Annotated in this window: 40 protein-coding genes and 1 pseudogene (1 of these 41 cut by a window edge); 16 read left to right on the top strand and 25 right to left on the bottom strand. The window is 74.5% G+C overall.

Annotated elements, in window-relative coordinates; all coding sequences use genetic code 11:
- Positions 1-44 precede the first annotated feature (44 nt).
- From cas6e to cas3, 6 genes are read right to left on the bottom strand one after another with little or no spacing between them, the layout of a single operon-like run.
- Entirely contained in the window at positions 45-695 is a 651-nt protein-coding gene (gene cas6e / locus EYB28_RS02685; protein ID WP_166851578.1) for a type I-E CRISPR-associated protein Cas6/Cse3/CasE, read from the bottom strand.
- Complete coding sequence (cas5e, locus tag EYB28_RS02680; protein ID WP_166844623.1) at positions 695-1,423, bottom strand: type I-E CRISPR-associated protein Cas5/CasD; 729 nt, start codon at positions 1,421-1,423, stop codon at positions 695-697. The genes cas6e and cas5e overlap by 1 nt, the downstream gene beginning before the upstream one ends.
- A complete protein-coding gene (cas7e, locus tag EYB28_RS02675; RefSeq protein WP_166844621.1) occupies positions 1,420-2,547 on the bottom strand; it encodes a type I-E CRISPR-associated protein Cas7/Cse4/CasC in 1,128 nt (375 codons plus the stop codon). The genes cas5e and cas7e overlap by 4 nt, the downstream gene beginning before the upstream one ends.
- Complete coding sequence (gene casB, locus EYB28_RS02670) at positions 2,544-3,179, bottom strand: type I-E CRISPR-associated protein Cse2/CasB (protein ID WP_166844619.1); 636 nt, start codon at positions 3,177-3,179, stop codon at positions 2,544-2,546. Before casB ends, cas7e begins: the two co-directional genes overlap by 4 nt.
- Entirely contained in the window at positions 3,176-4,831 is a 1,656-nt protein-coding gene (casA, locus tag EYB28_RS02665) for a type I-E CRISPR-associated protein Cse1/CasA (RefSeq protein WP_166844617.1), read from the bottom strand. Before casA ends, casB begins: the two co-directional genes overlap by 4 nt.
- 1 nt (position 4,832) lies before the next feature.
- The gene (gene cas3, locus EYB28_RS02660; RefSeq protein WP_166844615.1) at positions 4,833-7,820 is read right to left on the bottom strand and encodes a CRISPR-associated helicase Cas3'; all 2,988 of its coding nucleotides are present in this window, start codon (positions 7,818-7,820) and stop codon (positions 4,833-4,835) included.
- 355 nt (positions 7,821-8,175) lie between these two features.
- Between cas3 and pgm the strand changes: the two genes are divergently transcribed.
- From pgm to EYB28_RS02640, 4 genes are all read left to right on the top strand, one after another.
- Positions 8,176-9,864, top strand: a complete 1,689-nt coding sequence (pgm, locus tag EYB28_RS02655; protein ID WP_166844614.1) for a phosphoglucomutase (alpha-D-glucose-1,6-bisphosphate-dependent) — start codon at positions 8,176-8,178, stop codon at positions 9,862-9,864.
- Between the two features lie 174 nt (positions 9,865-10,038).
- Positions 10,039-10,509, top strand: coding sequence for a MarR family winged helix-turn-helix transcriptional regulator (locus tag EYB28_RS02650; RefSeq protein ID WP_166844612.1), 471 nt, complete (start codon positions 10,039-10,041; stop codon positions 10,507-10,509).
- Between the two features lie 34 nt (positions 10,510-10,543).
- Complete coding sequence (locus EYB28_RS02645) at positions 10,544-13,027, top strand: MFS transporter (RefSeq protein WP_166844611.1); 2,484 nt, start codon at positions 10,544-10,546, stop codon at positions 13,025-13,027.
- A 5-nt stretch (positions 13,028-13,032) separates the two neighbouring features.
- Positions 13,033-13,848, top strand: coding sequence for a YceI family protein (locus tag EYB28_RS02640; RefSeq protein WP_166844609.1), 816 nt, complete (start codon positions 13,033-13,035; stop codon positions 13,846-13,848).
- 10 nt (positions 13,849-13,858) lie between these two features.
- Here EYB28_RS02640 and EYB28_RS02635 read toward each other — a convergent pair whose 3' ends face one another.
- The 6 genes and pseudogenes from EYB28_RS02635 to EYB28_RS02610 all read right to left on the bottom strand — a co-directional run bounded on the left by EYB28_RS02635 (position 13,859) and on the right by EYB28_RS02610 (position 21,265).
- Positions 13,859-14,167 (bottom strand): GNAT family N-acetyltransferase, encoded by a 309-nt coding sequence (locus EYB28_RS02635; RefSeq protein ID WP_166844607.1) that lies wholly within the window; start codon positions 14,165-14,167, stop codon positions 13,859-13,861.
- Positions 14,168-14,268: 101 nt separating this feature from the next.
- Positions 14,269-15,249, bottom strand: a complete 981-nt coding sequence (locus EYB28_RS02630; protein WP_166844605.1) for an NAD(P)-dependent alcohol dehydrogenase — start codon at positions 15,247-15,249, stop codon at positions 14,269-14,271.
- A gap of 90 nt (positions 15,250-15,339) precedes the next feature.
- Positions 15,340-16,649: pseudogene (locus tag EYB28_RS02625) on the bottom strand (MFS transporter).
- Positions 16,650-16,891: 242 nt separating this feature from the next.
- A complete protein-coding gene (locus EYB28_RS02620) occupies positions 16,892-17,128 on the bottom strand; it encodes a hypothetical protein (RefSeq protein WP_166844603.1) in 237 nt (78 codons plus the stop codon).
- 85 nt (positions 17,129-17,213) lie between these two features.
- Entirely contained in the window at positions 17,214-19,952 is a 2,739-nt protein-coding gene (locus EYB28_RS02615) for a hypothetical protein (RefSeq protein WP_166844601.1), read from the bottom strand.
- Positions 19,953-20,095: 143 nt separating this feature from the next.
- Complete coding sequence (locus tag EYB28_RS02610; protein WP_166844599.1) at positions 20,096-21,265, bottom strand: VIT1/CCC1 family protein; 1,170 nt, start codon at positions 21,263-21,265, stop codon at positions 20,096-20,098.
- Positions 21,266-21,461: 196 nt separating this feature from the next.
- Here EYB28_RS02610 and EYB28_RS02605 point away from each other — a divergent pair, with 196 nt between their 5' ends.
- Positions 21,462-22,058: a ribonuclease H gene (locus EYB28_RS02605; RefSeq protein ID WP_166844597.1), complete on the top strand. Its 597-nt coding sequence runs from the start codon at positions 21,462-21,464 to the stop codon at positions 22,056-22,058.
- Positions 22,058-23,005 (top strand): DNA-3-methyladenine glycosylase, encoded by a 948-nt coding sequence (locus EYB28_RS02600; RefSeq protein WP_166844595.1) that lies wholly within the window; start codon positions 22,058-22,060, stop codon positions 23,003-23,005. The genes EYB28_RS02605 and EYB28_RS02600 overlap by 1 nt, the downstream gene beginning before the upstream one ends.
- Positions 23,006-23,029: 24 nt before the next feature.
- Here EYB28_RS02600 and EYB28_RS02595 read toward each other — a convergent pair whose 3' ends face one another.
- Both EYB28_RS02595 and EYB28_RS02590 read right to left on the bottom strand, forming a co-directional pair.
- Positions 23,030-23,212, bottom strand: coding sequence for a hypothetical protein (locus EYB28_RS02595; RefSeq protein WP_166844593.1), 183 nt, complete (start codon positions 23,210-23,212; stop codon positions 23,030-23,032).
- Positions 23,213-23,365: 153 nt separating this feature from the next.
- Positions 23,366-24,091 (bottom strand): DsbA family protein, encoded by a 726-nt coding sequence (locus EYB28_RS02590; protein WP_240930361.1) that lies wholly within the window; start codon positions 24,089-24,091, stop codon positions 23,366-23,368.
- Between the two features lie 101 nt (positions 24,092-24,192).
- Between EYB28_RS02590 and EYB28_RS02585 the strand changes: the two genes are divergently transcribed.
- Both EYB28_RS02585 and EYB28_RS02580 read left to right on the top strand, forming a co-directional pair.
- On the top strand, positions 24,193-24,831 hold the full coding sequence (locus tag EYB28_RS02585; RefSeq protein WP_166844591.1) for a histidine phosphatase family protein: 639 nt from the start codon (positions 24,193-24,195) through the stop codon (positions 24,829-24,831).
- 24 nt (positions 24,832-24,855) lie between these two features.
- A complete protein-coding gene (locus tag EYB28_RS02580) occupies positions 24,856-25,386 on the top strand; it encodes a PH domain-containing protein (RefSeq protein WP_166844589.1) in 531 nt (176 codons plus the stop codon).
- Between the two features lie 43 nt (positions 25,387-25,429).
- Here EYB28_RS02580 and EYB28_RS02575 read toward each other — a convergent pair whose 3' ends face one another.
- The 3 genes from EYB28_RS02575 to EYB28_RS02565 form a co-directional block, all read right to left on the bottom strand.
- Positions 25,430-26,716 carry a metallophosphoesterase family protein gene (locus tag EYB28_RS02575; protein ID WP_240930360.1) on the bottom strand — a complete coding sequence of 429 codons (1,287 nt, stop codon included), beginning with the start codon at positions 26,714-26,716 and terminating at the stop codon, positions 25,430-25,432.
- 52 nt (positions 26,717-26,768) lie between these two features.
- Positions 26,769-28,232, bottom strand: a complete 1,464-nt coding sequence (locus EYB28_RS02570; protein WP_166844587.1) for a DUF222 domain-containing protein — start codon at positions 28,230-28,232, stop codon at positions 26,769-26,771.
- 63 nt (positions 28,233-28,295) lie between these two features.
- A complete protein-coding gene (locus tag EYB28_RS02565) occupies positions 28,296-28,955 on the bottom strand; it encodes an MOSC domain-containing protein (RefSeq protein ID WP_166844584.1) in 660 nt (219 codons plus the stop codon).
- 81 nt (positions 28,956-29,036) lie between these two features.
- Between EYB28_RS02565 and EYB28_RS02560 the strand changes: the two genes are divergently transcribed.
- On the top strand, positions 29,037-30,323 hold the full coding sequence (locus EYB28_RS02560; protein ID WP_240930359.1) for an NAD(P)/FAD-dependent oxidoreductase: 1,287 nt from the start codon (positions 29,037-29,039) through the stop codon (positions 30,321-30,323).
- 26 nt (positions 30,324-30,349) lie between these two features.
- Here EYB28_RS02560 and EYB28_RS02555 read toward each other — a convergent pair whose 3' ends face one another.
- Entirely contained in the window at positions 30,350-31,744 is a 1,395-nt protein-coding gene (locus EYB28_RS02555) for an amino acid permease (RefSeq protein ID WP_370459431.1), read from the bottom strand.
- 68 nt (positions 31,745-31,812) lie between these two features.
- Positions 31,813-32,415: a TetR/AcrR family transcriptional regulator gene (locus tag EYB28_RS20475; protein ID WP_304599229.1), complete on the bottom strand. Its 603-nt coding sequence runs from the start codon at positions 32,413-32,415 to the stop codon at positions 31,813-31,815.
- A gap of 95 nt (positions 32,416-32,510) precedes the next feature.
- Here EYB28_RS20475 and EYB28_RS02545 point away from each other — a divergent pair, with 95 nt between their 5' ends.
- Positions 32,511-33,299: an SDR family oxidoreductase gene (locus EYB28_RS02545; protein WP_166844580.1), complete on the top strand. Its 789-nt coding sequence runs from the start codon at positions 32,511-32,513 to the stop codon at positions 33,297-33,299.
- Between the two features lie 73 nt (positions 33,300-33,372).
- On the opposite strand, the gene EYB28_RS02540 is transcribed toward EYB28_RS02545, so the two are convergent.
- Genes EYB28_RS02540 through EYB28_RS02530 form a run of 3 tightly spaced genes read right to left on the bottom strand, consistent with a single transcriptional unit; the run spans position 33,373 to position 36,856 of the window.
- Positions 33,373-35,061: an ABC transporter permease gene (locus EYB28_RS02540; RefSeq protein ID WP_166844578.1), complete on the bottom strand. Its 1,689-nt coding sequence runs from the start codon at positions 35,059-35,061 to the stop codon at positions 33,373-33,375.
- The gene (locus EYB28_RS02535) at positions 35,058-36,065 is read right to left on the bottom strand and encodes an ABC transporter ATP-binding protein (protein WP_166844576.1); all 1,008 of its coding nucleotides are present in this window, start codon (positions 36,063-36,065) and stop codon (positions 35,058-35,060) included. Before EYB28_RS02535 ends, EYB28_RS02540 begins: the two co-directional genes overlap by 4 nt.
- Before the next feature lie 59 nt (positions 36,066-36,124).
- Complete coding sequence (locus tag EYB28_RS02530; protein WP_166844574.1) at positions 36,125-36,856, bottom strand: TetR/AcrR family transcriptional regulator; 732 nt, start codon at positions 36,854-36,856, stop codon at positions 36,125-36,127.
- Positions 36,857-37,024: 168 nt separating this feature from the next.
- Between EYB28_RS02530 and arsB the strand changes: the two genes are divergently transcribed.
- The 5 genes from arsB (at position 37,025) to EYB28_RS02505 (ending at position 41,318) form a co-directional block, all read left to right on the top strand.
- Complete coding sequence (gene arsB, locus EYB28_RS02525) at positions 37,025-38,143, top strand: ACR3 family arsenite efflux transporter (protein ID WP_205710820.1); 1,119 nt, start codon at positions 37,025-37,027, stop codon at positions 38,141-38,143.
- A complete protein-coding gene (locus tag EYB28_RS02520; RefSeq protein ID WP_166844572.1) occupies positions 38,140-39,177 on the top strand; it encodes a metalloregulator ArsR/SmtB family transcription factor in 1,038 nt (345 codons plus the stop codon). Before arsB ends, EYB28_RS02520 begins: the two co-directional genes overlap by 4 nt.
- Before the next feature lie 9 nt (positions 39,178-39,186).
- Complete coding sequence (locus EYB28_RS02515) at positions 39,187-39,603, top strand: arsenate reductase ArsC (RefSeq protein ID WP_166844570.1); 417 nt, start codon at positions 39,187-39,189, stop codon at positions 39,601-39,603.
- A 110-nt stretch (positions 39,604-39,713) separates the two neighbouring features.
- The gene (locus EYB28_RS02510; RefSeq protein WP_166844568.1) at positions 39,714-40,982 is read left to right on the top strand and encodes an APC family permease; all 1,269 of its coding nucleotides are present in this window, start codon (positions 39,714-39,716) and stop codon (positions 40,980-40,982) included.
- A 57-nt stretch (positions 40,983-41,039) separates the two neighbouring features.
- Positions 41,040-41,318, top strand: coding sequence for a nucleotidyltransferase family protein (locus EYB28_RS02505; protein ID WP_166844566.1), 279 nt, complete (start codon positions 41,040-41,042; stop codon positions 41,316-41,318).
- Between the two features lie 27 nt (positions 41,319-41,345).
- Here EYB28_RS02505 and EYB28_RS02500 read toward each other — a convergent pair whose 3' ends face one another.
- Positions 41,346-41,636 carry a hypothetical protein gene (locus EYB28_RS02500; RefSeq protein WP_240930358.1) on the bottom strand — a complete coding sequence of 97 codons (291 nt, stop codon included), beginning with the start codon at positions 41,634-41,636 and terminating at the stop codon, positions 41,346-41,348.
- A gap of 109 nt (positions 41,637-41,745) precedes the next feature.
- On the bottom strand, positions 41,746-43,152 hold the full coding sequence (locus EYB28_RS02495; protein WP_166844562.1) for an FAD-dependent oxidoreductase: 1,407 nt from the start codon (positions 43,150-43,152) through the stop codon (positions 41,746-41,748).
- Positions 43,153-43,231: 79 nt separating this feature from the next.
- Here EYB28_RS02495 and EYB28_RS02490 point away from each other — a divergent pair, with 79 nt between their 5' ends.
- Entirely contained in the window at positions 43,232-43,606 is a 375-nt protein-coding gene (locus tag EYB28_RS02490; protein WP_240930357.1) for a metalloregulator ArsR/SmtB family transcription factor, read from the top strand.
- Positions 43,607-43,613: 7 nt separating this feature from the next.
- Here the strand turns inward: EYB28_RS02490 and EYB28_RS02485 are convergent, their stop codons facing one another.
- Positions 43,614-43,642, bottom strand: partial view of an adenylosuccinate lyase family protein gene (locus EYB28_RS02485; RefSeq protein WP_166844558.1) — the end only. It continues 1,369 nt past the right edge of the window; 29 of the gene's 1,398 nt are visible here — the last part of the coding sequence; the start codon falls outside the window, past its right edge — the gene reads right to left on this strand; its stop codon occupies positions 43,614-43,616.

The raw sequence follows: 43,642 nt of genomic DNA, 5'->3' as shown, positions 1-43,642 counted from the left end.
TCGCCGAAGATCTCGGCGACGACCCTGGCGACCGCGCTACACCACTATCGGGGACTCAACTGGTCGGTCACCGGCGCCAGTGTCAGCAACCCGCACCCGTACCCCTTTGCGGGGCCGACCCCGTGGGCCAACGCCGACCGCAGGGCATCGGCGTCGGCAACGGTCATCAGACCGTCGAAGGTGGCCTTGGCGATCGTGACCGTACGGCCGCTGCGCTGGAAGCGGTCGACCCGCCGGTCGTGCACCACCACGTCAGGGGCCCCGGTACCCCCGCGCACCGCGAATCCCCAACCGGCGGCTCTGGACAGGAGCCACTCCTGCTGTTGCGCCGCGGTCACGTGTCCGTACCGCTTTCCGCCGCTGGTCCGTGTGGGGTTCGCCGTCAGGCGGAACGCCCACGTCTGACCGGCTTCGAGCCTCCCCAGGAGCGCTCCATAGGGGCGCACCGCCCATGTGCTCTGCGTGGTCGGCCACCCGGCCTGCTCGACCACGTGCGCGAAGTCCGGCTCGGGACCGCTGACCACGTACAACCAGGTGCGCGGCCCGTCCCGATCGACGCGCCACAGCACCCGACCGCGCTCCTCGTCCGCTTGGGGGAACGCGGCGAGGACGGCTGCGTGCATCGCCTGGGGCGAGCCCAGCAGCTTGCGGCCTCCACGCCGTACGGGATTGATCTGGATCCGCGACAGGTACATCAAGCGCCCCCCACCAGAGCCATCGGGTCGTGCCACCCGGGGCGGCTGCGTCCGTCCGGATTCTCGACCCGCACCGTTGCGGAACTGACCGCGCGCAACCGCCACTCGCGCCGACGGGGGTCGAAGCTCACGGGTTCGTCCGGGACGCTCGTCGTGCGCGAGCGGGCCGTACCGTCGCGGCCGTCCGTGGGAAGCGCGACGGCGTCCACCTTCAGGTCGAGGTCGACGGTCGAGCCCTGACGCCGCCGATACCACCGCGCCGCCTGCCACTCCTCGTCGTGCAGGGCCCGCCACACGCCGCCCGCCCGGGTCCCCATCGTCACCGGACCGTCCGGGGGGAAGGCACGACGACCGAGGTAGAGGGGGAATGCCGGCCGCCGCAGCGCCTCGTCCAGTCCGGCGATCAGGTCGTCGTCACCCTCCACGGCCGCGACGAACACGGCGTCGGCGAGGTAGTACCGGTGCGTCAGCGGATACGAACGGCTGCCGTCGGCGGCGCGAGCAGTCTGGAAGTCCCGCTCCACGGTCCCCGGCTGGTCGGCGCGAACTCCGAACGTTAGATCGAGAAGGCTCTCCAGCGGGTCGGTGCGTCGCATCCCTCGAGCGGCAGCCAGCAGCCCGACGACACCGCTCTTCGTCGGCGCGTCGTCCGTCCCACGGACGGTGAACCGTGACCCGCTTCCCCATGACTGCATCGGGCCCGCAAGCCGCAGCAGCAACGTGCTCATCGGTCCTCCGCCGCGAGCCGCTCCGCGACGAGACCACTCACCCCGACGACCGCGTCCTCGAACCCCGAGGTCTCCCCGAAGCCCGCCAGCTGGTCCTTCGCACCACCCACGGCGACGACCCAGGTGCGCAGGGGCGCGGAGCCGTAGGCGGTCTCGACGTCGTCGGCGTACCGGGCGAGCCGACGTGCGGACTCTGCCATGCGGCCCTTCCCCGCACCGGTCACCACCGGCTCCTCGAAGGCGCCCACGTAGTTCACGGGCTGGTCGTCGCGCACGGACAGGACGACGGCGTCGGGGAGCGTCCGGTTCGCGAACGTGTTCTGCTTGCCGGTCGGCATGGACTTCGCGAAAGCGTCGAGAAAGACACGAACGGCGCGTTCCGTCGCTGCTGCGCTGCCGATGTTCCCCGCCAGCAGATCGACGTCGACGGTGGCGTACCGGTAGAGGGTCGCCGAGTTGAACTCGACGGTGCCGATCATCCCCGCCCCGGCGTCCTCCTCGGCGTCGTCGGACTTGTGGTCGTCGACGGCGGTGAAGTAGTCGTACTCGGTGTCGACGGCGTGCGTGGACAGGGCGTGCGCCACCTGGCACGACGCGTCCACGTTGAGGTCGGTGACGTCCGCGACCATCCGCCCGAAGAGCGCGAGGTCGACCGAGTTCTTCCCCTTGATCAGCGACTGCGCCATCTTCTTGTCAGGCGCGTCGCCGGACCGTGCTGCGTCGACGGCCAGCCGCGCCAGAGCGTCGACCTGCTGCGCGGAGAGGAACAGCAGGTACCCGGACTCTGCCGGGGCGTCCTTCTTGCCGCGCGGCTCCTTCACCTTGATGCCTGCGGCGGTCAGCACCGAGAGCGCCGCCGCGTCCGGCTCTGCCACGTCGGCATCGAGCTCGTGGACCCGACCCGCCAGCAGCTCGACGACGCGCTTGGTGCGGACGCCGAACTCCTCAGGGTCCACCTGGTCGCGGAATGCGAAGCGTGTCGCCCGCTTCCATGCCTGGGAGGACACCCGGGCTCTCCGCACGCCTCCGTAGGTCGCGCTCTTGGGGCTGCCGGTGTCATCGCGGTTGAGGTTGCTCGGCGGGACAGACTGCAGGATGTGGACGTCGACGATGGTCCGGCTCACGAGCGCTCCTCGGTGGTGTCGTTGTTCTGGTGGTAGATCTGACGCGCCCAGCGGCGGCGGACGTCGTCCTGACGCCCCGGACGCTGGAAGTCGACGAAGTCGTCGGCAAGCTGTCCGTAGTCGAAGCCGATGCCGGCACCGCGCATCTGGGTGACGAGGCCCCGAAGATGGTGGGTCACCTCGACCACGTCCGTCGCGGTCACGACGGCGTCGAACCGGCGCCGCACGGGTGAGGTCCGGTCGGCGTCGGCGTCGCCGTGGTTCCGCTCCAGGCTGGCGACCGCGTGCCCGAGTCCGACGCCCGGACGATGCATCGCTTCGCTCCGTGCCTGCTGGTGGACGGCGTACAGGGTGAGCGCCGCGTGCACTGCACGCTCTTCACGCGTGGGGTCGTCCCCGTGCGGCTTGCCAGGCACCCCGTCGACGGTGAGCCACCAGATGGCGGGGTCGCTGCCCGGCTCCTTGCCGACGTTCGCGCGCAGGTGGGCGAGCGCGGCGACCGTTCGTGAACGGTGGCGTCCCTCCTGGAGCATCGTTGCCCGCCGGGCGACGTACCGACCGGTGTCGCCGAGACGCCGGCCTCTCCTGCGTGTCTCCTCGACGGCACCCTCGGGCGCCTCCGTCGTGGTCATGCGGCCTCCTCCGCGTCGTCTCCGTCATCACCCTCGAACGCGTGCGGGAGCGCCTCGCGCAGACGCCTCCCCAGCCATCGCTCCGCGACGCCGACGTCGCGAAAGTGCCCACCCGCGACCCTGCCGACCAACGCCGCGGGTCCGGCGGTGTCGACCACGTCATCGGCCACCCCTCGGACGACGGCGTACACGGCACGCTGCCAGGCGACGCGCCGTTCGGCGGGGTCGCTCCCCCGCCGCAGGGTCGCCACCCATGCCCGGAACACCTTGTCCAGGCGGGCGTACGCCCGCTCACGGGCACTGGTGTCGGGCGAGTCCGACTCGGTGGAACCTCCCGCTGCCAACGCGACGTTCTGGGCGAACGCCCCCAACGCGCGGGCGGCGGCGTCGGCCACCGATACCGCGGCCGTCGCCGCGTCCGCGAGGTCACGCCGGCCCGGATCGAACAGGTCGACGGGTAGGTCGAGCTCGTCGGCGAGCATCTGCTCGTAGACCGACTCGTTCGACCCGTACTCGAGCCCGACCGAACCGAGTCGCACGAGCCCCTGGCCGATACGTTGCTGGTTCTCGAGCTCCTCGATCCACCGCACCACACCTGGCGGACGGCGGCGAGCCGGCTCCCCCCGTGGGACCCCATCCTGATCGTGGACGAGCAACGCGGGCAGACCACGCCACAGAGCTCGGTCCGGCTGATGCTTGAGCGGCATGTAGGTCTCGGCGCGAAACCTGCGTGTCTGCGGCTCCGAGTACCGCCACGCCGTCATGGGCTCGAACCTGTACCGGTTGTACGGGGTGGCGCGGTCACCTTGCGCATTGATGCACCCGATGATCTTGTCGCCGTCACCTATGAGGCGGATGCGCCGTGCCTGCCACGTATAGAGATCGACCGGGCCGGTCGGCTGCCGGTCGTGCACGCCGTCCCAGTCCTCCGGCTCGGGTCCGAGCGGCGCGCGCTCCCAGACGGGTCGGTCGTCACCGGACGGCGTCAGCCCGGCGGGCGTCGGAGCGACGAGATTGAGCAGCAGGGTCTCGCGCAAGGTGTCGCCCACTGCGTACAGGCCACCGATCTGCCCCGCCCAGCCGGTCCCGATGCCGTACCCCTTGCCGCCCTTGACCCGGCGGTCGCCGACGGCGCCGGTGTGGATGCCCGACACGTCGTACGCGTGCGCGTGCACCAACCAGCGCGCGGCCTCGGCCAGGGACGCCGTCTCGAGGTCGTTCCCCACCCGGGTGGACAGGAACGCCTCCGCAGCCGAGTCGTGGCGCCCGTCGCAGATGATGCGGCTCAGGCCGAACACCTCGTCCTTCGCCGTCCGCAGGTCGGGGACCTGCATGAACGGGTGCACGGGGTGCTGGAGCCAGAAACGGTCGTGCCAGTCGTCCAGGTATGCATCGACGTCCGCGACCATCGTCGTCCACTCGTCGCGGATCTCCACCCATTCGTCGACGCTGAGCGGTCCGTTGGCACCGCGGTGCAGCACGGCGAGCACCATGCGCAGCACCGCGAAGGACTGTGTGGGCAGCTCGCAGGCGATCTGGCCGACCTCGTGCGAGCGGCGGAACACGTCGCGCAGCGACAGCTCGACCACCACGCCGTTGTCGAGCACCGGGATCCACGGTTCGTCGACGAGCGAGAATCGGGGTTCGTCCATGTCATGTCTCCTCGTCTGGTCGGCGATCTTCACCCGCTGTGCGCCGGACCTGGAGGCCGACGTCTTCGTCGTAGGAGATCTCGCAACCGGCCACCTCGGCGCGGCGGGCGTCGCCCAGCGGCAGGACCAGCTGTCCCGCCAGGTCGGGGGACTCCTGCCAGGCTTCCCGGACGAGTGCTTCGAGCTCGTCCAGGACCTGGTCGCCGAGGTCGCCCGCCGCCACCCAGGACGGGAGCCGCACGGCAGTGCCCGCCAGGGCACGACGTTTCGCCGTCGGTGGGACCTCACCCATCTCGAGCAGCTGGCCTCCGGTACCCGCCTCCAGCCAGTCAGGGAGGCGCCACTGACCGCCGACGCTCTCCTGGACCACAAGCACCTCGAAGGCGTCCTCGGAGTCGCGCACCTGCGCCCGGCCCTGGGCGTCCGCCTCGCCGACGCTGGCATCCAGCCAACCGATCAGGCCGACGCGGTCCTCCCCGGGTGCCCCGAGCAGGAAGCTCTCCGCCTTGACCTCGTCGACCTTCCGCGCGTGGTCGGAGACATCTCGCGCCGCTCGCATGGCCTCCTGCCAGTCAGGTGCACCGAGCGGAAGCTCGCTGTAGGCGATGTGGACGAGCGGCGCGATGTCGCCCGGGAGCATGATCCCTGCCTCCGACGAGGCTCTCTCGGCGACCTGAGCCGCGGCCCGGAACAACAGGTGCTCGCCGTAGACGGGCACGCTTCCTCGCGGGAACGTCGGCGGTGCGGCGGTCCAGTCGTCCACGCCGACGACGACCGCGCGCGCCCGGCGCACCGCCAGCGGCCGGTGGTCCGCGGGGCGCTCATGCCGGTGCAGGCGCCCGATGCGCTGCAGCAGCAGATCGGTCGGCGCGAGATCGGTGACGAGCAGGTCGAAGTCGACGTCCAGGCTCTGCTCCACCACCTGAGTGGCGACGACGACGAGTCGCTTCGGCCTGGACCCGCGACCACCGCCGTGGGACGGCGGGCCGAGCTGCTCGACGAGCCGCTGCTCACGGTGCTTGCGATCGCTCGCGAGGAATCGCGAGTGCAGCAGGACCACGTCTGTGCCGAGCACGTCCTGGAGGTCTCGGAAGGTCTCCTGGGCACGTCGCACGGTGTTGCGGACCACGAGGACGCACCCGCCGTCGACCACGGCGTCCCGCACGAGAGCGACGACGTCCTCGTCGGCCGCTGTCTCGACAGCGACGCGCCGAGTCGCTGCCGCTCCTTCGACGTCGGACCCGGCCGCGACCCCACCGGTCAGTGCCGTCACCCGCGACGACGACGGCGTCGGCCCGGCGGGACTGGGCAGGTCGGCGACCGAGCTGGAGGCCGGGCCAGGAGCCGGCGCGGCGAGGACCGCTGGTCGAGGCCGATCGCGTCGGCGATCCCGCCGCACCGACGCTCCCCCCGCCGCAGCCCTGCCCCGCCGGTACGCGTCGACCAGACGGTCCCGCAGGCGGGGCGGCAACGTCGCCGAGAGCGCCACGACCGGCACTCCGTACGCCCCCAGCCACTCGAGCGCGCGCTCGAGATAGACGTTCATGTAGGCGTCGAAGGAGTGGACCTCGTCGAGCACCACGACCTTGCGCGCGAGCGCCAGGTGCCGCAGCGCGACATGACGCGACTGCAGGGCAGCGAAGAGGACCTGGTCGATCGTGCCGACCACGACGTCGGCCAGCACTCCCTTGCGGCGGCCGGTCATCCAGGAGTCGACGTACGCGCCACCACCGGCCTCGTCCCGCCCCACGTCCCCACTCCGCGGACGGCCGCGCGGTACCCGGGAGAAGTCCGGGTTGAGCCAGGCCTTGCCGTGGGCGAGGTAGACCGACCGGCGCGCGTTCTCGCCGCCGGCGTCGGGCACCAGAGCCTTCTCCACGCCGGCACCTGCGCCGGCATCGGGCGTCGTCCGCGCGAGCCAGCGCATCACACGGGCGAACATCGCGTCGCTCGTGGCCTGGGTGGGCAAGGCGACCATGAGGCCACCGGCACCCGAGCGCGCCGCGAGGATCTCAGCGGCCGCGAGCGCCGCCTCCGTCTTGCCCTCGCCCATCGGCGCCTCGACGACGAGGATTCCCTGGGCGTCCATGGTGCGCGCCACCTCGATCGCGGCCGCCTGCACCGGCCGGGCGGACGCGCCGTCCGGCAGCTCGAAGCGGGTGCGGAGAATCTCGTCCGCGCAGGCGCGGAGGTCCTTCGGGTGCCACGGCGGTGGCAGGTGGGCGTCGGCCCACGCCGCGTCGAGTCGCATCGCGTCCTCGACGGGCGGCTGGGGCAGCACGGCTTCCGTTCCCACAGGCACCAGCGGAAACAGGTCCTGGTTCGACGCGAGCCAGTCGGCGACGACGACGAGGCCGAGCAGGGTGGCGAGCACGTGCTGCGGGACGCGATGCCAGACGTCCCCCGAGAGGTACCCGGTCGCTCCGGTGTGCTGCGCCATGTGCTCGATGAGCTCGTCCTGCACGCGCGCCCAGGGGCCGTCGCCGAGCAGCTCCAGGTTCCGGCGGGCTCGGTTGAGCTCGCCGCTCGACGGTGGCACACCGTGGTGCCCGCCGATCACCGAACCGAGCGCACCCGCCGCCGGGCGCTGCCACCCGTACCGTTCCTCGAGCCATCGTTCGAACACGACCTGCCCCGCCAGGCCGTGCGGCAGATCGCTTCGTTCCGGAAGCCGGTGCGGCATCGGCAGGCCCGCACGGACCATCTGGTCACGCAGCGCATCCACTTGCACGGCGAAGGCAGGGGACGCCTTTCCTACGTCGTGGACGCCGGAGAGCAGCACGAGCAGCGTGCGGCCGGCGTCGTCGCCACCGCACGCCTCCGCGATCTGCCGGGTCACGGCGGCCGGGAGCCATTCGTCCCACAGGCGTCCCGCGACGGCCGCCGAATCCTGGAGATGACGCCACAGCGGACTCCACTGCTCGACGTCGCGCTGACGCTGCGGCCAGCTCTTGGCCCACACCGATCGGGCGCCGGCGGACAGGTTCACGAGCGGCCACGTCCCGCAGGGTGGGGCGCACGCTGGGAAAGCCCCGAGCGCACTTCCCAGGCGAACATCATCGGTGACCAGCTCCTCGGATCTGATCCGAGCGTCACATCCTCCGCATGCTCGCGCCAGGATGAAATTGACGCCGTCTCGTATCGGTACAAGTGTTCACTGCCACCTGTTCACAGATCTGGGCTAGCCTCGATCGAGAGGTACTCCCGACCACAGCGGGATGAGCCGACGTGGACCGACACGATCCGACGGCAGTGTTCCCCACATTCGTGGGGATCAGCGGTGGTCAACACGCGATCGCCTGTCGTCCTGGGCGGATCAATCGCCTGCTGGCAGTATCGACCCCATGCACGAGCGCGCAGGACAGCCGGCCCAGCCCCAGGACCTCATCGACGTCGATCGGGTGGTGGGCGCCTACTACGACCGCACCCCGGACCCGGAGGATCCGGCGCAGAAGGTCGTGTTCGGCACGTCCGGGCACCGCGGGTCGAGCCTCGACGGGGCGTTCAACGAGGCGCACATCGCGGCGATCACCCTCGCGATCGTGGAGTACCGTGCGTCGCAGGGCACGGACGGGCCGCTGTTCATCGGGCGGGACACGCACGCCCTGTCGCTGCCGGCCTGGCAGACGGCGCTGGAGGTGCTGGCGGCGGCCGGGGTGACGGTGATGGTCGACGCCCGCGACTCGTACACGCCGACGCCGGCGGTGTCGCAGTCGATCCTCATCCACAACGGCGCCGCCACGGACGAGGGGGTGCGCACCCACGGCCCCGGGCTGGCGGACGGCATCGTCGTGACGCCGTCGCACAACCCGCCGCGCGACGGCGGGTTCAAGTACAACCCGCCCCACGGCGGCCCCGCCGGGTCCGAGGCGACGGGGTGGATCGCGGACCGCGCCAACGCGATCCTGCGCGACGGCGGCCTGGCGTCGGTGCGCCGCGTCTCGCTGGAGGCGGCGCTGGCAGCGGAGACCACCCACAAGCACGACTTCCTCACGACGTACGTGGACGACCTGCCGAACGTCCTGGACGTCGAGGCGATCCGCACGTCCGGCGTGCGCATCGGCGCGGACCCCCTGGGCGGCGCGTCGGTGGAGTACTGGGGCGCGATCGGCGAGCGGTACGACCTGGACCTCACGGTCGTGAACCCGCAGGTGGACCCCCGCTGGTCGTTCATGACGCTGGACTGGGACGGCAAGATCCGCATGGACTGCAGCTCCCCGTCCGCGATGGCGTCGCTGGTGGCGGCGATGCGCCCCGACGGCGGGGCCACGCCGTACGACGTCGCCACCGGCAACGACGCCGACTCCGACCGGCACGGCATCGTCACGCCCGACGCCGGCCTGATGAACCCCAACCACTACCTCGCCGTCGCGATCGAGTACCTCTACGGCGGCGCCCGGCCGAGCTGGCCCGGCGGCGCGGCGATCGGCAAGACCCTGGTGTCGTCCGCACTGATCGACCGGGTGGCAGCGGGCCTGGGTCGGCGGCTCGTCGAGGTGCCGGTGGGCTTCAAGTGGTTCGTCCCCGGCCTGCTCACCGGCGAGGTCGCCTTCGGCGGCGAGGAGTCGGCGGGCGCGTCGTTCCTGCGCCGCGACGGCCGCGTGTGGTCCACGGACAAGGACGGGGTCCTGCTGGCCCTCCTGGCGTCGGAGATCATCGCGACCACCGGGCGCACGCCGTCGGAGCACCACCGCGAGCTCGTCGAGCGCTACGGAGAGTCTTGGTACGCGCGGGTGGACGCGCCCGCCACGCGGGACCAGAAGGCGCGGCTCGCGGCGCTGTCGCCGGAGCAGGTCACCTCCACGACGCTCGCCGGGCAGGACATCACGGCCACGCTCACCGAGGCACCCGGCAACGGGGCGAAGGTCGGCGGGCTCAAGGTCACCACCCAGGACGCCTGGTTCGCCGCCCGCCCCTCCGGCACCGAGGACGTGTACAAGATCTACGCGGAGTCGTTCGTCTCCGCCGACCACCTGGCGCAGGTGCAGGCCGCAGCGAAGGACGTCGTCGACAGCGCACTCGGCGGCGCCTGACCCCACCCCCTCTCCCCGCCCGCGCCATCGTCGGCGCGGCACGGCTGTGCCCGGCGAGCCTCACCGGCCGCCGGGCACAGCCGTCTGCCGTCCGGGACCCGCCGGCCCACCAATTTGATTTCTGCAAGCAACCTTTTTATGGTTGCCTGCTGCAACCATCTTGGAGGTGGGCGAGTGTCCGACCGGTCACGGTACGAGGATCTCCAGCGACAGCTGCGCGCCGTCGGCGCCGTCAAGCGCGCCATCGTGCGCAACCTTCCGCACGACTGTCCCGTCGGCCCGACGGCCGTGCTGTCCACCCTGCACCGCCAGGGGCCGACGCACCTGAGCCTGCTCGCCGACAAGATGTGGCTCGACATCTCCGTCACCAGCCGCCACGTCTCCCACGCCGTCGAGCAGGGCTGGGTCGAGCGGACGCAGGACCCCGCGGACCGGCGGTCGTGGACCCTCAGCCTCACCCCGGCCGGCCGCCGGATGCTCGACGAGATCTCGGAACGCACCACCGGGCTGCTCGCCGAACGGATGAGCGACTGGGACGACGACGAGATCGACCGGCTGACCGCCCTCATGGCCCGGCTGCACGGCAGCTTCGCCGACTGCACACCGCCGGACCGCGAGACGGCCGGCACCTCCGCGCAGGCCTGACGCACCACCGACGCAGTACCCCGAGAGGACCTCCATGGCCACGACGACAGCAACGTCGCCGGCGCACGCCCGCCGCGGCGACCGCACGGGCGGCACCGAGAGCTCGATGACCCACCGGCAGGTGCTGGAGGCGCTGACAGGTGTCCTCCTGGGCATGTTCGTCGCGATCCTGTCGTCCACGATCGTCTCCAACGCCCTCCCGCAGATCATCGCCGACCTCGGCGGCGGCCAGTCCGCCTACACCTGGGTGGTCACCGCGTCGCTGCTGGCGATGACGGCCAGCACCCCGCTCTGGGGCAAGCTCGCCGACCTGTTCAGCAAGAAGGCGCTGGTCCAGATCGCCCTGGTGATCTTCGTCGTCGCCTCCGCCACCGCGGGTCTCGCCCAGAGCGCCGAGTGGCTGATCGTCTGCCGCGTCTTCCAGGGCATCGGCGCCGGCGGGCTGTCGGCGCTGGCGCAGGTGGTCATGGCCTCGATGATCGCGCCGCGCGAGCGCGGCCGGTACTCCGGCTACCTGGGCGCGACGTTCGCCGTCGCGACCGTGGGCGGCCCCCTGCTCGGCGGCCTCATCACCGACACGGACTGGCTCGGCTGGCGCTGGTGCTTCTACGTCGGGATCCCGTTCGCGGTCATCGCGATCATCGTGCTGCAGAAGACGCTGCACCTGCCGGTCGTCAAGCGCGAGGACGTCAGGATCGACTGGGGCGGCGCGTTCCTGTCCACCGCCGCCGTGTGCCTGCTGCTGCTGTGGGTCACCTTCGCCGGCGACAAGTACGACTGGGACTCGTGGCAGACCTACACGATGACCGGTGGGGCCCTCGTGCTCATCCTGCTGTTCGTGCTGGTCGAGTCCAAGGTGTCCGAGCCGATCATCCCGCTGCACCTGTTCCGGAACAGGACGGTCACGCTCTCGAGCGTCGCGTCCATGTTCGTGGGCGTGGCGATGTTCGCCGGCACCATCTACTTCAGCCAGTACTTCCAGCTCGCCCGCGACAAGTCGCCGACGATGGCGGGTGTCATGACGATCCCGATGATCGGCGGGCTGTTCGTCTCCTCGACGGTCTCCGGCCAGATCATCACGCGGACCGGGCGGTGGAAGGGCTGGCTCGTCACGGGCGCCGTCCTGCTCACCGGCGGCCTCGGCCTCCTGAGCACCATCCACTACGACACGGAGTACTGGCACGTCGCCGTCTTCATGGCGCTGATGGGCCTCGGCGTCGGCATGATGATGCAGAACCTGGTGCTCGCCGTGCAGAACCAGGTGCGCCCGCACGAGCTCGGCGCGGCCAGCTCCACCATCAACTTCTTCCGCTCCCTCGGCGGCGCCGTCGGCGTCTCCGCGCTGGGCGCCATCATGGCGAACCGGGTGGCCGACTACGTCCAGGACGGGCTCACCGAGCTCGGTCCGCAGGGCGCCGCCCTGGCGCAGGGCACCAGCGCCGCCTCCGGCGACATCCCGGACATGGACACCCTGCCCGCACCCCTGCGCACCATCATGGAGAGCGCGTACGGCGACGGCATCGCGGACATCTTCGTCATCGCCGCCGGTGCCGCGCTCGTGGCCTTCCTGCTGGTGATCTTCATCAAGGAGGTGCCGCTGCGCACCGCGCCCGTGTCGCAGGCCGACGACGCACCGGCGGCCGCGCCCGCCGAGGCGCTCGTCGCGAGCTCCGCCATGAACGGGACGCCGGCCACGAACGAGTCTTCGACCACCGACGCGGCGCCCGGCACGGCGCCGGCACCGACCGGCGACGGCACGCCGGGCGTCCCCGTGCACGGCCTCGTGCGGGGGGCCGACGGCGCCCTGCTGCCGCGGGCGGCGATCACGCTCATCTCCCTGGGCGGGCGCCAGCTCAGCCTGGCGATCGCCCGGTCCGACGGCGCGTACACCGTCGACGCCCCCGGCGCCGGCACCTACGTGCTCATCGCGTCCGCGGACGGGTTCCAGCCGCAGGCGTCGACGATCGTCGTCGGCGAGATGCCGCTCGCGCACGACGTGCTCCTCAGCGGCACCAGCGGGCTGCGCGGCGTCGTCCGCGGCCCCGACCTGCAGCCGGTGACCGGCGCGATGGTGCTGGTCACCGACGTGCGCGGCGACCTGCTGGCCACCGCCACCACCGACGAGGACGGCACGTTCGCCGTCGACGAGGTCGTGCCCGGCACGGTGACCGTCGCGGTCAACGCCACGGGCTTCCGCCCCCGCGCGCTGCCGGTCGAGGTGGGGGTGGGCGGCGCGACCCGCGTCGAGGTGGACCTCGCGGCCGGCTCCCGGGTCACCGGCGTGGTGCGCTCCGCGCACGGTCCGCTCGCGGACGCGCGCGTCACGCTCGTCGACCCGGCGGGCAACGTCGCCGGGACCGCCGTCACCGGCGAGGACGGCGCCTACGCGTTCACCGACCTGGACGGCGGCGAGTACACCGTGATCGCCACGGGCTACCCGCCGGTGGCGACCGCGCTGACCGTGGCGGGCCAGGGAGTGGACGGCCACGACCTCGTCCTGTCCCACCCGGACGAGTGAGCGGGATGCTGACCGCGACCGTCCGCACGCGCGACGGGTGGGCCGTTCCGCACGCCGTCGTGACGCTCACCGACGCGGCCGGCACCCAGGTGCTGCGCGTCGACGCCGACGCCGACGGCGCGGTGCACGAGGGCGCCGACCTCGTGCCCGGCGCCTACGTCGCCGTCGTCACCGCGGTGGGCTACGCGCCCGCCGCGTCGACGGCGGTCGTGACCGCGTCCGGGCACGCCCGCCTCGGCGCGGTGACCCTGTCCCGCCAGGGCGGCACGGAGCTGCCGCCGCCCGGCCCCTGGACGATCGACCCGGCGCACTCGTCGGTGGTGGTCGTCGCCCAGCACCTGGGGATCTCCAGCGTCCGGGGCCGGTTCACCGAGCTCGCCGGGCGGATCGACGTCGCGCCCGACGACGTCGCCCGCTCGACGGTGCAGGCCGTGCTCACCGCGGCGTCGATCGACACCGGCAACGCGCAGCGGGACGAGCACCTGAGGTCCGCCGACTTCCTGGACGTGGGGGTGTTCGAGCAGATCACGTACCGGTCCGCCGGGATGACCCCGGCCGGGTCGGACCGGTGGACGGTGCACGGCGAGCTCACCCTGCACGGCCGGGCGCACCCCGTCGACCTCGACCTGACCTACCTGGGCACCGGCGCCGACCCGTGGGGCGGGGTGCGCGCGGCGTTCCGCGCCACCGCCGAGCTGCGCCGGGACGCCTTCGCGATCCGCTTCAACGAGGTGGTCGCCGCGGGCGTCGCCATGGTCGGCACCACCCTCAAGGTGGAGCTGGAGATCCAGGCCGCCCAGGGCACGGTGCTCCCGGGCTGAGGCCGGCGACTCACCCGTCGGTACGCGCCAGCAGGTCCTCGTACTCCGGGTGCCGATCGACGTACGCCTTGATGAACGGGCACAGCGGAACGATCCGCGCGCCCGCGGCGCGCACCTGGTCCAGCGCGCCGCGGGCGAGCTGCGACCCGACGCCGCGCCCCTCGTACGCCGGGTCGACCTCGGTGTGGGTGAAGGTGACCACGCCGTCCCGCCGCCGGTAGTACGCCCCGCCGGCGGTCGTGCCGTCGTCGAGCCGCGCGTCGAAGACCTGCCGCTCCGGGTCGTCGACGACGGTCACGTGCTCGCGGATGTCGGTCATGGCCAGCATCGTCCCGCATCCGAGCAGCTGTCACACCTCACGAGGTAGTGCCTTGCGTTCCGGAGCAGGTCCCGCCGGGCACTACCGGCGCACGGGAAGCACTACCTGACCAGCGAGGGGATGACGACGGTCTTGCCGCTCGCGTGCCCGCGCCCCAGCTCGCGGACCGCGTCAGGCACGTCCTCCAGTGCGACCACCCGCTCGACGGCGGGCCGCAGGCGCCCGTCGGCGACCATCGCCGCGAGGGTCTGCAGGTCGTCCGGCTGCGAGATGCCGATCATGCCGCGGATCCGCTGCCGGGTGAACGGCGAGAGCAGCGCCCCGCGCAGCTGGCGCTCCGCCCCTCCGAGGAACCCCGTGGTGGCGACGCCCGCGCCGACCAGCACGAGGATGCCGCGGGGGGCGAGCACCTCGCGCAGCACGCGCAGCGGCCGGTTCCCCGCCACGTCGATCACGACGTCGTGCGCCCCCGCGGCATCGAGCGGCTCACGGGTGTAGTCGATCGTCCGGGCGGCGCCGAGCCGGGTCACCAGGTCGGCCTTACCGGGCCCCGCGACGGCGGTCACCTCGGCGCCGCGCGCCGTGGCGAGCGCGACGACGAACGACCCCACGCCGCCGCCCGCGCCGGTGACGAGCACCCGGTGCCCGGCGCGCACCTCGCCCGCGTCCTGCACCGCCTGCAGCGCAGTCGTCCCCGAGACGCCCAGCGTGGCCGCCGCCTCGGCCGGCACGCCCGGCGGCAGCGGGGCGAGGCGGTTCTCCGCGGCGAGCGCGAGCTCGGCGAACGCGCCGCGCCCCGTCCCGAAGGCCTCGTCGCCCACGGAGACGCGGCGCACCCCCGGGCCCACGGCCTCCACGACCCCGACCAGCTCCTGGCTGGGCACCCGCACGCGAGGACGCCGCAGGCCCGCGCCGAGCCGCACCACGCGGGGGCGGCCCCGCAGCAGGTACCAGACCGACGCGTCGAGGGCCGCCGCCCGGACCCGCAGCCGCACCTGCCCGACGCCGGGCGCGGGCGGGTCGACGTCCGCGAGCCGCAGCACCTCCGGGCCCCCGTAGGCGTCCTGCACGATCGCCCGCATCGTCCCTCCCCGGTTCCGTGGACCGTGTCGTCGGTGGACCGCGTCGTCGTGTCGATCCTCGCCGATCCCCACGGCGACCGCGCGCCGTCGCTACGGTTCGGGGTGCAGCGCGTCGTACCGCCAGAAGCGGCGCTGGGTCGCCACGACGACCCACAGGACGGCGACGCAGGCCAGGCCCCCGACCACGGCGGCCCAGCCCTCGCCGATCCACGACGCCTCGCCGCCCAGCACCAGCTCGCCCAGCCGGGGCCCGCCCGCCACGACGACGATGAAGACGCCCTGCAGCCGGCCGCGCAGGTGGTCGGGGGTGGCGGTCTGCAGGATGGACTGGCGGAACACGGACGAGATCGCGTCCGAGGCCCCGGCCAGCGCGAGCGCCAGCACGGCGGCCGCGACCGCGGCCCACACGACGCCGTCGGGCGTGGTCGGTCCCACCGCCACGAGGACGGCGCCGAACGCGGCGATGCACAGCCCCCAGGAGGTGATCGCCCAGACGATGATCCGCCCCTGCCAGCGCATGCGCACCAGGCCGCCCGAGAGCACGCTCGCCAGGACTCCCCCGACGGCGAACCCGCCCGCCAGCAGCCCGTCGTCGTCTCCCCTCCCCCGAGGTACACGACGCCGGCCGCCGGCCACAGGACGCGGGGGAAGGCCAGGACGGTCGCCGCCAGGTCGACGACGAACGTCGTGCGCACGTTGGGCTGGGTGGCGAGGTACCGCAGCCCGTCGAGCACGGACCGCAGGCCGACGGGCCGCCGCCGCGCGCCCGGTGCGGCGCCCACCCCGTCCCCGGGCGCCGGTTCCGGCGGGATGCTCGGCAGGCGCCACACGGCCCACAGCGCGGCCGTGAACAGCACCGTGTCGAGGGTGTACGCCCACCCGTACCCGGCCCAGCCCACGAGGGCGGCGCCGATCAGCGGGCCGCCGGTGAGCGCCACGTTGAACGTCAGCGTCTGCAGCGCGTTGGCCGCCGGCATGAGCCGGGGCTCCAGCAGCCGCGGGATGATCGCGGTGCGCGCCGGGTTGTTGATCGCGAACGCCGCCGACTGCAGGGCGACGAGCCCGTACAGCAGGGTGACCGACCCGACGTCGAGCCACGCCTGGACGGCGATGGCCGCGGTCACCAGCCACAGCACCGACGACGCGAGCAGCGACACGGTGCGGCGGTCGTAGTGGTCCACGAGCGCCCCGCCGTAGAGGCCGAGCGCGACCAGCGGCACCAGGGCCGCGAGGCCGAGCGTGCCCACGGCCAGCGTGGAGCGCGTCAGCTCGTAGACCTGCAGGCCCACCGCCACGACGGTGACCTGGGTGCCGACGTTCGAGATGCCGAGTCCCCACCACAACCGGCGATATGCCGGAGACACGCGTAGCGGGGTGAGGTCGGCGACGAGACGGGGCACGAGTGCCCAGCCTAGATCTCCTTTCCTTCACCGAGCGGTCCCGGGCGGGTCATTCCTGTTCCCCCCGGTCCAGGCGACGTCCGCCCGGGACCGCTCCGATCTCCCTTGCCGGATCCGGTGCTGTGACGGGTGCGGCCGAGCCCCCTGCGCCCTGCTGCACCCTCGCCCGGTCCGGCCGGGACGGAGCGGCCACGGACCACCTCCCCAGTGGTGGCCCGTGACCGCACCGCGCCCGGCCGGCGTCAGCGGGCGTGGCGCGGGGCGGGCACGGCCGCGGGGCGGCGGCCGGTCAGGGCGCTGTGCAGCAGCAGGGACGACGCGAGCATGTCGTCGTACGGCGACTCCTGCGGGCCGCGGCCCGGGTCGGTCGTCGTCTCGGCGGGCAGTCGCGCGGGGACGTCGTCGGCGCGGTGCGCCGCGACCGTGCCGACGAGGACCCGGTCACAGGTCCGCGGCACGCGGTGGACAGAGGTGTGCATGAGCTCTCCTGGCTGGCGTGGGTCGCCGACGGCGAGCGCCGACGGCGGGCTTGCCGCGCGCCTCAGGGCGCGACGGGGCCACACGTCAGGCAGGGGAGACGGGAACGTCTTCAGCGCGGGCGGGAAGGTCAGCGGTGCGCTCGGTGACGGGCAGCTGCCAGAAGGCGGCCGTGCCGTCCGGCCCGCCGGCGAGGACGGCCAGGGCGTCGGCGCCGGCGCCGTTACCGGCTCGGCTGCCCGAGGTCGCGCCGCCGCCGGCCGTGTTGACGGCCGGGCCGAGGTCGCCGCCGGCCGGCGTGGCGTCGCCGGCGGTGACGCCCGCGCCTTCCTCGGGCGCGACGTCGGCCGGTGCCGCGGCGGGGGCCGCCTGCGGGAGCGTCACCGGCAGGGCGGCGCCGGCGGCCGCCGGCGTCGCCGCGGCGGCGCGCTCGGCGTCCTGGGCGGGAGCGGCGTCCCGCGTCTCGGGGGCGTCGGGCGCCGCGACGGCCGGGGTGACGGTGGCGGTCTGCTCCGCCGGGTCGCCGGCCGGGGCCGGGGCGACGTCCTGCGGCGCGTCGACCGCGCCGTCGGGCACCGGGGCGGGGTCGCCGGCCGGGTCCGTGATCGGGTCGGTGATCGGGTCCAGGACGCCACCGGTGACCGGAGCGAGCACGTCGGTCACCGGGGACAGGATCGGGTCGGCCAGGTCCAGCACCGGCTCCAGCACGGGCTCGAGCGCCCCGACCACGGAGCCGACGACGTCGAGCACCGGGTCCAGCACGGGCGCGAGCGGGGCGGTGACGGCACCGACCACCGCGCCGACCGGCTCGAGCACCGGCGTCAGCACGGGCTCGAGCACCCCCACCACGGGACGGATCACGGTGCCGAGCGCCTCGGTGACCGGCGCGAGCGGCGCCGTCACGGCACCGAGCAGCCCGCCCACCGGGTCGAGGACCGACGCCGGCCTCTCGGCGGCCGGGGCCTGCGCGTCCGGCGTCCCGGCCTCGGACTCGACGCCGGCCGAGTCCGGGTCCGCCTCCGCGCCGGTTCCCGCGTCGGGCTCGGCGACGCCCTCGGGCGAGGTCGCCTCCTCGACGACGGCGCCGACGGGAGACGTCACCCCCTCGACGACCGCGCCGACGGGAGACGTCACCGCGCCGACCGGCTCCAGGATCCCGGTGAGGAGCCCCGACAGCAGGCCTCCGCCGTCCGCCGGCGCCGGCACCGCCTGGTCGCCGGTCGCCGCCTGGTCGTCCGGTGCCGGGGCGTCCGGAGCCGGGCCGGACGCGCCGTCCGCTCCCGGCTCACCGTCGGATCCTTCGTCGGTGGCGGGGACCGGGGCCTGCCCGGCGTCGTCGCCGACCGCCAGCCCGGGCAGGAGCAGGCTCAGCAGCCCCCCGAGGGGCGACCACGCCCGGTCCGGGCCGGTCGGCGTCGCGCCGTCGGCCGACGGCCCCTCGGCCTCGTCGTCCCGCTCGTCGTCGCCCTCGTCGCCTCGCCCGGCGTCGTCGTCCCCGCGCACCGCCGCGGGGGTGTCGGCCGGCACGCCGTCGGCGGGCGCGTCCTCGTCCGAGACGTCCTCCCCCGGCCCCGCGCCGGCGGGCAGCTCGTCCGTCGGCCGGTCGCCCACGATGCCGTCGTCCAGGGTGCCGTCGTCCACGGTGGGGTCCTCGACGGAGGGAGCGTCACCGGTCTCGACATCACCGGCCTCGGCGTCACCATGCGGCGCGTCACCGTCCTGCTCCTCGCCGGAGGCCGTGCCGAGGAGCGCGGCCACGAGGCCGGACACGGCCCCGCCGTCCGCCGTCACGGTCCGGGCGGCGTCGTCCCCGGCGGGTCCGTCGGTGTCGTCCGCGGCGGGAGCGTCGGCGTCGGCCGGGCCGTCGGGCCCCTCGGTGCCGGACGCTCCGGAGCCGGTGGCGGAGTCTGCCGGGCGCTCCGCGTCCGCCTGGCCGACGACGTCGAGCAGGCGGAGGCCGGACGGGATGTCGGCGGGGCCGGTGCCCGGGGCGGCGTCGGCGGCCTCTGTCGACCGCTCGGCGGCGTCGGCGCCGTCGGCGGCTGTCGCGGCGGCGGCTGTCGCGGTGGCGCGCTCGTCGCCCTCGGCCGGCTCGTCGTGCCGGGACATGGTCTCGTGGGTGGAGCCGGGCGCCTGCGTCGCGGAGGGCGTCGACCGCTCGTCCGTGGCCTGCTCGTCGGCGGACCCGGACCGGGAGCGCTCCTGCTGCGCCGGCGCGTCCTGCACCGCGCCGTCGGGGTCGCCCGTGCTGCTGGCCGCGGCCGGCGCGTCGGCCCGCTCGGCCCCGTCAGCCGTCTCGTCGGGCTCGACGGCGCCGGCCTCGACCTGCTCGTCGGTGCCGGCGTCGCCGGCGTCGGCCGTCTCGTCAGGCTCGACGGCGGCGGTGTCGTCCGACGTCGTCGTCCCGGAGACGTCGGTCGGCGTGTCCGCGGTGCGCGCGTCGTCCCGGGCGGTGCGGTCGTCGCCCGCGGAGGAGGCGGGCTGCTGCTCGGTCGCCGCGGTGCCGCCGTCGGCCGGGCCCTGCTCCCGGGGCGCCTCGGCCGCCGGCGTCGCGTCGCCGCCGGGGCCGTCGTCCGACCGTCCCGCGGGCTCCTGCGCGGTGTCCCCGGTGTCCGTGGCGGACGCGGACGCGCCGAACGCGTCGTCCTGGGGGCCCGCGTCGGCCCGCTCGCCGGTCGCGGCGGGGCGCGGGTCGGGCGATCCAGGGGCCGGGCCGTCGTCGGCCGACGCCCCACCAGCCACGGCCACGCTCAGCGCAGCGGCTCCGACCAGCCCGGTCGCGGCCGCGGCGGCGCGCGCGAACCAGCGTCGGCGGCGGCCTGCCACCACCGCTCGTCCCGTGCTGCGCGCCACTCGGTCCCCTTCGAAGCCAGGTGTCCGATCACCCAAGAGGACACTCTGACGGTTCACCGGGGCGACCGCAACGGGTGAACGGCATTCGGGACGGACGGACCGGGTGAACTCGCCGGTCAGACCCCGCCCGACGCCCCGAACAGCAGGCCCAGCGCGTAGGTGGCGCCGGCCGCACCGAAGCCGATGCCGAGCTGCCGCAGCGCCCGCGTCAGCGGCGACGTGCCCGAGAGCAGCCCGGTGATCGCGCCCGTGACCAGCAGGGACAGCCCGACCAGGGCGCTCGCGACCAGGACCGCCTGCCCGCCGGTGAGCCCGAGCAGATAGGGCAGCACGGGGATCAGCGCCCCCGAGGCGAAGAAGCAGAAGCTGGACCACGCGGCACCCCACGCCGTCCCGTGCGTCTCGTGGTCGTCGTCCGCCGTCGCCTCGCCGCCCGGCCGCTCGGCCGGCCCGGACCCGTGACCGATCCCGTCGTGGTCGCCCGCGCCGGCGGCGCCGAGCGAGGCCAGCACCCGGTCGGCGCGCTCCTGCGCGTCGTCCGGCTCCATGCCCCGCGCCCGGTACACCAGCGCGAGCTCGTTCGCGTCGACGTCGAGGTCCGGCAGCGCCCGGGCGCTGCCGGGGTCGGGCGTCGACGCTTCGAGCAGCTCGCGCTGCGAGCGGACCGAGACGAACTCGCCGGCGCCCATCGACAGCGCGCCGGCCAGCAGGCCCGCCAGGCCCGTGACCAGCACGGTCTGCGACGACACCCCGGACGCGCCGATGCCGAGGACGAGCGCCAGGTTGGACACGAGACCGTCGTTCGCCCCGAAGACGGCGGCGCGGAACGTGCCCGACAGCCGGTTGCGCCCGCGGGTCGCGAGGCCCCGGACCACCTCCTCGTGGATCTTCTCGTCGGCGGCCATCCTGGCCGTCGCGAACTCCTCCTCGCCGTACGTGGAGCGGGACTCGGCCCGCTGCGCCAGCGCCAGCACGAAGACGCCGCCGAACCGGCGCGCGAGGAAGCCGAGCAGGCGGGTGCGGACGTCCCCGCGCAGCGGGTGCCCGACGTCGTCGCCCAGCAGGTCCAGCCAGTGCTGCTCGTGCCGTCGCTCGGCCTCGGCGAGCGCCAGCAGGATCTGGCGCTCCTCACCGGAGCGGCGCCGCGCGAGGTCGCGGTACACGGCGGCCTCCGAGCGCTCGTCGGCCAGGTAGCGGCGCCAGCGCCGCACGTCGGCAGCCGTGCGCTCGGGGCGACCGGGCGCGGGTCCGGTATCGGCGTCGGGATCAGGATCGGGGGCGTGCATGGGGCCATCATCGCCGCGGGCGACCGTCCGCGGGTTCCGGGGGCACGGGCGACCGGATTCGGGCGTCCGCACTCCGTTCCCGCGCCGGCCGCGCGGCCCGGCATGGGCGTTCACCGGAGTGTCACCGGCTCGGGGCACAATAGGCTGCGACGCTCGGGGGCGCCGGGCGCACATCGGGACACTGAGGGACACCGGCGTGATCATTGTCAGCACCGACGGCTCCTGCCTGGACGACCCGGGCGGCGCGATCGGGTGGGCCTGGATCGCCCACGAGGGCGGCCGCTTCGACTCGGGCGGCGCCGCCTCGGGCACCGGCCAGGTCGCCGATCTCACCGCGCTGCTGCGCGCGATCGAGGCGCACCCGGGCCCCGAACCCCTGCTGGTCGAGTCCGACTCGCAGTACGCGATCCGCTGCGCCTCCGAGTGGCTGGAGGACTGGAAGCGCCAGGGCTGGCGCACGGCGGCGGGCGGCGACGTGCAGCACCTCGACCTGGTGCAGGCCATCGACCGGGCCATCGAGGGCCGCGAGGGGCCGGTCCGTTTCCGGTGGGTGCGCGGGCACGTCGGTGACCCGTTCAACGAGCGCGCGGAGCAGCTCGCGGGGCTCGCGGCGCAGGACTGGGGCGCCGGGCGCGGGGGCATGGACGAGCTGCTCGTCTCCCCCGCGGACGCCGACGGCGGCACGGCCCCGTCCGGGCAGGCGCCGACGTCGGCGGGCGCGGGGTCCGTGCGTCCGCGCGAGACCGTCGGGGCGAGGGAGCGGGGCTGGGAGCTCGGCACCCTGTTCGACTGATGGCCGCCCCACCGACGGCCCCGGCGACCGCCGAGGCGGCCGACCTCGTCGTCGAGCACGTCTCGGAGCGGCCGCTCGACCTGGGGCTGACGCTCGCGCCGCTGCGCCACGGCGCCGGCGACCCGACGGTCCGCCGCACGCCGGACGGCGCCGTGTGGCGCACCTCCCTGCTGCCGTCCGGGCCCGTCACCCAGCGCCTCGTGGCGACCGGCGAGCGGTCCGCCGTCGTGCACCTGTGGGGCCCGGGGGCGCGGCAGGCCGCCGGCCAGCTCCCCGACCTGCTCGGCGAGCACGACGACGTCGCCGGGTTCGTCGCGCCCCCGCAGGTGCGCCGGGCGGCGCTGCGGGCCGCTGGGATGCGCATGCCGCGCAGCGGGCGCGTCATGGAGGCGCTGGTCCCGGCCGTGCTGGAGCAGAAGGTGCAGGTGGTCACCGCGCACCGGGCGTGGCGCCTGCTCGTGACGCGCCGCGGCACACCGGCGCCCGGGCCCGCGCCCGAGGGGATGCGCGTGGTCCCGGACGCGCGCACCTGGGCGTCGCTGCCCGTGTGGGAGTGGCACCGCGCGGGGGTGGACCCGAGGCGCGCGTCGACGGTCGCGCGCTGCGCGCGGGTGACGGCACGCCTCGAGGAGGCCGCCGGCCTGCCGGGCGGTGAGGCCCGCGGCAGGCTCGAGCTGGTGCCGGGGGTCGGTGTGTGGACCTCGGCGGAGGTGGCGCAGCGCGCCCTCGGGGACGCCGACGCCGTGTCCGTGGGCGACTTCCACCTGGCCGCGGCCGTCGGCTGGGCGCTCACGGGCGAGCGGACCGACGACGACGGCATGCTGCAGCTGCTCGCCCCGTACGCACCGCACCGGCACCGCGTGGTGCGGCTGCTGTTCCTCGACCGGCGCCCGCAGGCGCCGCGGCGGGGGCCGCGGCTCCCGATCCCCGCCCACCTGGCCGTCTGAGCGACGGCCCGGCAGCCTCTCAGGTCACTCCGGCAGGGCGCAGCTCCCGTCCGCGCAGAGGGCGGCGTCGTCGGCCAGCATCTGCAGACCGTCGCCCTCGGCGGAGCCACGGCGCGGGGTCGCGGCGTCCGCGGGCGTGCGCGACGCGAGCGTCGTGCGACGCGGGTTGGCGATCGAACGGTAGCCGTTCTCGGTGATCTCGTTCATGCTCTCCTCCTCCACGACGAGCGCACGGCCCCGGTGCCGCGCGTCCTGTGTTGGTCGACCCGCGGCGGTGCGGGACGGGGTCTCAATTCTCGGCGACGCACGCTCACGACGCGACGTGGACGAGTGTGAGATGCGGCACGTGGCCGGGCGGGGTCACGCGCCGGACGCGTCGTCCCGCTCGGCCAGCACCCGGTCCAGCACCTGCACGAACACGGCCGGGTCCTGGGCGCCGGAGACCCCGTAGGCGCCGTCCAGCACGAAGAAGGGCACCCCGTTGATGCCGAGGGCGCGGGCCCGCGCGACGTCCTCGGCGACGTCCTCGGCGTAGGTGCCCGCGTCGAGGGCGGCCGCCACCTCGTCACGGTCGAGGCCGGCCTCGGCGGCCAGGTCGGCGAGGTCGTCGACGTGGCCCACGTGCCGCCCCTCGGTGAAGTACGCGCGCAGCAGCCGCTCCTTCATCTCCGCCTGGACGCCGTGCGCCTTGGCCAGGTGGAGCAGCTCGTGCGCCTTGAGCGTCTTGGTGTGGCGCACCTGGTCCATCCGGTAGGTCAGCCCCTCGGCGGCGGCGAGCTCGGTGACCTGGTCCTGCATCCGCTGCGCCTGCGCGACCGGGATGCCCTTGTGGCTCGCGAGGAACTCCGTCGCGGTGCCCTCGAAGTCGACGGGCGTGTCCGGGGACAGCTCGAACGAGTGATACTCGATCTCAACGGCGGGGGCGGCGCCGTCGCGCTCGCGGAGCCGTTCCAGCGCGGACTCGAAGCGGCGCTTGCCGATGTAGCACCACGGGCAGGCGACGTCCGACCAGACGTCGACCTTCAGCGTGGCGGTCGGGCGCTCGGTCGTCGCGGCTGTCGGGGCGTTCGTGGATGCGTGGGTCACGATCCTGGGCAACGCCGCGGGCACGCCCGGGATTCCGGGGCCGGCGTGGCGCCGCACACACTCGCCGTGCCCCGTCCGCCCCGGTGGGCGATGCTCGGTCCATGCCTCTCGTGCCGAGCAAGGACCCGCAGCTCGTGCTGCTCCGCCACGGCGAGACGGAGTGGAGCGCCGACGGGCGCCACACGGGCCGCACCGACCTCCCGCTCACACCCGCCGGCGAGGACCAGGCCCGCACTGCCGGCCGCGCGCTGGCCGGGCTGACCTTCGCGGCCGTGTACGCGTCACCGCTGCTGCGGGCGCGCCGCACGGCCGAGCTCGCCGGCCACGGGGACGCCGTCGTGGATCCCGATCTCGCCGAGTGGGACTACGGCCCCGTGGACGGCCGCACCTCGGTCGAGGTCGGCGCCACCCTCGGGCACGAGTTCCAGATCTTCGACGACGGCGTGCGCGTGCTGCCGCCCGACCCCGCGCACGGCGACGGGCGGCCCGGGGAGCTGCTGGACGACGTCGCCGCCCGGGCGCGCCGCTTCGTGGAGCGCGCGGACGGCACGCTCCGGGACGGCGGGAACGTGCTCGCCGTCGCGCACGGCCACCTGCTCCGCGTGCTCGCCACCGCCTGGCTGGGCGTCGACCCGGCGTACGGGGCCCGGCTGGAGCTCGGCACCGCGGCGATCTGCCTGCTCGGGTACGACCACGGCCTGCGCACCGTCGAGGGCTGGAACCTGCCGCCGACGCTCTGAGGTGGGTCTGGCAGCATGTGCGCCATGGCGCTGAGCGAGCAGAACCTCACCGACGGCGAACGCGTGGTCCTGGAGCTGCGCGAGCACGCGGAGGCCGTGCTCTGGCCGTTCCTGCTGCTGGTCCTGCTGCTCGCCGCCGCCGTGGGCTCGTTCCTCGTCCCCCTCGACGACGTGCTGCGCTGGGTCGTGCTCGGCGTGCTCGCGGTCGTGGCGGTCGTGTGGGTGGTCGTGCCGTGGCTGCGGTGGCGCACCACGACGTTCACGGTGACGACGCAGCGCATCGCGATGCGGTCCGGCATCCTCACGCGGGTGGGCCGCGACATCCCGCTGTACCGCATCAACGACATCGCGCTCGAGCGGGATCTCGTCGACCGTCTCCTCGGGTGCGGCAGGCTGCAGGTGTCGGACGCGACGGAGAAGGCCGGCATGGTGCTCCGCGACGTCCCGCGCGTCAGCGAGGTCCACGTGCAGATCCAGGAGCTGCTGCACGCGACCGACGACGGCTCGGACGACGGCGAGTGGCCGCCGGCCGAGCCGCGGCGCCGGCGCGGCTGACACCGGACCGGCGTGCCGACGCCGACCCGGGACCGCCGGCCGGTCAGTCGCGCCCGTCCGGCAGCGGGAGCGGCTCGATCCACTGGTCGTCGGCGGTGAGGTCGATGCCGAACTCCGACGCGAACCGCATGGCGGTGCCGGTCAGCACGCCCTCGACCGACTCGTCGAGCCGGTACACCCGCGCGCCGCGGAGCCGGTTGCGCTCGGCGCCGCTCAGGCCGTAGGTGCCGAAGCCGGTGTTGCCGGCGTAGCCGAGCAGCACGCCGTAGTAGTCGCCCGAGTACGTGTTGACGTGGTCGTGGCCGCAGAAGATGCCCTTGACGTCGCCGCGGTGCTGCACGGCGGAGAAGAGGCCGGAGTTGAACGGCCCGGGGCACTCCTCCTCGTTGCGCTCCCCCTCGATCCCGTGCCGGGCCTTGCCCCGCTCGTGGTCGGCGGCGGTCCGGCCGTCGACGGAGCCGAACCACATGAACCGGTACTCCCACAGCGGGATGTGGATGAACATGAGCGACGGGATCTTGCGACCGTGGCGACGCTCCAGGGCGACGGACGTGTCGTAGTACCAGTCGACCTGGTCCATGCGGATCCAGTCCCAGGTCGGGTAGCCGTGGAAGTTCTGGCCCGCGAGGGTGCCGGGCGCGTACCGGCCGGAGTCGAGCAGCCACACGTTGAACGCCGGCCGCCCGTTCGTGCCCTGGATCAGCAGGTGCGAGTTGCCCTGGCCCGTGACCCCGCGTGCCGTCGGCCCGTTCACGTTGTGACGGTACGAGCGGTAGAAGGCGAGCATCTGCTCCTCGTCGACCCCGCTGGTCGGCGTGGAGTCCTCGTCGTGGTTGCCGAACGTGATCGCCCACGGGACGCCCCGCTCCTCCATGGGCTGGGCGACGTTGTTCATCGCCTGCCGCATCTCGAGCGGGGTGTCGCAGCCGCCGGTGATGTTGTCCCCGTTGAGGATCACGAGGTCGGGCTGCTCGTCGTCGAGGACGGCGCGCATGAGCTCCAGGGTGCGCCGGTCGATCTTCTCGTCGTCCTGGGTGTCGTTGAACTGGACGATCGTGTACGTGCCGTCGTCGCGGAACCGCAGGCGCGGGCGGCGCCCGGCGGTGACCGTGGCGGGCACCTCGGCGGCGGCGGGCCGGGCGGTGGCGGCGACCGCGCCGGCGGCGCCGACCCCCGAGAGGGTCATGAACGTCCGCCGTCCGAGGCCGCTCCTCCCGCCGTCTCCTCCGGGTCCGGCGGTCGCGTCGTCGCTTCGCGGGGCGCCCTGGCCGGCGGGGGCGGTCGCCCCGGCGGTGGCGCGGTCGTCTGCTGGGTGCTGGTGCTGGCTCATGCGCCGGAAACTAGGCCCCCCACCCGAACGGCGAACCGTTCGGGCGTGAACGTCACGTGACCGACGGCGGAACGCATCGCGGGTCGACGACGGCCGCCGCCCGACGGTGCCGGCGCCCGGTGGGCGTCGTCCAGACCGTGGCACCGGTCGCCTCGCGCGCCACCTGCCACCCGCCGTGCGACGCCGCCCGACGGTGGGTGGCGCACACCGCGTGCAGGCCCACGCCGAGCCCCGCACCGGTCACCGCGCCCTCCGCGACCAGGTCGACGTCGGCCCGTTCGGCGGGCACCCGGCACCCGGGGAAGGTGCACGTCGCGTCCCGGGCGGCGACGACGGCGCGGCGCAGCTCGGCGCCGGGACGGTACCCCTGCGGGGCGAGGTCGACGAGCTCGCCGGTACCGGGGTCGGTGAAGAGCCGCTGCCACACCGCGTCCGGGTCTCCGGCGAGGGCCCGCGCCATCGGCGCAGGGACGGGGCCGTGACCCGCGAGGATCGCGGGCAGGTCGTCCGAGCCGAGCAGGGTGGATGCCGCGACGGTCACGTGGACGTCGCCGGGTCGCACGACCGGCGGCCCGGCGGCCGCCGCTCCCGCCCGGCGTGCGGCCCCGCCACGGTCCGCGCCCCCGGGGTGGCGTTCGCGGTCTGGCGGCGCCTCGACGCGCAGGCGGCCGGTGAGCACCCCGACGAGCGCGTCGGCGCGCGCGGCGTCCGGCGGGCGGCTCTCGCGGTGCTCGCGCAGGGCGTCGGCGGCGGCGTCGACCGCCGAGAAGACCCGGACCGCGTCGTCCGCCGGCAGCTCGGCCGTCAGCCGCGCCATCGTGTCGTCGACCGCCTCGATCCGCACGGACCGCGCCTCCCGCGCGTCGTGGTGCCGTGCCCGGGCGCCGTCGGGGTCCCGCGCGAGCTCGGCGCGGCGCAGGCGCTCGCGCACCTCCTGCGGGGTGAGCCGCCCCGCCTGGGGCAGCAGCGCACGGACCTCCGCCCGGCGCACGTCGTCCGGCAGGGTCCCGGTGAGGAGCAGCGCCTCGGCCTTGCCCCGGTCCACGGCGCCGGTGGCCAGCGCCTCGGCGACCTCCGGCAGGCGCACGACCCCGCGGGCCAGCGCGACGCGTCGGGCCGCGTCGGCGCGGTCCGCCCCGAGTCGCGCCGCCACCTCGTCGGCCACGAACTCGTCGCGCGCCGTGCCTGCCGTGCGGCCGAGCAGAGCCGCCAGCGCCCGGGCAGCGCCCGCCTCCGCCCAGGACGCGAGCCGGTCCCACGCCGCCAGCACCTCGACGAGGTCGTCGTCGCCGAGCGCCGCCTCGTCGACCGCGGACAGCTCCGCGGCGAGGCCTGCGCCCGCGGGCTCGCGGTCCAGCAGGACCGGCGGCACGGCGTCGCGCTCCCGGCGCACGGGTCCGTTGTCTCGCACGAGGCCCGGTTCCGGCGCGGCCGGGGCACTGGCCACGCCGGAACCGGGCGAACGAGAGACCGTGGGGTCGGCCGCGTGCCCAGCCACCCCGTCGCTCTCGAACATGTGTTCGACTGTAGGGGTCCGTTCGACCGCGCGCAAGAGGTTCCCGCAGATCGTCCGGTGGATTCAGCGGGCGGCGCGGCGCGCCCGCGCGAGCAGCTCGTCACCCAGGCGCACGTCGCCGCCGTCGTGCGCGGCGAGCAGGGCCGCCGCCACACGGCCGACGTCGGCCGCGCCGTCGAGCCGGTTGGCGGCCCCGAACCAGTCCGCGACGGTGACGCCGTGCGCCGGGCGGGACACGACCTCGATCGCGTCGCCGGCGCCGAGCTCGCCCGGCTCGACGACACGGAGATACGCGCCGGTGCGGTTCTCTTCGGTGAACCGGCGCACCCACCGCGGCGGGGAGCCGAGCCGCCGGGCGAACGTCTGGCACGGCGTCCGCGGCTGCGTGACCTCGAGCGTGGCCGTCCCGACGCGCCAGCGCTCGCCGATGACGGCGCCGCTCACCGGCAGGCCGCGCGTGCGCAGGTTCTCCCCGAACAGGCCCGGGGTGATCGCGTACCCGAGCTCGGCCGACCATCGCTCGGCATCCTCCTCGGCGTAGGCGTAGACCGCCTGGTCGTATCCGCCGTGGTGCTCCCGGTCCGCCTGGACGTCCCCGTACAGCCCGATCGGCCGGGCCCGGACCCGGCCCTCGACGGGGCGCTTGTCGATGCCCGTGACGCCGACCGACCCGGAGTCGGGCAGGAGAGCGCGGACCCGGCACACCGCCACCACCTCAGCCATGTGGCCATGCTCTCACCGCGCGGCCGCCTCCCGGAGCGTCATCGCAGGCCGGACGTGGCCCGGCTCGTCTACGGTGGGCTCGTGACCGAGCAGAGCCCCCTCCCCCACGTGGTCGTCGTCGGCGGAGGCTTCGGCGGACTGGCGACAGTCAGGGCCCTCGCCGACGCGCCCGTACGGGTCACTCTCGTGGACCGCCGTGTGTACAAGACGTTCCAGCCGCTGCTGTACCAGGTCGCGACCGGCGGCCTGAACGCCGGTGACGTCACCACCTGGCTGCGGGCGCTGCGGCTGCGCCAGAAGAACCTCCGCGTCGTGCACGAGCACCTGGTCGGCATCGACCACGAGGACCGGCGGATCCGGCTGCTGGGCGGGCAGGAGATCGGCTACGACTACCTGGTGGTCGCCAACGGCGTCACCGTCAACTACTTCGGCACTCCCGGCGCCGAGGAGCACGCCCTCGGCATGTACTCCCGCTCCCAGGCGCTGAAGATCCGCGACCAGCTCTTCATCCGCCTCGAGCAGTCGGCCTTCGCGCAGCACCGCGACGCCGGCCTACGGGTCGTGGTGGTCGGCGGCGGCCCCACCGGCGTCGAGGTGGCGGGCGCGCTGGCCGAGCTGCGCACCGCCGGGCTCGCGCCCAGCTACCCGGAGATCCACGGCGACGCCTTCGAGGTGACGATCGTGCAGCGCGGCACCGAGCTGCTCAAGACGTTCGACCCGGCGCTGCGGGCCTACGCCGCGGAGGAGCTCGCCCGGCGCCAGGTGACGCTGCGGCTGGGCTCCGGGGTCGCCGAGGTCGGCCCCGACAAGGTCGTGCTCACCGACGGCACCACCCTCCCCGCGGACCTCACGGTGTGGTCGGCGGGCATCGGCCCGCACCCCGAGGTCGACGCGTGGGACCTGCCGCGCACCGAGCACGGCCGCGTCGCCGTCGGCGACGACCTGCAGGTGGACGGGCGCCCGGGCGTCTTCGCCGTCGGCGACATCGCTGCCCAGGCCGACCCGCTGCCCCAGCTCGCCCAGCCGGCGATCCAGGGCGGCCGGCAGGCCGCACGCAACATCCTCGCCCTGATCGAGGGCCGCCCCACGGAGCCGCTGAAGTACCACGACAAGGGCACGATGGCGGTGATCGGGCGCCGCTCCGCCATCGCCGAGATCAACGTCCCGGGGCTGCGCCGGCCCCTGCGGCTCACCCGCGCGACCGCATGGTTCGCCTGGCTGTTCGTGCACATCACCTCGCTGGTGGGCGTGCGCAACCGGGTGACGACGACGGCGGGTCTCGTGGTGCGCTACGGCTTCCGGAACTACAAGCGCCCCGTGCCGATCGTCGGCGACGTGCCGACGATCCGGCCCGCGAAGACGGACTGACGCCGGGGGCGTCGTCCCGCGTGGGCTCAGCCCGCGGCAGGCGTCCTGGTGCGCCGCACCGCCCGGACGACGGCGTAGACCGCGAGGATCACGAGCACCAGCCCGCCGGTCGCGGTGAGCTGGGCGCGCGCGGCGTCGTCGGAGAGCATGAGCGCCGCGAGCCCGACGAGGGCCGCGAGCACCACCCAGCTGAGCCCCGGGAAGCCCCACATGCGCAGCCGCATCGGCTCGCCCGTGCGCGCGGCCTCGGCCTCCAGCCGCGGGCGCAGCCGCAGCTGGGCGATCGTGACGAGCAGCCACACGACGAACAGCGCCGACCCGACGGCGTTCAGCAGGATCGACAGGAGCGTCTCGGGCAGGAGCCAGTTGAGCAGCACCGCGACCACGCCGAAGAACACGGAGACCAGCACGGAGACCCACGGGACCTCGCGCCGCGACACGCGCGTCACGACGGCCGGGGCGTCGTCGCGCTGCCCCAGCGAGAAGAGCATGCGCGACGTGCCGTACACGTTGGCGTTGAAGGCGCTCAGCAGCGCCAGCGCCACGACGACCTCCATGAGCCGCGCCGCCCAGTCGAACCCGGCGAGCTGCAGCACGGACACGAACGGCGAGGCGAGAGCGTCGGGGTCGTCCCACGGGACCAGCGCCACGATGATCGCGACGGACCCGACGTAGAAGAACAGGATGCGCCACAGGATGGTGCGGGTGGCGCGGGCGACGGCGTCGCGCGGGTCCCGGGCCTCGGCCGCGGCGATCGCGACGATCTCGATGCCGCCGAAGGCGAACGCCACCGCGAGCAGGCCGGCGGCGATGCCGGCGACCCCGGCCGGGGCGAACCCGCCGTGATCCGCCCAGTGCCCGAGGACGCTGCCCGAGACCGGGATCACGCCGACGACGATGAGCACGCCCACGGCGAGGAACGCGACGATCGCGGCGACCTTGATCAGCGCGAACCAGAACTCGGCCTCCCCGAACTGCTTCACGCCGACGAGGTTGATCCCGCCGAGCACCGCGACGACGAGCGCGGCGACGGCCCACTGCGGGACGGCGGGCCACCACCCGGTGACGATCTCGGCGACGCCGGTCACCTCGACGCCGAGCACCATGATGAGCATGAACCAGTACAGCCAGCCGAGCAGGAACCCGGCCCAACGGCCCAGGGCGGCCTCGGCATAGACGGAGAACGAGCCCGAGGAGGGCATCGCGGACGCCATCTCCGCGAGCATCCGCATCACGAGCACGACGACGGCGCCCGCGATCGCGTAGCTGATGAGCACGGCGGGCCCGGCGGTGCCGATCGCCTGCCCGGAGCCGAGGAACAGGCCCGCGCCGATCGCGGAGCCGAGGCCCATCATCGTCAGGTGGCGGGGGCGCAGGCCGTGCGCGAGGTGCGCGTCCGAGCGGTCGCTGGTGGTGGTCACGGCCGACCACGGTAACCCGGCCCGGGGTCGCGCCCCGCATCCGTGGCGACGGCGGGCGGGCGGCCAGGTCAGCCTGCCGGCGTCGGGGCGGCGAGGCCGCGCAGGCACGTCTCCAGCAGGTCGTCGAGCAGGTCGGCGGCAGGCTCGCCGTCGAGCAGGTCGCCGGTGGCGAGCTGCGCGACGCCGTGGACGGCGGCGAAGAGGAGCAGGGCGAGGTGGTCGGGGTCGCCGTCACGGACCGCGCCGGCCCGCTGCCCGGTGTCGACGGCGTCGGCGACCAGGCCGAGCCCACGGCGCGCGACGGCGAGCAGCTCCGCGCTGGCCTCGGGGTGGTGCTTGCCCGCGTACATCACCTCGAGGAGCCGCGGGTGCGCGATCGCGAACCGGGCGTACGCCCTGCCGAGGCCCCGGAGCCGGTCGTCGAACGCGCCGCCCGCCTCGGTGACCGCCCGCGCGAGCCCGTCGTCGAGCCGCCGGAACCCGACGAGGGCCAGCGCGTCGAGGAGCGCCTGCTTGTCGCGGAAGTGTCGCGCGGGCGCGGCGTGGCTGACGCCGAGGTCGCGGGCGAGGCTGCGCAGGGAGATCCCGTCGACGCCGTCGGTGGCGAGCTGCTCCTCCGCCCGGGCGAGCAGCGCGTCGCGGAGGTTGCCGTGGTGGTAGGTGCGCGTCACGCCGCCCAGCCTAGCGCCCATGTTGTCGTTGACAACATGGGTAGGCAGTGCCTACATTTGACGGGCACGCCCGCCCGACGCACCCGGAGGAACCCATGGCCACCGACTTCCACGGCACGACCGCCCTCGTCACCGGGGCGAGCTCCGGCATCGGCGCGGTCGTCGCCGAACGACTGGCCGCGCGGGGTGCGGACCTCGTGCTCGTCGCCCGCCGCACCGACCGGCTCACCGACCTCGCCGCGCGCCTGCGCCGTGACCACGGCGTCTCCGCCGAGACGGTCGCCGCCGACCTCGCCGCCCCCGACGGCCCGCGGCGCGTCGTCGACGCCGTCCACGAGCGCGGCCTGCGGGTCGGCACGCTCGTCAACAACGCGGGCTTCGGCGCCCACGGCGACGTCGCCGACGCCGACCCCGGCCGCCTCGACGACATGGTGACGCTCAACGTCAACGCCGTGGTCACCCTCACGCGCGGGCTGCTTCCCGACCTGCTCGCCGTGGGCCGCGGCGCCGTCGTCAACGTCGCGAGCATCGCCGCCCTGCAACCCCTGCCCCACATGGCCACCTACGGGGCGACCAAGGCGTTCGTGCTGAGCTTCACCGAGGCGCTGTCGGCCGAGCTGCGCGGCACCGGCGTGCACGCCCTCGCTCTGTGCCCCGGCGCGACGCGGACGGAGTTCTTCGAGGTGATGGGGTCCGAGTCCCCGGCCGTGGGCCGCTTCCAGACCCCCGAGCAGGTGGGCGACACCCTGTTCGCGGCGCTCGACCGCCGGCGGCCGCCGGCCATGGTCGTCTCCGGGTCGACCAACCGGTTCCTCGGCAGCGCCACGCACCTGCTGCCCCGCCGCGCCGTCCTCGCCGTCAGCGCGCGCATGATGGCCGCCTGACCCTCCTCGAGAACGAGTTGTCAGGCTCTCGTGCGGGGATACCGGCGCGAGAGCCTGACAGCTCGTGTGCGGGTCAGCTCGTGACGACGTCCCGACGGCGGAAGCCGACGAACGCGAGGACGAACAGCGCCGCCGCGACAGCGCTCAGGCCGACGAACGACCCGGGGTCGAAGTCGGCGACGAACGCCTCCGGCACCCAGTAGAACGGCGCGATCCAGTTCGCCGCCTCGGGCATGTCCTCGATGAGCCCCCCGAACATGCCGATGACGAACGTGTACGCGAGCAGCGCCCAGCCCGCCGCGGTGGCCCGCGGGACCCAGGCGAACAACGCCGCTGTCAGCCCCAGGTAGACGAGCACGGCGGGCACGTAGCTGACGAACACCTCGGCGTAGGTGCCGAGGCCCGGATCCGTCACGTCGACGATGTACGTGCCGAGCCAGAGCGCGACGACGCTGACGGCGAGCAGCACGACGGTCCCGGCCCCGGCGACGAGGAGCTGGGCGCCGAACCACCGGCGCCGGGACACCGGCGTGGACAGGACGAGCTCGGCCCGCGCCGTCGTCTCCTCCGCCTTGGGACGCAGGCCCATCACGATGGCGTAGCCCGCGCAGCACAGCGCCCCGTACAGCATCATCACGCCGAGGAACGCCGCCTCGAACTCGGAGGTGTCGCCCCCGAAGATCGCCGACATCGCAGGGTTGTCGGCGATGAGATCCCCGATCATCTCCCCGATGTCCGGGATGAGCGTGCCGGAGGCCATCCACATGGCGCCCAGCCCGGCAGCCGTCCAGCGCAAAGCGCCCTTCTGCTGGAGCCAGGCGAGCGCGACCGGACCGCGCAGCGACTCGGTCGCGTCGGCCCGGCCCGGCCGCGACGCGATCATGCCGCCACCGAAGTCGCGGCGCGACGCCAGGAACGAGGCGAACCAGAGCAGGACGGCGACCGCGACGACGCTCAGCGCCATCGGCCACCAGCGCAGGTCCACGAACGCCCGGGTCTGCTGCGCCCAGGCGATCGGAGAGAACCACGAGAGCGCGCTGCCGCCCGGAACCTCGCGCAGGTTGCCGGCGACCTCGATCGTGAAGGCGAGCCCGAAGACGGCGACGCTGCGACCGGTGGCACCCCGAGCGTGCTCGACGAGCTGGCAGAAGACCAGCGCAATCGCGCCGAAGACCATCGCGCTCAGACCGACGCCGACGGTCATGCCGAGCGAGTCCGCCAGCGGCATCTCCTCGGCGCCGCCGACGCCGGTCATCGCGAGCGCGGAGACGACGGCGACGACCGCGTTGACGGCGACGAGGGTGATCACGGCGGCGACGGCGGGGGCGTGGCGACCCACAGGATTGGCGCGCACCAGCTCGGACCTGCTGGACTCCTCCTCGGCGCGAGTGTGCCGGACCACGTGCAGGATGCTCATGAGCGCGAGCGCGAGCACGACCCAGACGGTGCCCTCGTTGGCGATGGCGGCGCCGACCGTGTAGTCGTCGACGCCGTACCCGGGGCCGCCCATGACGATGCCCGACGGTGTCTCCATGATGGCGGCCCGGGCCTGCAAGGCCCCCTCGGTCTCGCTCATGAGGCCGAGCGCCGCCGTGAAATAGGCGTAGAACGCGACGAGCGAGAGGGTCCACACGGTGAGGCGCACTCGGTCGCGGCGCAGGATGAACCGCACCAGGCTCCAGGTGCCGGTCAGGGTGGACCCCGCGCGGGCGGCAGGTGCGGACGGCGCCGCAGGCGCGGTCCGTTCCAGGGTCGTCGTCATCGCGCACCCGCCTCGCTGCGCGCGTGCTTGCCGGTCTCCCCCGCGCGCCGCGCCGCCGACTCCGCGGCCTCCTCACCGGCGAGCTCGTCGCCGTAGTGGCGCATGAACAGCTCCTCCAGCGACGGCGGGGCCGCCGTGAAGCTGTGCACGTCCATGGTGCTGAGCGCGGTGAGGACACCGGCCATCTCGGCGTTGTCGACGTCGAACTTCACGCGGGTGCCGGACTCGCCCTGCGCCGTCTCGACGTCGTGCACGCCCGGCAGCACGACGAGCCCGGCCGGGTCGCCGCCGACGACGGCGTTGACCGTGGAGCGGGTCAGGTGCCGCAGCTCGTCGAGCGTGCCGGACTCGACGGAACGCCCCGCCCGGATGATCGTGACGGTGTCGCAGACCTTCTCGACCTCGGACAGGATGTGGCTGGACAGCAGCACGGAGGTGCCGCGGTCCTTGGCCTCGCGCACGCGCTCCATGAAGACGGCCTCCATGAGCGGGTCGAGCCCCGAGGTGGGCTCGTCGAGCACGAGCAGGTCGACGTCGTGCATGAACGCGGCGACCAGGGCGACCTTCTGCCGGTTGCCCTTGGAGTAGGTGCTCGCCTTCTTGGTGGGGTCGAGCTCGAAGCGCTCGAGGAGCGCGGCCTTGCGCCGCTTGTCGACGGGGCCGCGCAGCCGGGTGAGGTAGTCGATCGCCTCGCCCCCGGACAGGTTGGGCCACAGCGACACGTCGCCCGGCACGTAGGCCAGCCGGCGGTGCAGCGCGACGGCGTCGGACCAGGGGTCGCCGCCGAGCAGGCGGACGCTGCCGGAGTCGGAGCGCAGCAGGCCCAGCAGCACACGGATGGTGGTCGACTTGCCGGCGCCGTTGGGACCGAGGAAGCCGGCGACCTGGCCGGGGGTGACGGTCAAGTCGAGGCCGTCCAGGGCCTGGACGGTGCCGAAGGACTTGTGCAGGTCGTGGATCTCGATCGCGGGCGTGCCGGAGGCACGCTGAGGCGTGGTGGCCATGATTCCTCTTCGTCGTGGATGTCAGGGACGGACCGACGGTCGCGTGCGCGACGAGGTGCTCAGGCGGCGGGGTCACCCTCGGTCGGGGTCGCCCCGTCGGCGTCTGCCCGGGCACCGCCCGTCGGCGGGTCGCCGACGTACAGGAGGTAGTCGTCGAGCATCCGCCGGGTGGTGAGGAAGCCCTGGGTGAAGAGCTCGAGCATCGGCAGGTACATGTCACCCATGAACCGCCGCATGACGGCGGTCGTGTCCTGCGGGTCGTCCGGCGGGTCGAACGTCATCGCCATGAGGAGCGACCCGAGGGAGGAGTAGACGAGGTAGCGCACGCGCGCCTCCTCGTCGAGGCTCGGCCTCGCCAGGCCCTGCTCCACGGCCTCCGAGGTGTACTTCACGGCGTCCTCGACCATGTGCTCGACGAACGACCTGCCCACGGCACCGCCGGCCTGCACGGACCGCAGGACGTAGCCGACGAGCGGGGCCATCTCGTCGGCCTGGGCGAGCACCTCGAGCAGCTGCCCGCCGGCGGCCTTGCCCATGTTGGCCCGCTTGGCCTCCGCGATCCACGCGAGCACGTGCTCGTCGCACGCGACGTGCAGCTTCTCCTTCGAGCCGAAGTGGTGGATGACGAGCGCGGGGCTCACTCCGGCGTCGGCCGCGATCGTACGCACCGACGCGCCGAAGCCGACGCTCGCGAAGCGCCGCACGGCGGCGTCACGGATGCGCGCGCGGGTGGTCCGGTCGTCGGCGACACCGCCGCCCGACCGTCCCTGCGAGCCCACTTCTGAACGCATGTTCAGCAGACTAAACGCTCGTTCAGCACGCATGCAAGGCCAGGACGCACGCGGTGCGCGCAGGCGGGACCGTCGCGCCGTGCTGGCGAGACTGCATCGATATATGTCAATATTGACGAAGTTCGATACACCCAGGTCGGGACGACCTGCCCAGCCCTCGGAGCTCCTGTGCCCACTGCACCCGCACCCGCTCGCCTGTCCGCCGTCGACCGCTGGCTGCCGGTGTGGATCGGCGCCGCGATGGTCGCCGGGCTGCTCCTCGGCCGCTTCGTCCCCGCCCTCGCGGAGGCGCTCGCCGCGCTGGAGGTCGACGGCGTCTCGCTGCCGATCGCGCTCGGGCTGCTCGTGATGATGTACCCGGTGCTGGCGAAGGTCCGCTACGACCGGGTCGCCGCCGTCACCGGCGACAAGCGCCTGCTCGTGTCGTCCCTGGTGCTCAACTGGATCGTCGGGCCGGCGCTGATGTTCGCCCTCGCGTGGATCTTCCTGCCGGACCTGCCCGAGTACCGCACCGGCCTGATCGTCGTCGGCCTGGCCCGCTGCATCGCCATGGTCGTCATCTGGAACGACCTCGCGTGCGGCGACCGCGAGGCCGCGGCCGTGCTCGTGGCGGTCAACTCGGTCTTCCAGGTGGTCGCGTTCTGGATGCTCGGGTACTTCTACCTCACCGTGCTTCCGGGCTGGCTGGGGCTGGACACCCAGGGTCTCGACGTCTCCGTGGGCCAGATCGCGCTCAATGTGCTCGTGTTCCTCGGCATCCCGCTCGCGGCCGGGTTCGCCTCCCGCGCGATCGGCGAGCGCACTCACGGCCGCGACTGGTACGAGGAGCGGTTCGTCCCGCGGGTGGGACCGTGGGCCCTGTACGGGCTGCTGTTCACCATCGTGCTGCTGTTCGCCCTGCAGGGCGACGCCGTCACCTCGAACCCGCTCGACGTCGCGCGGATCGCCCTGCCCCTGCTCGTGTACTTCGCCGTCATGTGGGGCCTGGGCATAGTCCTCGGCAAGGCGCTGGGCCTCGGGTACGCCCGCACGACGACGCTCGCGTTCACCGCGGCGGGCAACAACTTCGAGCTCGCGATCGCCGTCGCGATCGCGACCTTCGGCGCCACCTCGGGCGAGGCGCTCGCCGGGGTCGTCGGGCCGCTCATCGAGGTCCCCGTGCTGGTGGGCCTCGTCTACGTCAGCCTGTGGGCCGGGCGCCGGTGGTTCGGCGCCGACCCGCGCGCGGCGGCCGCCACCGACGCCCCGGCCGCCGTCGCGCCCTCGGACACGGAGGTCCGATCATGACCGTCACCCCCACGCCCGTCCCCGCCGACGGCCGCGCGCTGGGCCCCGACGTGGCCGACGCCGTCGCCGGCGTCCTCAAGGCCCTCGCCGACCCGCTGCGGCTGCGCATGCTCTCGGCCATCGCCACCGCGCCCGGCGGCGAGGCCCACGTCGGCGACCTCGCCGTCCTGGCCGACGTCTCCCAGCCGACCGTCTCCCACCACCTCAAGGTGCTGCGCGACGTCGGGGTGGTGACGTCCGAGCGCCGCGGCACCGCCGTCTTCTCCCGGGTCGCGCCCGTGTACCGCACCGCCGTCACGACGCTGCTGGACCGGTTCGCGCCCGCCGTCGCCGACACCGCCACGCCCGAGGACCCCGGCGCGGGCCGGCGGACCGACCTGCACGGGCTGGCGGACGTCGACCGCGAGCTGGCCGGGCTCGCCGACGCCCTCGCGCGGCGCGTGCCCGGCACCGACCCCGCCGAGGCGCTGCGCGTGGTCCGCGAGTCGTACACCGCGCTCGCCCGCCGCGGCGGCATCCCCGTGCACCTCGTGGCTCTCACCGAGCACTTCGCGCGCCAGCGGCTCGTCGACGCGGCCAAGGCCCGCGCCGCCGAGTCGCGCGACGCCGCCGGCCACCCGCCGCAGGTGCTGTTCGTCTGCGTCGGCAACGCCGGCCGGTCCCAGCTCGCCGCCGCCCTGCTGGCCCGCCGGGCGGGCGACCGGGTCGTCGTGCGCTCCGCCGGGTCGGTCCCCGCCGGGCACGTGCACGACGCCGTCCGCCCGGTGCTGGCCGAGCTCGGGGCCGACGACGCCGCCACCTACCCCAAGCCGCTGACGGACGACGCCGTCCGCGCCGCCGACGTCGTCGTCACCATGGGCTGCGGTGACGCCGTGCCCGTGCTGCCCGGCACGCGCTACGAGGACTGGGTGGTCGGCGACCCCGCGCTGGCCTCCGCCGCCGGCGTCCGCGCCATCCGGGACGAGCTCGACGCCCGCGTCCGCACCCTCCTGCGCGACCTCCTGCCCGACCAGCCGCTCCCTGAGCACCCCTGAGGAGAACCGATGCCGTCCGAGAAGCCCTCCGCCCTGTTCGTCTGCGTCCACAACGCCGGCCGCTCCCAGATGGCCGCCGGGTTCCTGCGCGCCCTGTCCGGCGGCGCCGTCGAGGTCCGGTCCGCCGGGTCGATGCCTGCCGACCAGGTCAACCCCGTCGCCGTCCAGGCCATGTCCGAGCGCGGCATCGACATCACCGCGGAGCGCCCCAAGGTGCTCACCACCGACGCCGTCCAGGCGTCCGACGTCGTCATCACCATGGGCTGCGGCGACGCCTGCCCGATCTTCCCCGGCAAGCGGTACGAGGACTGGCAGCTCGACGACCCGGCCGGGCAGGGGATCGACGCCGTCCGCCCGATACGCGACGAGATCGAGCGTCGCGTGCGCGCACTGCTCGCCTCCCTCGGCGTCGAGTTGTCAGGCTGAGCGCGCGGTATTCGACGCGCTCAGCCTGACAACTCCCCGCGCCACCAGAGTTGTCAGGCTGTGCGCCCGGTGTACGACGCGCTCAGCCTGACAACTCACGAAGGAGACCCGTGACCCAGCTCGCCCGCCGGCTCGGCACCACCGACGCCGTCGTCATCGGCCTCGGCTCGATGATCGGCGCCGGCGTCTTCGCCGCGTTCACGCCGGCCGCGAGCGCCGTCCTGCCCGCCGGCACGGGCGCCGCCCTGCTGCTGGCGCTGGCGCTCGCCGCGGTCGTCGCGTACGCCAACGCGACGTCGTCGGCGCAGCTCGCCGCCCAGTACCCGGTCGCCGGCGGCACGTACGTGTACGGCCGCGAGCGCCTCGGGCCGTGGTGGGGGTACCTCGCCGGGTGGGGCTTCGTGATCGGCAAGACGGCGAGCTGCGCCGCGATGGCGCTGACCTTCGCCGCGTACGCGGCGCCGCCCGGGTGGGAGCGCCCGGTGGCGGCCGCGGCGGTCGTGGCGCTGGCCGCCGTGAACTACCGCGGCGTGACCCGCACCGCCCGCCTCACCCGGTGGATCGTGGCGCTGGTGCTCCTGACGCTGGCCGTGTGGACGGCGGTGGCGTGGGCCGGCGGGACGGTGGAGGCCCCGGCCGCGGCCGGGCTGACCGTGCTGGTCCCCGGGGCCCCGGGGGAGGTCGTCTACGGCGTGCTGCAGGCGGCGGGACTGCTGTTCTTCGCGTTCGCCGGGTACGCCCGGATCGCGACGATGGGCGAGGAGGTGCGGAACCCGCGGCGCACGATCCCGCGCGCGATCGTGCTCGCGCTGGCCGGCGCCGTGGTCGTCTACGCCGTCGTCGCGGTGACCCTGCTGGCGGTGCTCGGGCTGGACGGGATCGCGGGCACGACGGCGCCGCTCGCCGAGGCCGTGGCCGCGACGCCGTGGGCGGGCGTCGTCGTGCGCGTCGGGGCCGCCGCCGCGGCGCTGGGCGCGCTGCTCGCCCTGGTGGCGGGGATCGGGCGCACCAGCCTGGCGATGGCACGCGAGGGCGACCTGCCGCGGTTCCTGTCGGCCGTGCACCCGCGCTACCGGGTGCCGCACCGGGCGGAGGTGGCGCTCGCGGTCGTCGCGGTCACCCTCGTGCTGACCGTGGACCTGCGGGGCGCGATCGGCTTCTCGTCGTTCGGCGTGCTCGTGTACTACGCGGTGGCGAACGCCTCGGCGTGGACGCAGGACGGCGAGCGCCGGCTCTACCCGCGGGCGCTGCAGGCCGTGGGCCTGGCCGGGTGCGCGGTGCTGTGCGCGACCCTGCCGCTCCCGGCGGTGCTGACCGGGCTGGGCGTCTTCGCCGTCGGCCTGCTGGTGCGGGCGCTGCGGCTGCGGCGACACCCCTGAGGGTCCGAGCCGTCGCGTCCCCCGGACTGTTCGCCGGGTCCTCGCTAGGCTGACTGCATGAGCGTCACCGCCGAGTCTCGGGTCCTGCGGGAGACCATCGCGGCACACCGCGAGGAGCTCGACCGAGTCCTGCGCCGTTACCGCGCGCGCAACCCGCGGCTGTTCGGGTCGGTCGCGCGCGGCGACGCCATGTCGGCGAGCGACATCGACGTCCTCGTCGATCTGGAGCCCGAAGGCGGTAACGCCCTGATGCGAGTCGCCGGACTGGGCGAGGAGTTCAGCCGGGTGCTCGACAACCACCTCGAGCCTCTCGCTGCGACACTCCGCCCGCAGTGATCGTGTGTTCCTGACGCCCGACGACGCTCAGCCGCGGGCGCGGCTCGCCCCGAACGGGCCGCCGAAGACGAGGCTGATCCCGAGCACGTAGCCGACGTCGTACCAGTTGCCGGTGTTGTGCACCTCGTAGACGGACACGGTGTCGGTGAACAGCGAGACGACGAACGTGACCGGCAGGATCATCCCCTGCCAGAGGCCCCACCAGAACCCGTAGGGGCCGGCGCCCGACGCGGTGGTGGTGTCGACGCCCGGGTTGGCGCCGGCCGCGCACCCCGCGAGCAGGAGCAGGGCGGCGGCGACGGCGAGTCCCGCCGTCACCGCCCGCGCTCTGTCCGCCCGCCGTGGCTCCATGGCCACACGATGGCACCGCGCGGGTGCGCCCGCGCGCCGGGCGGACGGTTTCCACCCGCCCGCCCGGCCTGTCCCGTCAGGCGTCGGGGCCGTCGCCGGAGCGCCCGTGCTCGACGCCGGTGGCGAAGCCGACCGGGGCCGGCCCGCCGACGCCGAGGGTGACGAGCTGCGGCTCCGGGGCGGTCCCGCAGCACGACCCGCCGTCGTCGCCGAGGTCCGTCGAGCAGACGCCAGTCTCGGGCAGCTCGAGGTGGACCAGGTCGGCGGCGGCCCGGTCGCCGGCGAGGGCCGCGGCGACCGACCGCACCTGCTCGTACCCGGTGGCCAGGAGGAACGTCGGGGCACGGCCGTAGGACTTCATGCCCACGAGGTAGAACCCGTCGTCCGGGTGTGCGAGCACGGACTCCCCGTGCGGGGGCACGGTCCCGCACGAGTGCTGGTTCGGGTCGATGAGCGGGGCGAGCCGCACGGGCGCCTCGACGACGGGGTCGAGCTCCAGGCGGACCTCGCGGAGCATGTCGAGGTCGGGGCGGAAGCCGGTGGCGTTGACGACGACGTGCACCGGCAGGTCCAGGTCGCCGTCGGTTCCCGCCCGGCGTGCCGAGCCCTGGATGCGCACGATGTCGCCGTCCGGGAACACCCGCTCGATCGAGGTGCGGGTGAGCAGCTCGAGCCGGCCGGCGTCGACGGCCTCCCGGAGCCTGGTGCCGAGCAGGCCGCGCGCGGGCAGCTCGTCGTCGGTGCCGCCGCCGAAGAGCCGCCGGGGGGAGCCGCCGCGGATGGCCCAGGTGATGCGGGTGCCGGGCTCGGCGTCCGCGAGCTCGACGAGGGACAGCAGCGTGTTCGCCGCGGAGTGCCCCATGCCGACGACGAGGGTGTGGCGGCCGGCGAAGCGCGCCCGGTCGGCGCCGAGGACGTCGGGCAGCGCCCCGGCGAGGTAGGTGCCCGCGTCGGCCTCCCCGACGGCCGGCATGCCGCTGGCGCCCACGGGGTTGGGCGTGCCCCAGGTGCCGGAGGCGTCCACGACCGCGCGGGCGACGACGTCGTGGACCTCGCCGTCCGCGGTGACGGTCCGCACGCGGTATCCGCGGCGCTCGCGCCCGAGCGACCGGGTGCGGTCGGCGCCGTCACGGGCGACGGCGGTCACCCGCGTGCCGTACCGGATCCGCCCGGCCAGCGCCGGGGTGGCGGCCAGCGGGGCGAGGTACTGCTCGACGATCTGGGCCCCGGTGGGCAGGGCGTCGGCGTCGGGCTCGGCCCACGTCCCCGTGGCCTCGAGCAGGCGGCGCGCGGCCGCGTCGACGTCGTACCGCCAGGGCGAGAAGAGCCGGACGTGCCCCCAGGCGGCCATCGCCGCGCCGGGGCCGTCGCCGGCCTCCACGACCAGCGTGTCGAGCCCCCGTTCGAGCAGGTGCGCCGCCGCGGCCAGGCCCACCGGCCCCGCGCCGATCACCACGACCGGTGACCCCGTCGTCGTCCCCATGCTCCACCCCTTTGATCGAAGTTCGTCGATGCGAGGCTCAACGTATCCACAAACTTCGATGCGTGGCAAGATGGAGGGCATGCCCCCGACGCTCCCGGTCACCACGACCCCCGGCACCGACCCGGCGGCCTGCTGCGACCCCGTGACCGAGGCGCCCCTCACGGGCGAGCGGGCACGCGACCTCGCACGCACGTTCAAGGCGCTCGGCGACCCTACGCGCGTGCAGCTGCTGTCGATCGTGGCCGCGGCGGGCGGCGGCGAGGCCTGCGTGTGCGACCTCACCGAGCCGGTCGGCCTGAGCCAGCCCACCGTGAGCCACCACCTCAAGATCCTCGTCGACGCCGGGATGCTCACCCGGGAGCAGCGTGGCCGGTGGGGCTACTACGCGCTCGTCCCCGGCACCCTCGACGGCCTCGCGAACGACATCGCCGACATCGGCGACACCGCCAGGTAGGTCACCGCTACCGCGTCGCCGGCGCCACGCGCTCGG

Origin of the sequence: Isoptericola sp. BMS4 (genome assembly GCF_011634835.1) — a bacterium.
Taxonomy (GTDB): domain Bacteria; phylum Actinomycetota; class Actinomycetes; order Actinomycetales; family Cellulomonadaceae; genus Isoptericola.
This window is presented reverse-complemented; position numbering and strand designations above follow the sequence as displayed.

Excerpts from the sequence above, each read along its gene's own strand:
- cas6e (WP_166851578.1), bottom strand. The coding sequence starts at position 695 with ATGTACCTGTCGCGGATCCAGATCAATCCCGTACGGCGTGGAGGCCGC.
- cas5e (WP_166844623.1), bottom strand. The coding sequence starts at position 1,423 with ATGAGCACGTTGCTGCTGCGGCTTGCGGGCCCGATGCAGTCATGGGGA.
- casB (WP_166844619.1), bottom strand. The coding sequence starts at position 3,179 with ATGACCACGACGGAGGCGCCCGAGGGTGCCGTCGAGGAGACACGCAGG.
- casA (WP_166844617.1), bottom strand. The coding sequence starts at position 4,831 with ATGGACGAACCCCGATTCTCGCTCGTCGACGAACCGTGGATCCCGGTG.
- pgm (WP_166844614.1), top strand. The coding sequence starts at position 8,176 with ATGCACGAGCGCGCAGGACAGCCGGCCCAGCCCCAGGACCTCATCGAC.
- EYB28_RS02645 (WP_166844611.1), top strand. The coding sequence starts at position 10,544 with ATGGCCACGACGACAGCAACGTCGCCGGCGCACGCCCGCCGCGGCGAC.
- EYB28_RS02640 (WP_166844609.1), top strand. The coding sequence starts at position 13,033 with ATGCTGACCGCGACCGTCCGCACGCGCGACGGGTGGGCCGTTCCGCAC.
- EYB28_RS02635 (WP_166844607.1), bottom strand. The coding sequence starts at position 14,167 with ATGACCGACATCCGCGAGCACGTGACCGTCGTCGACGACCCGGAGCGG.
- EYB28_RS02630 (WP_166844605.1), bottom strand. The coding sequence starts at position 15,249 with ATGCGGGCGATCGTGCAGGACGCCTACGGGGGCCCGGAGGTGCTGCGG.
- EYB28_RS02620 (WP_166844603.1), bottom strand. The coding sequence starts at position 17,128 with ATGCACACCTCTGTCCACCGCGTGCCGCGGACCTGTGACCGGGTCCTC.
- EYB28_RS02610 (WP_166844599.1), bottom strand. The coding sequence starts at position 21,265 with ATGCACGCCCCCGATCCTGATCCCGACGCCGATACCGGACCCGCGCCC.
- EYB28_RS02600 (WP_166844595.1), top strand. The coding sequence starts at position 22,058 with ATGGCCGCCCCACCGACGGCCCCGGCGACCGCCGAGGCGGCCGACCTC.
- EYB28_RS02595 (WP_166844593.1), bottom strand. The coding sequence starts at position 23,212 with ATGAACGAGATCACCGAGAACGGCTACCGTTCGATCGCCAACCCGCGT.
- EYB28_RS02585 (WP_166844591.1), top strand. The coding sequence starts at position 24,193 with ATGCCTCTCGTGCCGAGCAAGGACCCGCAGCTCGTGCTGCTCCGCCAC.
- EYB28_RS02580 (WP_166844589.1), top strand. The coding sequence starts at position 24,856 with ATGGCGCTGAGCGAGCAGAACCTCACCGACGGCGAACGCGTGGTCCTG.
- EYB28_RS02575 (WP_240930360.1), bottom strand. The coding sequence starts at position 26,716 with ATGAGCCAGCACCAGCACCCAGCAGACGACCGCGCCACCGCCGGGGCG.
- EYB28_RS02570 (WP_166844587.1), bottom strand. The coding sequence starts at position 28,232 with ATGTTCGAGAGCGACGGGGTGGCTGGGCACGCGGCCGACCCCACGGTC.
- EYB28_RS02565 (WP_166844584.1), bottom strand. The coding sequence starts at position 28,955 with ATGGCTGAGGTGGTGGCGGTGTGCCGGGTCCGCGCTCTCCTGCCCGAC.
- EYB28_RS02545 (WP_166844580.1), top strand. The coding sequence starts at position 32,511 with ATGGCCACCGACTTCCACGGCACGACCGCCCTCGTCACCGGGGCGAGC.
- EYB28_RS02540 (WP_166844578.1), bottom strand. The coding sequence starts at position 35,061 with ATGACGACGACCCTGGAACGGACCGCGCCTGCGGCGCCGTCCGCACCT.
- EYB28_RS02535 (WP_166844576.1), bottom strand. The coding sequence starts at position 36,065 with ATGGCCACCACGCCTCAGCGTGCCTCCGGCACGCCCGCGATCGAGATC.
- EYB28_RS02530 (WP_166844574.1), bottom strand. The coding sequence starts at position 36,856 with ATGCGTTCAGAAGTGGGCTCGCAGGGACGGTCGGGCGGCGGTGTCGCC.
- EYB28_RS02520 (WP_166844572.1), top strand. The coding sequence starts at position 38,140 with ATGACCGTCACCCCCACGCCCGTCCCCGCCGACGGCCGCGCGCTGGGC.
- EYB28_RS02515 (WP_166844570.1), top strand. The coding sequence starts at position 39,187 with ATGCCGTCCGAGAAGCCCTCCGCCCTGTTCGTCTGCGTCCACAACGCC.
- EYB28_RS02505 (WP_166844566.1), top strand. The coding sequence starts at position 41,040 with ATGAGCGTCACCGCCGAGTCTCGGGTCCTGCGGGAGACCATCGCGGCA.
- EYB28_RS02495 (WP_166844562.1), bottom strand. The coding sequence starts at position 43,152 with ATGGGGACGACGACGGGGTCACCGGTCGTGGTGATCGGCGCGGGGCCG.
- EYB28_RS02490 (WP_240930357.1), top strand. The coding sequence starts at position 43,232 with ATGCCCCCGACGCTCCCGGTCACCACGACCCCCGGCACCGACCCGGCG.